This is a genomic window from Caenimonas sp. SL110 (genome assembly GCF_001044395.1).
In the GTDB taxonomy this organism is placed as follows: Bacteria; Pseudomonadota; Gammaproteobacteria; order Burkholderiales; family Burkholderiaceae_C; genus Ramlibacter.
In genome coordinates this window covers 57672-111860 of record NZ_JANU01000008.1, presented here as the reverse complement: position 1 = coordinate 111860, position 54189 = coordinate 57672, and the positions used below count along the sequence as shown (strand labels likewise).

Annotated in this window: 53 protein-coding genes (1 of these 53 cut by a window edge); 26 read left to right on the top strand and 27 right to left on the bottom strand. The window is 64.7% G+C overall.

Annotation, left to right across the window (positions count from 1 at the left end; all coding sequences use genetic code 11):
- From AQ12_RS06125 to AQ12_RS06070, 12 genes are all read left to right on the top strand, one after another.
- The coding region (locus AQ12_RS06125; protein ID WP_152682693.1) for a TOBE domain-containing protein at window positions 1–370 on the top strand (370 nt) is incomplete at its 5' end.
- A 58-nt stretch (window positions 371–428) separates the two neighbouring features.
- The gene (locus AQ12_RS06120; protein ID WP_048438981.1) at window positions 429–1757 is read left to right on the top strand and encodes an ABC transporter substrate-binding protein; all 1329 of its coding nucleotides are present in this window, start codon (window positions 429–431) and stop codon (window positions 1755–1757) included.
- Window positions 1758–1831: 74 nt separating this feature from the next.
- Window positions 1832–2731: a carbohydrate ABC transporter permease gene (locus AQ12_RS06115; protein WP_048439001.1), complete on the top strand. Its 900-nt coding sequence runs from the start codon at window positions 1832–1834 to the stop codon at window positions 2729–2731.
- A gap of 32 nt (window positions 2732–2763) precedes the next feature.
- Window positions 2764–3606: a carbohydrate ABC transporter permease gene (locus AQ12_RS06110; protein WP_193387963.1), complete on the top strand. Its 843-nt coding sequence runs from the start codon at window positions 2764–2766 to the stop codon at window positions 3604–3606.
- A gap of 28 nt (window positions 3607–3634) precedes the next feature.
- Window positions 3635–4549 carry an L-threonate dehydrogenase gene (gene ltnD / locus AQ12_RS06105; RefSeq protein WP_048438979.1) on the top strand — a complete coding sequence of 305 codons (915 nt, stop codon included), beginning with the start codon at window positions 3635–3637 and terminating at the stop codon, window positions 4547–4549.
- A 2-nt stretch (window positions 4550–4551) separates the two neighbouring features.
- Window positions 4552–5856, top strand: a complete 1305-nt coding sequence (gene otnK, locus AQ12_RS06100; RefSeq protein ID WP_048438978.1) for a 3-oxo-tetronate kinase — start codon at window positions 4552–4554, stop codon at window positions 5854–5856.
- The gene (locus tag AQ12_RS06095; RefSeq protein ID WP_048438977.1) at window positions 5853–6503 is read left to right on the top strand and encodes an aldolase; all 651 of its coding nucleotides are present in this window, start codon (window positions 5853–5855) and stop codon (window positions 6501–6503) included. Before otnK ends, AQ12_RS06095 begins: the two co-directional genes overlap by 4 nt.
- A 137-nt stretch (window positions 6504–6640) precedes the next feature.
- Window positions 6641–7546: a LysR family transcriptional regulator gene (locus AQ12_RS06090; protein WP_161798984.1), complete on the top strand. Its 906-nt coding sequence runs from the start codon at window positions 6641–6643 to the stop codon at window positions 7544–7546.
- Window positions 7547–7629: 83 nt separating this feature from the next.
- The gene (locus AQ12_RS06085) at window positions 7630–9042 is read left to right on the top strand and encodes an Asp-tRNA(Asn)/Glu-tRNA(Gln) amidotransferase GatCAB subunit A (RefSeq protein ID WP_048438975.1); all 1413 of its coding nucleotides are present in this window, start codon (window positions 7630–7632) and stop codon (window positions 9040–9042) included.
- On the top strand, window positions 9029–9919 hold the full coding sequence (locus AQ12_RS06080) for a polysaccharide deacetylase family protein (RefSeq protein ID WP_053076577.1): 891 nt from the start codon (window positions 9029–9031) through the stop codon (window positions 9917–9919). Before AQ12_RS06085 ends, AQ12_RS06080 begins: the two co-directional genes overlap by 14 nt.
- A gap of 43 nt (window positions 9920–9962) precedes the next feature.
- Window positions 9963–10946 carry a tripartite tricarboxylate transporter substrate binding protein gene (locus AQ12_RS06075; RefSeq protein ID WP_048438974.1) on the top strand — a complete coding sequence of 328 codons (984 nt, stop codon included), beginning with the start codon at window positions 9963–9965 and terminating at the stop codon, window positions 10944–10946.
- A gap of 20 nt (window positions 10947–10966) precedes the next feature.
- Entirely contained in the window at window positions 10967–11182 is a 216-nt protein-coding gene (locus AQ12_RS06070; RefSeq protein WP_152682692.1) for a hypothetical protein, read from the top strand.
- Window positions 11183–11252: 70 nt separating this feature from the next.
- Here AQ12_RS06070 and AQ12_RS06065 read toward each other — a convergent pair whose 3' ends face one another.
- Window positions 11253–12569, bottom strand: a complete 1317-nt coding sequence (locus AQ12_RS06065) for a GDSL-type esterase/lipase family protein (protein WP_161798983.1) — start codon at window positions 12567–12569, stop codon at window positions 11253–11255.
- 128 nt (window positions 12570–12697) lie between these two features.
- Here AQ12_RS06065 and AQ12_RS06060 point away from each other — a divergent pair, with 128 nt between their 5' ends.
- A complete protein-coding gene (locus tag AQ12_RS06060) occupies window positions 12698–14326 on the top strand; it encodes an ATP-binding protein (RefSeq protein WP_053076575.1) in 1629 nt (542 codons plus the stop codon).
- Window positions 14327–14342: 16 nt separating this feature from the next.
- Here AQ12_RS06060 and AQ12_RS06055 read toward each other — a convergent pair whose 3' ends face one another.
- The 7 genes from AQ12_RS06055 to AQ12_RS06025 all read right to left on the bottom strand — a co-directional run bounded on the left by AQ12_RS06055 (window position 14343) and on the right by AQ12_RS06025 (window position 20111).
- Entirely contained in the window at window positions 14343–14678 is a 336-nt protein-coding gene (locus AQ12_RS06055) for a cupin domain-containing protein (protein ID WP_048438972.1), read from the bottom strand.
- Between the two features lie 88 nt (window positions 14679–14766).
- On the bottom strand, window positions 14767–15567 hold the full coding sequence (locus tag AQ12_RS06050; protein WP_048438971.1) for a 2-keto-4-pentenoate hydratase: 801 nt from the start codon (window positions 15565–15567) through the stop codon (window positions 14767–14769).
- On the bottom strand, window positions 15564–16841 hold the full coding sequence (locus AQ12_RS06045; protein ID WP_048438970.1) for a CaiB/BaiF CoA-transferase family protein: 1278 nt from the start codon (window positions 16839–16841) through the stop codon (window positions 15564–15566). The genes AQ12_RS06050 and AQ12_RS06045 overlap by 4 nt, the downstream gene beginning before the upstream one ends.
- A complete protein-coding gene (locus tag AQ12_RS21955) occupies window positions 16841–17488 on the bottom strand; it encodes a hypothetical protein (RefSeq protein WP_053076574.1) in 648 nt (215 codons plus the stop codon). The genes AQ12_RS06045 and AQ12_RS21955 overlap by 1 nt, the downstream gene beginning before the upstream one ends.
- Before the next feature lie 9 nt (window positions 17489–17497).
- On the bottom strand, window positions 17498–18040 hold the full coding sequence (locus AQ12_RS06035) for a hypothetical protein (RefSeq protein WP_152682691.1): 543 nt from the start codon (window positions 18038–18040) through the stop codon (window positions 17498–17500).
- Window positions 18041–18063: 23 nt separating this feature from the next.
- Window positions 18064–19026 (bottom strand): tripartite tricarboxylate transporter substrate binding protein, encoded by a 963-nt coding sequence (locus AQ12_RS06030; RefSeq protein WP_048438968.1) that lies wholly within the window; start codon window positions 19024–19026, stop codon window positions 18064–18066.
- Between the two features lie 137 nt (window positions 19027–19163).
- Window positions 19164–20111, bottom strand: coding sequence for a LysR substrate-binding domain-containing protein (locus tag AQ12_RS06025; protein WP_053076573.1), 948 nt, complete (start codon window positions 20109–20111; stop codon window positions 19164–19166).
- 103 nt (window positions 20112–20214) lie between these two features.
- Between AQ12_RS06025 and AQ12_RS06020 the strand changes: the two genes are divergently transcribed.
- The gene (locus tag AQ12_RS06020) at window positions 20215–21279 is read left to right on the top strand and encodes a TauD/TfdA family dioxygenase (RefSeq protein ID WP_048438967.1); all 1065 of its coding nucleotides are present in this window, start codon (window positions 20215–20217) and stop codon (window positions 21277–21279) included.
- Window positions 21276–22076: an enoyl-CoA hydratase/isomerase family protein gene (locus AQ12_RS06015; RefSeq protein WP_053076572.1), complete on the top strand. Its 801-nt coding sequence runs from the start codon at window positions 21276–21278 to the stop codon at window positions 22074–22076. Before AQ12_RS06020 ends, AQ12_RS06015 begins: the two co-directional genes overlap by 4 nt.
- 20 nt (window positions 22077–22096) lie before the next feature.
- Here AQ12_RS06015 and AQ12_RS06010 read toward each other — a convergent pair whose 3' ends face one another.
- The 6 genes from AQ12_RS06010 to AQ12_RS05985 all read right to left on the bottom strand — a co-directional run bounded on the left by AQ12_RS06010 (window position 22097) and on the right by AQ12_RS05985 (window position 28812).
- On the bottom strand, window positions 22097–22777 hold the full coding sequence (locus AQ12_RS06010) for a GntR family transcriptional regulator (RefSeq protein ID WP_048438966.1): 681 nt from the start codon (window positions 22775–22777) through the stop codon (window positions 22097–22099).
- A gap of 22 nt (window positions 22778–22799) precedes the next feature.
- Entirely contained in the window at window positions 22800–23612 is an 813-nt protein-coding gene (locus tag AQ12_RS06005) for a class II aldolase/adducin family protein (RefSeq protein WP_048438965.1), read from the bottom strand.
- Window positions 23613–23643: 31 nt separating this feature from the next.
- Window positions 23644–24645, bottom strand: coding sequence for a PDR/VanB family oxidoreductase (locus AQ12_RS06000; RefSeq protein WP_048438964.1), 1002 nt, complete (start codon window positions 24643–24645; stop codon window positions 23644–23646).
- Window positions 24642–26195 carry a Rieske 2Fe-2S domain-containing protein gene (locus tag AQ12_RS05995; RefSeq protein ID WP_048438963.1) on the bottom strand — a complete coding sequence of 518 codons (1554 nt, stop codon included), beginning with the start codon at window positions 26193–26195 and terminating at the stop codon, window positions 24642–24644. Before AQ12_RS05995 ends, AQ12_RS06000 begins: the two co-directional genes overlap by 4 nt.
- A gap of 142 nt (window positions 26196–26337) precedes the next feature.
- The gene (locus tag AQ12_RS05990; protein ID WP_048438962.1) at window positions 26338–26826 is read right to left on the bottom strand and encodes a hemerythrin domain-containing protein; all 489 of its coding nucleotides are present in this window, start codon (window positions 26824–26826) and stop codon (window positions 26338–26340) included.
- 72 nt (window positions 26827–26898) lie between these two features.
- Window positions 26899–28812 carry an FAD-binding monooxygenase gene (locus tag AQ12_RS05985; RefSeq protein ID WP_048438994.1) on the bottom strand — a complete coding sequence of 638 codons (1914 nt, stop codon included), beginning with the start codon at window positions 28810–28812 and terminating at the stop codon, window positions 26899–26901.
- Between the two features lie 211 nt (window positions 28813–29023).
- Between AQ12_RS05985 and AQ12_RS05980 the strand changes: the two genes are divergently transcribed.
- Window positions 29024–29512 (top strand): hypothetical protein, encoded by a 489-nt coding sequence (locus tag AQ12_RS05980; RefSeq protein ID WP_048438961.1) that lies wholly within the window; start codon window positions 29024–29026, stop codon window positions 29510–29512.
- 66 nt (window positions 29513–29578) lie between these two features.
- Here the strand turns inward: AQ12_RS05980 and AQ12_RS05975 are convergent, their stop codons facing one another.
- From AQ12_RS05975 to AQ12_RS05965, 3 genes are read right to left on the bottom strand one after another with little or no spacing between them, the layout of a single operon-like run.
- Complete coding sequence (locus AQ12_RS05975) at window positions 29579–30532, bottom strand: NAD(P)-dependent oxidoreductase (protein WP_048438960.1); 954 nt, start codon at window positions 30530–30532, stop codon at window positions 29579–29581.
- Entirely contained in the window at window positions 30529–31209 is a 681-nt protein-coding gene (locus tag AQ12_RS05970) for an RraA family protein (RefSeq protein ID WP_048438959.1), read from the bottom strand. The genes AQ12_RS05975 and AQ12_RS05970 overlap by 4 nt, the downstream gene beginning before the upstream one ends.
- 1 nt (window position 31210) lies before the next feature.
- Window positions 31211–32179: a tripartite tricarboxylate transporter substrate binding protein gene (locus tag AQ12_RS05965; protein ID WP_048438958.1), complete on the bottom strand. Its 969-nt coding sequence runs from the start codon at window positions 32177–32179 to the stop codon at window positions 31211–31213.
- A 104-nt stretch (window positions 32180–32283) separates the two neighbouring features.
- On the opposite strand from AQ12_RS05965, the gene AQ12_RS05960 reads away from it, so the two are divergent.
- From AQ12_RS05960 to AQ12_RS21950, 3 genes are all read left to right on the top strand, one after another.
- Window positions 32284–33039, top strand: coding sequence for an IclR family transcriptional regulator (locus tag AQ12_RS05960; protein ID WP_048438957.1), 756 nt, complete (start codon window positions 32284–32286; stop codon window positions 33037–33039).
- Between the two features lie 40 nt (window positions 33040–33079).
- On the top strand, window positions 33080–33460 hold the full coding sequence (gene crcB, locus AQ12_RS05955) for a fluoride efflux transporter CrcB (RefSeq protein WP_048438993.1): 381 nt from the start codon (window positions 33080–33082) through the stop codon (window positions 33458–33460).
- A 157-nt stretch (window positions 33461–33617) separates the two neighbouring features.
- Window positions 33618–37268: an S-layer family protein gene (locus AQ12_RS21950; protein WP_053076571.1), complete on the top strand. Its 3651-nt coding sequence runs from the start codon at window positions 33618–33620 to the stop codon at window positions 37266–37268.
- On the opposite strand, the gene AQ12_RS05945 is transcribed toward AQ12_RS21950, so the two are convergent.
- Window positions 37245–38318: a MerR family transcriptional regulator gene (locus AQ12_RS05945; protein WP_048438956.1), complete on the bottom strand. Its 1074-nt coding sequence runs from the start codon at window positions 38316–38318 to the stop codon at window positions 37245–37247. The two genes, AQ12_RS21950 and AQ12_RS05945, sit on opposite strands and share 24 nt — an antisense overlap.
- A gap of 124 nt (window positions 38319–38442) precedes the next feature.
- Here AQ12_RS05945 and AQ12_RS05940 point away from each other — a divergent pair, with 124 nt between their 5' ends.
- Genes AQ12_RS05940 through AQ12_RS05930 form a run of 3 tightly spaced genes read left to right on the top strand, consistent with a single transcriptional unit; the run spans window position 38443 to window position 40857 of the window.
- Window positions 38443–39321 carry a DUF4399 domain-containing protein gene (locus AQ12_RS05940; protein ID WP_053076570.1) on the top strand — a complete coding sequence of 293 codons (879 nt, stop codon included), beginning with the start codon at window positions 38443–38445 and terminating at the stop codon, window positions 39319–39321.
- Between the two features lie 5 nt (window positions 39322–39326).
- On the top strand, window positions 39327–40055 hold the full coding sequence (locus AQ12_RS05935; protein ID WP_152682690.1) for a transglutaminase family protein: 729 nt from the start codon (window positions 39327–39329) through the stop codon (window positions 40053–40055).
- Window positions 40056–40092: 37 nt separating this feature from the next.
- Window positions 40093–40857 carry an MHYT domain-containing protein gene (locus tag AQ12_RS05930; RefSeq protein WP_238587663.1) on the top strand — a complete coding sequence of 255 codons (765 nt, stop codon included), beginning with the start codon at window positions 40093–40095 and terminating at the stop codon, window positions 40855–40857.
- Window positions 40858–40874: 17 nt separating this feature from the next.
- Here AQ12_RS05930 and fahA read toward each other — a convergent pair whose 3' ends face one another.
- From fahA to AQ12_RS05900, 6 genes are read right to left on the bottom strand one after another with little or no spacing between them, the layout of a single operon-like run.
- The gene (fahA, locus tag AQ12_RS05925; RefSeq protein ID WP_048438953.1) at window positions 40875–42188 is read right to left on the bottom strand and encodes a fumarylacetoacetase; all 1314 of its coding nucleotides are present in this window, start codon (window positions 42186–42188) and stop codon (window positions 40875–40877) included.
- A gap of 14 nt (window positions 42189–42202) precedes the next feature.
- Window positions 42203–42736, bottom strand: coding sequence for a VOC family protein (locus AQ12_RS05920; RefSeq protein WP_048438952.1), 534 nt, complete (start codon window positions 42734–42736; stop codon window positions 42203–42205).
- Between the two features lie 20 nt (window positions 42737–42756).
- Window positions 42757–42963, bottom strand: a complete 207-nt coding sequence (locus tag AQ12_RS05915) for a DUF2783 domain-containing protein (protein ID WP_048438990.1) — start codon at window positions 42961–42963, stop codon at window positions 42757–42759.
- Window positions 42964–42974: 11 nt separating this feature from the next.
- The gene (locus tag AQ12_RS05910; RefSeq protein ID WP_048438951.1) at window positions 42975–44666 is read right to left on the bottom strand and encodes an FAD-dependent monooxygenase; all 1692 of its coding nucleotides are present in this window, start codon (window positions 44664–44666) and stop codon (window positions 42975–42977) included.
- Between the two features lie 18 nt (window positions 44667–44684).
- Entirely contained in the window at window positions 44685–45158 is a 474-nt protein-coding gene (locus AQ12_RS05905; RefSeq protein WP_048438950.1) for a MarR family winged helix-turn-helix transcriptional regulator, read from the bottom strand.
- Window positions 45159–45185: 27 nt separating this feature from the next.
- A complete protein-coding gene (locus AQ12_RS05900; RefSeq protein WP_048438949.1) occupies window positions 45186–46160 on the bottom strand; it encodes a tripartite tricarboxylate transporter substrate binding protein in 975 nt (324 codons plus the stop codon).
- Window positions 46161–46461: 301 nt separating this feature from the next.
- On the opposite strand from AQ12_RS05900, the gene AQ12_RS05895 reads away from it, so the two are divergent.
- Complete coding sequence (locus AQ12_RS05895) at window positions 46462–46995, top strand: carboxymuconolactone decarboxylase family protein (RefSeq protein ID WP_048438948.1); 534 nt, start codon at window positions 46462–46464, stop codon at window positions 46993–46995.
- Between the two features lie 31 nt (window positions 46996–47026).
- Here the strand turns inward: AQ12_RS05895 and AQ12_RS05890 are convergent, their stop codons facing one another.
- The gene (locus tag AQ12_RS05890) at window positions 47027–48004 is read right to left on the bottom strand and encodes an AraC family transcriptional regulator (protein ID WP_048438947.1); all 978 of its coding nucleotides are present in this window, start codon (window positions 48002–48004) and stop codon (window positions 47027–47029) included.
- The gene (locus AQ12_RS05885) at window positions 48004–48537 is read right to left on the bottom strand and encodes an OsmC family protein (RefSeq protein WP_048438946.1); all 534 of its coding nucleotides are present in this window, start codon (window positions 48535–48537) and stop codon (window positions 48004–48006) included. Before AQ12_RS05885 ends, AQ12_RS05890 begins: the two co-directional genes overlap by 1 nt.
- A gap of 202 nt (window positions 48538–48739) precedes the next feature.
- Between AQ12_RS05885 and AQ12_RS05880 the strand changes: the two genes are divergently transcribed.
- Window positions 48740–49345 (top strand): OsmC family protein, encoded by a 606-nt coding sequence (locus AQ12_RS05880; RefSeq protein ID WP_048438945.1) that lies wholly within the window; start codon window positions 48740–48742, stop codon window positions 49343–49345.
- Window positions 49342–50199, top strand: a complete 858-nt coding sequence (locus tag AQ12_RS05875) for a class I SAM-dependent methyltransferase (protein WP_048438944.1) — start codon at window positions 49342–49344, stop codon at window positions 50197–50199. The genes AQ12_RS05880 and AQ12_RS05875 overlap by 4 nt, the downstream gene beginning before the upstream one ends.
- Here AQ12_RS05875 and AQ12_RS21945 read toward each other — a convergent pair.
- Window positions 50150–53587 carry a PAS domain-containing sensor histidine kinase gene (locus tag AQ12_RS21945; protein ID WP_053076569.1) on the bottom strand — a complete coding sequence of 1146 codons (3438 nt, stop codon included), beginning with the start codon at window positions 53585–53587 and terminating at the stop codon, window positions 50150–50152. The genes AQ12_RS05875 and AQ12_RS21945 overlap by 50 nt on opposite strands.
- 315 nt (window positions 53588–53902) lie before the next feature.
- Between AQ12_RS21945 and AQ12_RS05865 the strand changes: the two genes are divergently transcribed.
- Window positions 53903–54189, top strand: partial view of a response regulator gene (locus AQ12_RS05865; RefSeq protein WP_048438943.1) — the start only. Its footprint extends 481 nt past the window's final position; the window shows 287 of its 768 coding nt (coding positions 1–287); it begins with the start codon at window positions 53903–53905; its stop codon lies beyond the right edge, outside the window.

Below are 54189 nucleotides of genomic sequence, written 5' to 3'. Positions count from 1 at the left end.
CTCGCCCGCCATGAATTTCCTGCCTGGCACCCTGCGCCGCAGTGGCGGCGCGGCGCGCGTCGAATTGAACGATGGCACCCTGCTCGATGCCCCATTGCAGGCCGGCGGCCAGGACGGCCAGCCGGTGGTGTATGGCACGCGTCCAGAACACCTGTCGCTCGCGGCCAGCGGCGGCATTCCGTCGCAGGTCGTCGTCCTGGAGCCGACCGGCATGGACACGTTCGTGGCCTGCCGCCATGAAGGCGCGGACCTGTCCGCTGTCTTCCGAGAGCGCTACGACTTCGCGCCCGGCAGCGTGATCAACCTGCAGCCCGACCTGCAGCGCGCACACCTTTTCGATGCAGGCACTGGCGAACGGCTGGTAGCTTGAACAGGGTAGTACCCGCTTCGTGATCGTCCGTTCAAACAAACACACATAGGAGACAAGCATGAGTGAGTTCAATCGCCGTAAATTTCTGGAGGGTTCAGCCGGCGTGGCGGCAGCAGCCACGATGGGTGCAGGCGCTGCCGTCTTTTCGCCGGCGATCCATGCGCAAACGCTCAATCTCAAGCCTGAAAAGGGCGCCAAGCTGCGGGTCCTGCGCTGGAGCCGTTTCGTGCAGGGCGACATCGACGCCTACATGGTCAACGTCAGGAAGTTCACCGAGAAAACCGGCATCGAAGTGCGCGTGGACAACGAAGGCTGGGAAGACGTGCGTCCCAAGGCCGCTGTTGCGGCCAACACCGGCGCCGGCCCGGACATCATCCTGTCCACCAACGATGACGCGAATCTGTACCCCGACAAGCTCGTCGATGTGACCGACCTGGCGGAATACCTGGGCAAGAAGTACGGCGGTTGGTATCCGGCGTGCGAGGCCTACCTGCGACCCGACGGAAAGAAGTGGATCGGCATTGCGCTGGGCGCAGCCGGCGCAATGATGGTGTACCGCCAGAGCCACCTGAAGGCGGCTGGTTTCGATGCCTTCCCCAAGACCAACGACGACTTCCTGAAGATGATGCGTGCGCTCAAGGAAAAGGGCACGCCGGGCGGATTCGCACTCGGAAACGCAACGGGCGATGGCCTGTGGACGAACTGGCTGATCTGGTCGCACGGCGCGATGCTCGTGGACAAGGACAACAAGGTCGTCATTGACAGCCCCGCGACGATCAAGGCGCTGGAGTATGCGAAGGATCTGTACGCGAACTTCATCCCCGGCACACTGTCGTGGCTCGACCCGAACAACAACAAGGCATTCCTGGACGGCCAGGTCAGCGTGACGAACAACGGCATCTCGATCTACTACGCCACCAAGAATTCCACCGACCCCAAGGTCAAGGAATTGCAGGGCGACATCCAGCATGCGTCGTACCCTGTGGGGCCGGTGGGTGTGCCGACCGAGTCGCATCTGTTCTTCAACCAGATGATCATGAAGTACACGAAGTACCCGCAGGCGGCCAAGGAGTTCCTGCGCTTCATGATGGAGCGCGAACAGTTCGACTCCTGGCTCACCGGCGCCGGCGGCTATATCGCGCACCCGCTGGCCGCGTACGCATCGAGCCCGGTCTGGACGGTCGACCCGAAGCACACACCGTACCGCGACTGCGTGAAAAACATGCGGCCGGCCGGATACGCGGGCAAGCTGGGCTACGCATCGGCAGGTGCCGGAGCCGACTTCATCGTCTGCAACATGGTGGCCGAGGCGGCCAGCGGTTCCAGGTCGCCGAAGGAAGCCGCTGAACGCGCCCAGAAACGCGCCGAGCGCTACTACAAGGTCTGAAGATGACGCAACCTGCGGGGCAAGAAAATCCGGACATTCGTGCGCCGCAGGCACGCGCGCACAGGGTGCCGTCGCTGCTGGAGCGATTCCAGAACAACAAGAACGCGCTGGGCTGGGCGTTCATGTTGCCAGCGACGGTGCTGCTGCTGCTGTTCCTGACCTATCCCTTGGGGTTGGGCACCTGGCTCGGCTTCACCGATGCCAAGATCGGCCGCGACGGCCAGTACATCGGGCTGGAGAATTTCAGCTTTCTGGTGGGCGACAGCGTGACGAGACTCGCGCTGTTCAACACCCTCTTCTACACGGTGGTCGCCAGCATCTTCAAGTTCGGCCTGGGCCTGTGGCTCGCGCTGCTGCTGAACAAGCGACTTCCATTCCAGAGCTTTTTTCGCGCGGTGGTCTTGCTGCCGTGGATCGTGCCCACCGCGCTGTCGGCGATCGCGTTCTGGTGGATCTTCGATGCACAGTTTTCCATCATCAGCTGGGTGCTGATGAAGATGGGACTCATCGACAAATACATCGACTTCCTGGGCGACCCCTGGAATGCGCGCATTTCCACGATCGTCGCCAACGTATGGCGCGGCATTCCGTTTGTCGCCATCTCGCTGCTGGCCGGGTTGCAGACGATATCGCCTTCTTACTACGAAGCGTCCGCCATCGATGGCGCCACGCCGTGGCAGCAATTCAGGCACATCACGCTGCCGCTGCTCACACCGATCATCGCGGTGGTGATGACGTTCTCGGTGCTGTTCACCTTCACCGATTTCCAGTTGATCTATGTGCTGACACGTGGCGGTCCGCTCAACGCGACACACCTGATGGCAACGCTCGCATTCCAGCGAGCGATATCCGGCGGCGCACTGGCTGAAGGCGCGGCGATTGCCACGCTGATGGTGCCGTTCCTGTTGGCAGCCATCGCATTCAGTTACTTCGGCCTCCAGCGCCGCGCATGGCAGCAAGGGGGCGACAAGTGAAGGAAAGCAAGAACAACGACGCATCGCAGGGCATGGACTTTCTGCAGTCCATGCCGCGCCGGTGGGTGACGCTCTACATCCCGATCGGGATCTTCGTGTTCGTGCTGCTGTTCCCGTTCTACTGGATGGCGATCACCTCGTTCAAGCCGGACAACGAACTGCTCTCGCGCACCGGTAATCCCTTCTGGATCGTGGGCCCGACCTTTGCGCACTTCGAAAAGCTGCTGTTCAAGACCGAGTACCCGGCCTGGCTCTGGAACACGGTGATCGTCTCGGTCATCTCGACTGCGATCTCGCTGGTGGCCTCGGTGCTTGCGGCCTACGCCATCGAGCGCCTGCGGTTTCAGGGCGCCAAGCCCGCAGGCGGTGCGATCTTTCTCGCCTACCTGGTGCCGCCTTCCATCCTGTTCATTCCGCTGGCAGCCATCGTCGTCAAGCTGGGTTTGTTCGACAGCCGCATGGCGCTGATCCTGACGTATCCCACTTTCCTGATTCCGTTTTCGACGTGGCTGCTGATGGGGTACTTCCGCTCGATACCGTACGAGCTCGAAGAGTGCGCGCTGATCGACGGCGCAACCCGCTGGCAGATCCTCATCAAGATCGTGCTGCCGCTTGCCGTCCCGGGCCTGATCTCCGCTGGCATCTTCGCATTCACGCTCAGCTGGAATGAGTTCATCTATGCGCTGACGTTTGTCTCATCGAGCGAGAACAAGACAGTGCCCGTGGGCGTCGTGACCGAACTGGTGGAAGGCGACGTGTACCACTGGGGGCCGCTCATGGCCGGTGCGCTGCTCGGCTCGCTGCCGGTGGCCTTCGTGTACTCGTTCTTCGTGGAGTACTACGTCTCGGGCATGACCGGATCGGTCAAGGAATAGCGCCGAACATTCTTTTGCGATCGAGGCCATGAACAACCAACATGCAGGCGCGGTAGGGGTCATCGGCCTGGGCGCGATGGGTTCCGGCATGGCATCGTCGCTGCGCCGCGCGGGTTACGACGTCCACGTGTTTGATGTGCGTCCCGAAGTCGCGCAGAAGTTCGCGGCCGCTGGCGGTACGGTGTGTTCGAGCCCGGCTGAGATTGCTGCGGCGTGCGAGATCGTCGTGAGCGTGGTCGTCAACGCGGCGCAGACCGAGAGCGTGCTGTTCGGTGACAACGGCGCGGCAGCAACGATGAAGCCGGGCAGCCTGTTCATCATGTGTTCGACGGTGGACCCCAACTGGTCTGTCGCGCTCGATGCACGACTGGCCGAGCGCCATATCCTGTACCTTGATGCACCGATCTCCGGTGGCGCAGCCAAGGCGGCTTCCGCCCAGATGACGATGATGACGGCCGGCACGCAGGCGTCCTACGACAAGGCGGGTGGCACGCTCGATGCGATGGCCGCCAAGGTCTACAAGCTCGGAGACAAGGCGGGTGCAGGCAGCAAGGTGAAGATCATCAACCAGCTGCTGGCCGGTGTGCATATCGCGGTCGCCGCCGAAGCGATGGCGCTCGGGTTGCGCGAAGGCGTGGACCCGGCTGCGCTGTATGAGGTCATCACCAACAGCGCAGGCAACAGCTGGATGTTCGAGAACCGCATGGCGCATGTGCTTGCGGGCGACTACACGCCGCTGTCGGCGGTGGACATCTTCGTGAAAGACCTCGGGCTGGTGCTGGACATGGCGCGCGCGACCAAGTTCCCGTTACCGCTGTCGGCCACGGCGCACCAGATGTTCATGCAGGCATCGAGCGCAGGCTTCGGCGGGCAGGACGACAGCGCCGTGATCAAGACCTTCCCGGGCATCACGCTGCCTGCGGGCAAGACCGACGCGGCCTGAAGATGGCATCGCCATTGCTCGGCTGCATCGCCGACGACTTCACGGGCGCAACCGACCTTGCCAACAACCTGGTGCGAAGCGGCATGCGCACCGTGCAGACGATTGGCGTGCCTGCCGATGCTGATGCAGCGGTCGATGCCGACGCCATCGTCGTCGCGCTCAAGTCGCGCACCATCCCTGCGGCGCAGGCCGTGGCGCAGTCGCTGCACGCAATGCAGTGGTTGCGCACGCAGGGCGTGCAGCAGGTGTACTTCAAGTATTGCTCGACCTTCGACTCGACACCTGCGGGCAACATCGGACCGGTGACTGACGCGCTGCTCGATGCGCTGCATGGACCCGACCAGGGCTTCACCATCGTGTGTCCCGCCTTCCCCGAGAACCAGCGCACCGTGTTCATGGGCCATCTGTTCGTGGGCGAGCAGTTGCTCAGCGACAGCGGCATGCGCAACCATCCGCTGACGCCGATGACCGATGCGAACCTGGTGCGTGTGATGCAGGCGCAGACGCGGCGGCGTGTGGGGCTTGTCGCGCAGGGCACGGTTGCCAAAGGCAGCGCGGCGATCGGCGAACGGTTCAAGGCGCTGCAGGACGATGGCGTTGGTGTTGCAGTGGTCGACGCGGTGAGCAACGAGGACCTGATGCAAATCGGGCGGGCGTTGGCCGGCATGCCGCTGGTGACGGCGGGCTCGGGCATCGCCATCGGATTGCCGCAGAATTTTGTTGCCAGCGGCGCGCTTTCAATCCGTGCTGGAGCCGATGCATTGCCGCCTGCGAGCGGATTGCGGGCCGTGGTGTCAGGCAGTTGCTCGGTCGCCACCAACGCGCAGGTCGCACGGTTCAAGCAGGACGGTGGGGCCGCGTTCGCTGTGGACCCGCTGGCGCTGGCTGCTGGGCAAGACGTCGTTGGCGCGGCTCTGCAGTGGGCTGCTGCGCGACTCGCACAGGGACCGGTTCTGGTCTATGCAACCGCAGACCCCGAGGCTGTGCGCGAGGTGCAAAAAAAGCTGGGCGTGGCGCGTGCGGGTGAGCTCGTCGAGCAGGCGTTGTCCTTGATTGCAGCAGGCCTGGTTGGTGCGGGCGTGCGCCAGCTGGTCGTGGCCGGTGGCGAGACATCGGGCGCGGTGGTGCAGGCGCTTGGCGTGGAGCGAATGAGCATCGGGCCGCAGATCACGCCGGGCGTTCCGTGGACTGCAGTGACATCGACGCTCTGCCCCGGCCAGCATGTGCACATGGCCCTGAAGTCGGGCAATTTCGGCGCGCCGGATTTTTTCAGCACGGCGTTTGCGATGCTGGATGCGCCGGCATGACAACTGACTTGCGCGAGCAGATCTGCCGCGTGGGGGCATCGCTCTACCAGCGCGGCTATGTGCACGGCACGGCTGGGAACATCAGTGCGCGATTGCCGGGCGGCGGATTTCTGATCACGCCGACCGATGCCTGCCTGGGCGCGCTCGATCCGCAGCGGCTGGCCGAGGTGGACGCGCAGGGCGTGCAGGTCCAGGGTGATCGCGCTTCCAAGACGCTTGCCTTGCACCGGCGCATCTATGACGCCGACGCCGATGCGCATTGCGTGATCCATACGCACTCCACGCATCTTGTGGCGTTGACCTTGTCCGGTGTGTGGAGTGCCGACGACATCGTCCCGCCCATCACGCCTTACTTCGTGATGAAGGTGGGACATGTGCCGCTTGTTGCGTATCACCGGCCTGGCGATCCGGCTGTCGGTGATCTCGTGGAGCAGCGCATCCGGAATTCTCACGCGGCAGGCAGGCCGATCCGCGCCGTGATGCTGGAGCGCCTGGGCCCGTGCGTGTGGCACCGCAGTCCATCCGAAGCCAGTGCAGCACTGGAGGAGCTGGAAGAAACCGCGCGACTGTGGTTGATGACGCGGCCCGCGCCTTTGACCGAACTGCAGATCGAGGACCTGTGCCGGCATTTCGGCGTACGGTACTAGCCAGGCTGTCATTGCGGGCTCGACCCGCAATCCATTGGTGATCAAGCGCAGTTGCTGCTTCGCAGTGGATGCCAGATCAAGTCCGGCATGACAACGAACCCGGTACGATCTCCGCATTCGCCAAGGAGCTTTGCCGCGTGGACATCAAGGAACTCAAGAGCTTCTGCATGGTGGCCAAGCTCGCCAGCTTTTCCAAGGCATCGGAAGCTGTCGGTCTCGGGCAACCCGCCGTCAGCAAGCACGTCCAGCGCCTCGAAAAGGAACTCGGTCGCGCGCTGTTCGAGCGCGGTATGCGGCCCCTGCGGCTCACAGCCGCCGGAAGCAACCTGCTGCGCATGGCCGAGCCGCTTGTCGCAGGCCTGGAAACACTCAGCAGCGCTTCGCCGCTGGCCACCTTCATGCCGGTCACGGTGGGCGTGCCGCATGGTTTCATCGGCCACGTTCTGCCGGAAGCGGTGCGTGACCTGCGCAACCTCATCCCCACAGCGCGCGCGCGCATCCTCTCGGGCACCAAGGAAGAAGTCTATGAACTGGTGCAGTCCGGTGGCGTCGATTTCGGCGTGGCGCCGGACCCGGGCCCCTCGCGCAACTTCGACTTCGCGCCGCTGTTTCCCTCGGAACGTGTGCTGATCGCGCCGCGAAATCATCCGCTTGCCAAACGCGCGCCATCGTCGCTGAAGGATCTGGCACGCTACCCGCTCATCCTGCCGCGCTGGCAGACCGAAACACGCGCCCTGCTCGAACACGAGTTCCGCCGCCTCAAGGTGCCCTACGACATTGCCGTGGAGCTCGACAGCATGGAACTGCTCGAACGCTACGTTGAGCTCGGTGTCGGCGTTGCGGTCGGGCTGCGCGGCGCGATCGGAACCGAGTCGTGGATGCGCTTGACGGTCGTGAGTCTCGCGCGGTTCCTGCCGTCCGAAACGATTGGGGTTGTGAGCCGCCGCGCACTACCCCTGTCAGAAGCTGCGACCGCCCTGATCGCCCGGTTGCAAGCCGCAGCCCAGCCCGCATCGCCGCGCAAACCCAAAGCGCGCACCTAGCTCATCGGCGGGAGGCTGTGCAAGGCCCGTTTCTTGCGTGGAATAATCGTTGACACGAAATTCCATGCTGGAATAATGAGCCGATGGCCGAACTGACCGATCACACCCTGTCCACCGCGGCTGATCTGCTGCGGACGGGTCAGCTGTCGCCAGTCGACTATCTGCGGGCCTGCCTCGATCGCATCGACCGCTACGACCCGCAGCTCAACGCATTCATCAGCACCGACCGCGAGGCTGCCATGCAAGCCGCGCGCGTTGCAGAGCGCGAGATCGCCGCTGGCCAGTGGCGTGGACCGCTGCATGGCGTGCCGGTGGCACTCAAAGATATCTTCGACGTGGCAGGGCAGTGCACCTCCAATCATTCAAGAGTGCGGATGGACCATGTGGCGGCCGCAGATGCTTTCGTCGTTACCAAACTGCGGCAGGCGGGCGCGGTGCTCATCGGCAAGACGGCGCTGCATGAGTTCGCCACCGGCGGGCCGTCGTTCGATCTGCCCTGGCCACCGGCACGCAACCCGTGGAAGCCCACGCATCATCCCGGCGGCTCCTCCAGCGGGTCGGGCGTGGCGGTCGCAGCCGGCATGGTGCCCGTGGCCCTGGGCACAGACACAGGCGGCTCGGTGCGCAACCCGGCAACCGTGTGCGGCGTCACCGGCATGAAGCCCACCTACGGCGTGGTGAGCCGCAGCGGCGTGTTCCCGCTGGCCTTCTCGCTGGACCATGTGGGGCCGCTTACCCGCACGGTACGCGACAACGCGATGGTGCTGCAGGTGCTGCTCGGGCGCGACGGCGCTGACCCGTCCAGCGTCGGTCATCCGGCACCGGACATGACCGGCTCGCTCTATCGCGGCATGAAGGGATTGCGGATCGGCGTCATCGACGAATTCGGTGCAGCCGCCAACCCCGAGATCGCCAGTGCGTTCGAGCAGGCCTGCGCGATGTTTGATCTGCTGGGCGCCGAACTGGTGCCGCTTCGCCTGTCGCCGCTGGACACCTATGTCGGCTGCGGCAGGTTGATCCTGCAGGCCGAAGGGTTCGCTGTTCATGAGCACTGGCTGCGCACCCGTTTGAATGATTACGGCATGCGCGGCAGCACGCGGCTTTTGCCGGGTGCACTTCTCACCGCCACGGACTACATCCGCGCGCAGCAGCAGCGCACGCTGCTGCTGCGCGAGTTCGCCGATGCGATGGCCGGCGTCGATGCGGCCATCTGCGTCTCCAGCCTGGAGATGCCCTGCGCCATCGACGACGAAACCGAGATCGACCGCACCTATGACCGGCAGGCGCGCACGCCCTTCAACCTGACTGGCAGCCCGGCGATCTCCGTGCCCATGGGCTTCTCGCAGGCCGGTTTGCCGATCGGCCTGCAAGTGGTCGGCAAGGCCTTTGACGAGGCCATGGTGTACCGCGTCGCCAACGATTACCAGAACGCAACCGGCTGGCACCTGCGCCGCCCTGAACTCCACGACAAGGACACCCCGCATGCATCCACGTGAACGCATTGAGTATTCGTCACCTTTTCACCGACCGCCGCTGCGCACCGATGACGGCACGCGCCTGATCATCTGGCCGGTCGTCAACATCGAGGAGTGGGAGATCGAGCGGCCGATGCCGCGCCATGCCTCGCCCCCGCCCGGCGGCATCACCGGTGCGGTGCCCGACATGCCCAACTGGACCTGGCACGAGTACGGGATGCGCGTGGGTTTCTGGCGCCTGCTGCAGGCGTTCGACAAGCGCGGCATCAGGCCCACGATGTCGGTCAATGCCAAGGTCTGCGAGACCAGCCCGCTGGTGGCGCAGGCCGCGCGCGATGCGGGATGGGAATTCATGGCGCACTGCTATGTGCAGATGCCGATCCACAAGGTCGAAGACCAGCCCGCGATGATTGCCCAGTCGCTCGACACGCTTGAGAAGTTCCTGGGCCATCGCCCGCGTGGCTGGCTCGGCCCCGGCCGCACGCAGACGCTGGACACGCTCGACCATGTGGCGGACGCGGGCCTGGACTGGTTCGGCGACTGGATCGTGGACGACCAGCCGCTGTGGGTCAAAACCACTTCGCGTCCGCTGGTGTCGATTCCGTACACGGTGGAGATCAACGACATCACCGTGATGGTGAGCGGACAGCACGAATCGGATGCGCTGCTGCGCCGCGCCCGCGACGCCTTCGAGCGCCTCTATGCAGAGAGCGAAGAGTCGGTGCGCATCATGCCGTTCGGCGTGCATCCCTATGTCTCCGGCGTTGCGCACCGCATCCGGTATTTCGAGGAAATGCTGGACATGTTCGCCGGACGCGAAGGCGTCGCATTCTGGAATGGCGACCAGATCCATGACTGGTTCGTCGCGCAGCAACCCCACCCAGACAGCGCGCGCTGACCCCTGTCAACTTGCCCTACCACCCACTTCGAGGATACGAACCATGAAACACAATTTGCGTCTCCTGCTCAAGGGCGCCTGCGTTCTTGCCGCCGCCTTGCCACTGGCGGCAGTCCATGCACAGACCTATCCCACCAAATCCGTCACGATGGTCGTGCCGTTTCCTGCTGGCAGTGCAACCGATTCCGTGGCACGCCTGGTCGGCCAGAAGATGTCGGAGAAGCTGCGCCAGCCCATCGTGATGGAGAACGTCGCAGGCGCCGGCGGCACCATCGCTGCCGCACGCGTGGCCCGCGCGCCCGCTGACGGCTACACGCTGTTGATCCACACCACCATTGCGCTGTCGGCAGCGCTCTACAAGAACCTGCCCTATGACACCGCAACGGCTTTCGAGCCTGTCGGCATGGTGAACGTGGGCCCGTATGTGTTCGCAGCGAACCCCAACTTCAAGCCGAAGGACGGCAAGGAGTTTCTGGCCATGCTCAAGTCCGAAGGCGGCAAGGTGAACTTCGCCAATGCCGGCGTCGGCACGGGCTCGCACCTGTGCGCCGTGATGCTCGCGCAGGCCATGGGCGTGCAGCCCAACCTGGTGCCCTACAAGAGCACCAACCTGGCCTTGCAGGATGTCATCGCAGGCCACGTCGACGTGATGTGCGACCAGACCACCAATGCGCTGCAGCACCATGCTGCCAAGAAGGTCAAGATCTTTGCGATCACCTCGCCGCAGCGCAGTTCGAGGCTGGCCGATATTCCGACCACCCGCGAACTCGGCATCGGTCAGGTGGACGTGTCCGTCTGGCACGGCATCTACGCGCCCAAGGGCACACCTGCCGCCGTCGTGCAGCAACTCAACGAAGCCCTGCAAGTCGCGCTGGCAGATGCGGATGTGCAAAAGCGTGTGCTGGACATGGGCACGGAACTGTTCCCCGCCGACCAGCGCAGCCCGGCCGCGCATGCGAAGCACCTGGGCCAGGAACTCGCGCGCTTTCGCGATCTGGTCACCAAGGCCGATCTCAAGCTCGACTGAGCCGTGACGTGAGTGCTGCCGTGACTGATGTGACTGATGTGACTTACCTCGGCGCCGACCGTGACAAGGACGAGGTGCTGCGGCTGCTGGAGCGCGCCGGCATCGACGTGGGCGAGCAGCACCTTGCGTTCCTGCAGCGCACGCGGGTGCGCCAGCGCGAGGTGCTTCGTCTCATGGCGGCCCAGGTCCCTGCGCAGACGGAGCCTGCGCACGTGTTTCGGGCGGCGACCCGGTAAAGGCGGCGATGCCTCTTCGGCGCGAGACCCGTGAGTTCAGTTGTCGGATGCCGCCATCACCAACAAGCGGTCAAAGCCTGTTGATGTCCACTGCGGCGGCCATTGCGCCGTAGCCGGCCCGGTTCAGGTGCAGATGATCCGCGCTGTCGTAGAGCGGATTGAGCGCGGTGCCTTCCGCAGGGTTGCTGATCACCTGGTCAAAGTCGATGACGGTCGCGATGGTCTGGCGCCTGATCCATGAATTGATGGCAAGTCGCTTGGCCTCGCTCGCCTCGGAATGGTATTCAGTGCGCTTGAATGGCAGCAGTGTGCCCAGCATCACCTGGATGCCGCGCGCGTTCGCGGCGTTGGTGGCGGCCTGGATGGCATCGATGATCTGCTGCGCGGACGCTGCCTGCATCTGGGGAAACACCACCGAAAAACCGATGTCGTTGATGCCCAGCAGCAAGATCGCGTGGGTCACGCCGGTCACTTCCAGCACATCCCGGCTGAAGCGGCTGCTGCCGCTGGGCCCGGCGAAGTCGTACACCCAGCGGTTACCCGAAATGCCCGCGTTGACCACACCTGTGCGCGCCATGCCCGCCGCCTTGAGACGGTCATCCAGCTGGTTCGGCAGGCGCGTGTTGCTCCCCATGGCGGTGCCCACGCCATCCGTCAGCGAATCGCCGAAGGCAACGATCACCTTCGTGGCTTCGGTGCTGGAGGCCTCGACCGCTGTCAGGGCGTAGAAGATGTCGCGCGTTTGTGTTGCAGCAGCCTGGAAGCCTGGCGCGGAGAGCTGGTTGCCCGCAACCACATAGGAAAGCTGCCGTGCGTCGGCATGCAAGGTCGCCAGGGTCGCGCTGCCGGCGAAATAGCTTGTCACTGCCAGATCGGACAGGGCCGTCACCGGGAGCGCAACCGCATCGCTGGTCACATCGGCTCCCGCAGGGAGCGTCACCGAGGTTTGACCGCCGAACGTGACGGCCCGGTCGGTGGCGACATCGATGTCCGCCGCGCCATTGGCGCTGCGCGCCACGCGCACGCCAGAGAACGTCAGTGGAGCCGTGCCGAAGCGATTGGACAACCTGAGCCGGACCGTGTCGCCGCCCAGCGAGAGGCGAACGACTTGCCGCACCGTCTGGTTGTTGAAAGTCGGCGCTGGCTTGACGGCAGTGCCGGGCCACTCGACCGTGGCGTCCAGCATGGCGGATGTCCATGATGCATAGAACCTGCTTTCAGACGGCTGGGCGATAAGGGCCTTGGGGGCTGCGAGTGGGGATGCAGGCGTTGGCGTGACCGCACCGCCGCCGTCTCCTCCTCCTCCGCAGGCAACCAGCCCGAAAGCGATGACGGCGGACGCAGCCCACGATTTGAGAAGGCCCGCGCGAAAAATGGTGTTGCTCATGGGTAGGTGTCCTGTAGCCCCCATGCTAGGACGCCCGGAGGTTTCCAGGGGTGCCTGGCGCTAGTCTGAACAGGCTATGGGCATCGCAGGCGTCCTGTGGCGTGTGCGCCGCTTAAACTGGCCGAGCCATGGACGCCAACATCACTGCTTCATCACCCGATACAAAGATCCCATTCGACCCCCGTCAGTTTGGCGAGGCCGGACGACGCCTGCTGGACATCGACTGGACGACGACGCCTGTCGGCGCGATGGATACCTGGCCGCAGAGCTTGCGCATCGCGCTGGGCATCTGCCTGAGCTCGCGGTTTCCGATGTTTGTGTGGTGGGGACCCGAGCGCATCAACTTCTACAACGACGCCTACATCCCCATCCTTGGAAAGCGTCACCCGGCCGCCTTTGGCAAACCGGCCCACGAGACCTGGGCGGACATCTGGGATGTCGTGGGGCCGCAGTCGGACCTCGTGCTGCGTGAAGGCGGCGCGACCTGGAACGAGCGTGTGCTGCTGGTGATGGAGCGCAACGGGTACGTCGAAAACACCTGGTTCACCTGGTCGTACAGCCCTATCTTCGATGAGAGCGGTCATATCGGCGGCATGTTTTGCGCCTGCACCGAAGAGACGGCCCGGGTCGCGGCGGAGGCCGAGCGCGACCGGCTCGCCCGCGAGGCGATGACCACGGCGGCCACGCTCAAGACCTGGTTCGACCAGGCGCCCGGTTTCGTCGCGCTGCTGCGGGGCCGCGATTTTGTTTTCGAGATGGCGAACGACGCCTACCACCAGTTGGTCGGGCACCGGCGTGTGCTGGGCCTTGCGCTGTTCGAGGCGCTGCCAGACGTGCGAAACCAGGGTTACGAGGAACTGCTGCTGGGCACCTTCACCACGGGCACGCCCTTCATCGGCCGGGGCATGCGGGTCCTGCTCCAGGAGCAACCCGGCGCCCCGCCCAAGGAGCGCTTTGTCGACTTGATCTACAACCCGGTGCGGGACGGCGACGGCCACGTCATTGGCATCTTCGTGCAGGGCCACGACGTCACCGACCAGGTCGTTGCGGTCAAGGCACTGCAGGTCGCCGACAGGCGCAAGGACGAGTTTCTCGCCACGCTGGCCCACGAGCTGCGCAACCCGCTGGCTCCCATCCGGCAAGGTGTTGCGATTGCACGGTCAAACCGGGTCACGGAAGAGCGCCGTGCCTGGGCGCTGGGGATCATCGACCGGCAGGTGACCCACATGGCCGTCCTGCTCGATGACCTGCTGGATGTGTCGCGCATCTCGCGGGGCAAGATCAACCTGTCGATCAGGCGAGTCTCGTTGCGCAGCCTCATCGACGCCGCCGTTGAAACGGCCCAGCCCATCATGGACCGCAAGCAGCATCAGCTCACTGTGCTGCTTCCTGAACAGGACATTGACCTGGACGCCGACCCGGTCCGGATGGCGCAAGTCATCTCCAACCTGTTGTCCAACGCCGCGAAGTACACCGAACCCTCGGGCCGCGTGACGCTGGAGGCGGGCCGCGATGCGACCGGCATTGTCATTGCGATCCGCGATACGGGAATCGGCCTTGAGCCCGCATCGATCGACCGCATCTTCGAGCTGTTCTCGCAGGTCAGCTCGTCCCTGCAGCAGGCCGAAGGCGGCCTGGGCGTGGGACTTGCACTGAGCAAGGGCCTCGTCGAGATGCATGGCGGCACGCTTGAAGCCAGTAGCCAGGGACTGGGCAAGGGCTCGGAATTCATCGTGAGGCTGCCCGCCCCCGGTTGATGCCCGGTTGAGGCGTTCAGGCGCTCCTGGTCAGCGCGATCGTCAACAGCAATGATGAGCTCTCGATGGCTCGCAAGGCATGCACCTCGTCGGCTGCCACACGCACCAGTTGCCCGGCTGCGAGTTCACGCGCGCCCGCGTCGCAGGTGAACGCGATCCGGCCTTCGATGCATTGCAGCGTGATCTCTCCGGCCACCGCGTGCGAAGGCATTTGTTCGCCGGGCTGCAGCACCAGGCGGATCACTTCCAGATGGTCGGCCTTGAAGATGGCGTGAGAGCGCGCGGTGGCGAGCGCGGCGCCCAACGGGCGGACATCGACGACGTCGCCGGCATTTGCGTGGTTAATGGCCATCACAGACCTTTCTGTGCAGTTGGGGGAAAGGCGGCCTGCACGTCGCAGTAAATCACTTTATACAGCCGCGCAGCGGCCTTGTGTCGCGTCACTCGACCGAAAGACGCACCTCGCCGATACCGCTCAGGATGAATTCAAGCTGCTGCCCCGCCACCGGAAATTGCGACCGGATCAGGCTGCCGGTCGTGACCAGGGCTCCCCGGGTCAGCGCCATGCCCCGCGACGCGAGGTGGTTGGCGCTCCATGCGAGCGCGTCGGCAGGATTGCCGAGCACGTCGCGCCCGGTGCCTCGCCCCACCTCATGGCCGTCGATGATGGCGATGCCCTGCAGGGCGGCCAGGGCTGCGAAGTCGGTGGCCGCGAATCGGGTGCCCAGCACCAGTCCCTGGTTCCAGGCGTTGTCGGCGGTGAGGGTGAGGATCGAGTGTCGCAGCGTCGCGTAGTCCGCATGGCGGTCGTCTGCGACTTCCAGTGCGGCATATGCGCAGGCCACGTGTTCCAGGATGCTCTCGCCGGTCCAGGGGGCGGGTGAAGGCGGCAAGTCATGCGCCATCTCGAAGGCCACCTCGAATTCGACGATGAGGTGCCCATGGTCGGCGGCGCGCACGCTGCTGCCGCTGGCGTGCAGCTGGTCCTTGAACAGGCAGCCGGAGATGGAGTCGTGGAATCCGACCATCTCGCGCATGGCAGGGGTCGTCAGCGCGATCTTGTAGCCGGCCAGCGATGTGTGCCTGCCGTCCAGCAACTGCTGCACGTAGGCATCCTGCACCGCGTAGGCTGCGGCTATGTCCTTGAGTTCGAAATCTCCGTCGAGTGCGCGGAAGTTCTCTCGCGCTTCGTGCTGCCGGACCAGTTCACGGGCCGCAGCTTGTGGGTTGAGGGACATCATGGTGTTGCACTGCGTGTGGTGGTGAGGCAAGCCAGATTATCGAGTCCGTTGACGACGCCGGTTTGGGCCAACGCCTGGATGTCGGCTGCCGAGTAACCGAATTCGCTCAGCACTTCTTCGGTGTGTTCGCCCAGCAAGGGCGGCGGCATGCGAACGCTCTGGCCGCTGGCCCCGTCCAGTTTGATGGGAGAGCCGACCATTCGCATCGGGCCGAGCGTGGGATGGTTGATCTGCTCGACCAGGCCGCAGTGAATCACTTGTGCGTCGGCAAAGACGTCTTCCAGGGTGTTGATCGGGCCTGCGGGAATTCCCGCTGAGCAAAATGCTTGCGTCCAGTGCTTGCGGGTCTGCAGCAGCAGTCTTTCTTCTAGCAGCAGTTTGAGTTCTGCCCGATGCGCGACGCGGGCCGAGTTGTCCACGAACCGTGGATCGGCAATCAGCTCGGGCATGTCCAGCACCTTGCACAGCTTTTCCCACATCGCGCGCGTGGCCGGAGCGATGTTGAGCGGGCCGTCGGCCGTGCGAAACACGCCGTACGGCGAGATGACCGGATGGGTGTTGCCGCAGGGGCTGGGCACATCGCCCAGGCTCAGGTAGCGCTGGCCTTGCACGCTCAGCAGTCCGACCAGGCTTGCGAGCAGCGATGTTTCCACGAGGCGCCCCTTGCCGGTCGTGCGCCTCTCGTAGAGCGCCGCGATGGTGCCAAGCGCAGCCCACATGCCGGCGGTCTGGTCACCGATCGCAACACCGACGCGCACCGGCCCGGACTCGGGTGTGCCGGTCACGCTCATGAGTCCGGAGAATCCTTGCGCAATCTGGTCGAAGCCCGGCAGGTTGCCAGCGGGGCCCGAATTGCCGAAACCGGTGATGCTCGCGTAGACCAGGCCCGGGTTGGCCGCGGCCAGGCTCTCGTAGTCCAGGCCCATTTCCTTCGACGTGCCGGGCCGGAAATTCTCTGCAACGACATCGCATCGCGAGGCGAGGTCCTGCAGCAGCGCAAGACCTTCGGGACTGCGGAAATTGACCGCCATGTCGCGCTTGTTGCGGTTGCCGCTCAGGTAGTACGCGCTCTCTCCGCGGTCATGGGGACCCCACTCGCGAATCATGTCGCCGTCGAGCGGCTCGACCTTGATGACGTCGGCGCCAAGATCCGCCAGGATCATCGTGCAGAAGGGACCGGCAAGGGCGCGCGTGAGATCCAGCACGCGCACGCCTGCCAGCGGCAGGCGGGCCGATCCCGTTGCAGCAGACCTCGCGTTGGCTTCGGTTGGCATCAGTGCGTGCCGCAGCCGGCTGCAGGTCCGGGGTTGGCCAGGTAGTCCTTCCACGCATCGTCGATCAGCGGCGCCAGCACCGCCTTGACGCCGTCGGGACTCAACGCATGCTGCGGATCGAGCCGTGAGTAAGTCGCTGTCTGCGCGTAGTAGAGCGTCTCGCCCTTCATGCGTCCGTCCATGTCGTAAGGCCAGGCGCGCATGGTCGGCCGGTGCTCGACATACACCACGTCATCGTCTTCGACCGGGTGCCCGGTCTTGCGCGTGAACTCGGCTGCCGTCATGTAGAAATGGCTCACCTGTTCCAGCGTGAAGCCCCAGTCAGCCACGGCAAAGTGATGGTCATCGCTGTAGATCACATTGCCGTCGCTGTCGGCCATGGCGCGGTAAAAGCCCTCGACCTCCTTGCGGCCGTCGAACAGGGCGCCGTTGTGGTGAAAGATGTAGACCGGCTCTTCCACCGTCATCCGGGGGTCGAAGATTTCAGGAAAGCGCCCGGCCACTTCCAGCAGCGAGTGCAGGTAATAGTTGCGGGCGATCTTGCGGTGATGGGCGTTGCCCATGCGGTTGATGCCTTCCAGCCGCCGCACGTAGCTCGCGTGCATGTCCTCATAGGTGGCGGGAACAAAACTGGTATCGAATTCCATGCTTGCTTCCTATTTCATTTGCCTGAGGCGTTCAACCAGCGGGGCCAGTTCGGCGGCCAGCTCGGCGGTGGTGACCGGCGTGCCTGAAAGACGCACGGTGTCATGCTTCGCAGCAGGGTAGAACCGCAGGCTTTTCATGCGCCCCTTGTCGTCGCAACGCCAGACGAGCGCTGAAGGTGTGCGGTGTAAGGTGCCGTCCGGCAGGTACTGATACATCGTTGCTTCCGCGGCGAATCCCCAGGCGCCCATTGCAACGCGCTGGTCGACCGGTGCGCACAGCGACGCGTTGTTCGCGGCCTGCTCGCGGTGAAAAGCGGTGATGGCCTGGCGACCCTGCACACGCTGTCCGGTGTCGAAGAAGACGTAGTCCGGTTCCTGGGCTGCTGTGTCGAATTCGAATAATTCGTCGTGGCGCCGGGTGACTGCAAGCAGCGTGTGCAGCAGGTAGTTGCGCAGCGCCCGGCGCTCGAACGCCGACTCGCGCTTCAAGGCATCGCTTTCGATGCGTTCGAACGCGGCGCGGATGTCGTGCGCGGTGGGCGCGGCTTGCATGTCAGGCTGGTTCATCGGCGGCCTCAGCTGGACTTCTTCATGCCGGCATCGGCAATCAGTTTTTCCATTTCTGGCGCGGCGGCCTGGAAGGTCCTGGCGAGGCCTTGCGCGTCGAGCGGCCTGGATGCGACGCCCAGGCGGGAGGTCATCTCCACGATCTCTGGCGAGCGCGCGGCGACAAGGATTGCCGCTTCGAGCTTGCGGCGGATGACCGGGTCCACACCCACAGGCACACCGTAGCCCAGGGGCACGCTGTTGAACACGGCGAATCCCTGCTCGATCATCGTGGGCATGTCCGGACGCGACGCCCACCGCACCTGGTTGGCCGAGGCGATCAGCTTGATGCGGTTGCCGGCTGCGCCTGCCGTGAGTTCAGGTCCCGATTGCAGGGCGCAGTCCACGTCGCCGCTGCTGGTCAGCACGATGGGCTCGGATTGCGTCTTGGTCGGGATCCACTTGATCCTGGCACCCGTCATGGCGGCGAGGTTGAACATGCACACCATGTTCACGATGGTGTTGGATGCGCAGGTGATTTCGCGCTGTTTCGCCAGTGCCACGAAGTCGGCCATGTTCTTGACGGGCGAGTTCGGGCCGACCGCAAGGCCGTACAGCGGCTCGCCGGCACTGCCAAGAAAATCGAAGTCACTGAGCTTGTAGGGCACCTTCATGGTGTGCGGCGTGAGCAGCAGGCCGCTGTAGGAGACATTGCCGATGGTGTAGCCGTCGGGCTTGGCCTGGGCCAGCAGCGCCGTGCCCAGCACCGCGCCGCCACCGGGATTGTTGGAGATCACGAATGGCGTGCCCAGCTGCTTGCCCACATGCTCGAAAACGGCGCGGGCCAGCGCATCGTTGGCGCCGCCAGCCGACACCGGCAAGATGACCTTGACCTCGCGGGACGGCCATGCCGATGCCTGGGCACGGGCAGCATGGAATGGAACGCCCAGGCCTGTCGCCAGGCCCCCGATGAGAATGCCGCGTCTGTTCATGATCTTGTCTCCTGCTTGACTGCCTTCGACGACCTGCGAGGGCTAGTCAGGCGATGATAGGAGCCGCGACCTCGCGTCGCGAGAGCGATTTTCATTGGCGCTATCAGGCTGCGTGATAGCTCGATTGCAGCCCTTGCTCAGTGCGGCGCGAGCAGGCTGGCGCCGGGCCAGTGGCCCGACAGCACGCGTTCGGCCACTGTTTGCAGCAGCACGGCGCGCACGCGTTCCGATGCTTCTGACAGCGGCGTCACACTCGAATACGCCAGGTGCGCACGGCGCCGTATCGGCGGATCCAGTGGATACACATGCATGGTGCGCAGGCCGGCTATCGCCGATCCGGGAACAATGCTTCCGCCCGGCCCCGATGCGGCGAGCAGCAGCATGGTCGAGACCGAACTCACCTCGGCCTGCACGACCGGCACGACGTCGGCACGCAGGAACTCCGCGTTGATGATCTGTCGAAGCGACGTCGCCGATGTGGTGAGCACGAGCGGGATGCCTTGCAGGCGCTGCAGCGTCACGGTGCCGCCCGCAGCCACATCCGCCAAGGGAGAAGGCGAGACGAAAAACAGGATTTCTTCGACCAGCGGCGTCTGCTGGACCGACGCGCGGTCGGTTGCGTCCACGAGCACGCTGAGCTCGACATGTTCGTTGGCCAGTTGCGGAGCCAGGTATCCGCTGGGGCTTTCGTACAACTCCAGGTGAATGCCGGGAAAGCCGGTGCGAACTGCGGTGAACAGCGGACCTGCAATCATGAATGCAATGCTCGACGGCAAGCCCAGGCGCACGCGCCCGCGCACCTCGCCAGAACTGCCTTGCACCACGCCTTCGGTATCGGTCACCAGGCGCAAGATGGCTTCTGCGTGCCGATACATGGCGATGCCCTGCGCGTTGGGCTTCACGCCTGTTCGACTGCGCAGCAGCAACTGGGCACCGACGATGTCCTCCAGCTGCGCGATTTGCTGGCTGAGCGCGGGTTGCGCCACGCCGGCCATCCCCGCTGCACGCGAGAACGATCCGGCATCGACAACGGCGACGAAGTACCGCAACTGACGGATTTCCAGACGCGAAACGATGCTTGCCATCGGTGCAGTTTACGTTGGGCTGCCCGCGCGGCATAAGGAGCGCCGATGGCGCGATCACTGATTGGTATTGGATGGCGGCGGCAATGCGGGCTAGAGTCCCCGCATGAACCAACAATCCTTGCGGATTCCGCCTGCAGTGACCGACCCCTCGGCATGGCGCGCTGCCGAACTTGAGGCCGATAAAAGCTGGATCGTCGAACTGACGCCAGCAGAAGTTGCAGAAGTGGCCGACGCGGCACGCGCCGTGGCAGCGCGGGGGCTGCGTGGCGGCGAATTCGGCAGGGCGGACTTTCCGTTGCCCACGTTCGCGGTCCGGCTCGCAGCTGTGCTGGAGGAACTGCAGCACGGCCGAGGCATCACCTTGCTGCGCGGCTTGCCGGTCGATCCGCAGGACGAGGAAATGGCGGCACGCATCATCTGGGGCGTGGGCACGTACCTCGGCCGCGCCTTGCAGCAAAGCGCGGGAGTGAACCTGGGCGGCTTTCCGGGCAACTGCATTTCGCACATCATCGACCAGCGCAAGGACCCGAACGACCGCACCGTCCACGGATCGGCAACCGGGGCAGAACAGCAACCGCATTGCGATCCTTCAGACCTTGTCGCATTGCTGTGCATCCGCCCGGCAGTCGGCGGGGGCGGCGTGTCTCGCGTGGTCAGCGCGATGTCCGTCTACAACGACATTCGCGAGCGCGCGCCCGAGCTGCTTGAAACCCTTTTCACCGGGTTCTTCCATGACTTGCGCAAGGACGGCGCGAACGGCCTGAGCGTCACACCCCAACGCGTGCCGGTGTACGGATACGAGGACGGACACCTCAGCGTCTCGTTCAACTCGCGCACCGTCGTGCTGGCTGCCGAGCGCGAAGGCTATGCCCTGTCCGGACTCGAACAGCGCGCGCTGGACGAGATGTCGGCCACGGCCTCGCGTCGCGACCTGGTGCATGAGATGACCATGCGCAGCGGAGACCTGCAGCTGCTCAACAACTACACGATGCTGCATTCGCGCACGGCATGGTCGGACCCGCAGGATGTTCGCCAGCGGCGCTGCATGCTGCGGCTATGGCTGCGCACGCTCGACCCACGGCCGCTGCCAGAAGGATTCGCCAGCGGCTACCTGGCGGGCGTCACCTACGACGTGGGCCGGCAGGCCCAGGCGCTGGCGACCTCGTGAGCAAGCTGGGCGACAACATCGGGGAGGGTGCGCATGCCGGGCTGCCGACTGTCGAGCGAATTGGTAGCGCGCTGTACTGCACGTTGAACAGGCCGCAGGAACACAACCGGCTCGACCCGCTCGACATCGATCATCTGCAGCGCGTATTCGACCAGGTGCGCCTGGAATTCGAGGCCGGTCTCCAGGGGCCCCGCTGTGTGGTGCTGCGCGGCCAGGGGAATCACACCTTCTGTTCGGGATTCACGATCAGCGCGATCGGCCAACAGCTGGACGACCGGTTCGAGCGCATGCTGGACACGCTGGAGGCACTGCCCGTCCCCACCATCGCAGCGATCCAGGGCGGTGTCTACGGCGGAGGCACCGACCTCGCCCTGTGTTGCGATGTGCGCCTGGGCGTTGCCACTTCGCGCATGTTCATGCCTGCTGCGCGGTTTGCCATTCACTACTACCCGGGCGGCCTCAGGCGCTATGTCAACAACCTGGGCCTGGCGGCGTCAAAAAAACTCTTCCTGACCGGCATGCCCATCGATGCGAACGAGATGTTGCGCATCGGTTTCCTGACCGAGGTTGTCGATAGCTTTGAACTGGACGCGCGGGTGCAAGCCTATGTCGCGTCCATCGACGAGACGGACGCGAGTGTCGTTGCCTCCATGAAAGATCATCTGCACCGGTTCGCCGAGTCGCGCCCCGATCTGCCCGGCGCTGCGCACGCCGCACGCACCAGCGTTCAGTCCCCGGAATCGCGTCGCCGGATTGCAGCGTTGAAGTCATCCAGGAGCGCCGGCGACGCGTCGTAGGACCTGGCGTCGCCGTCGATTCACGCAACAGCCAGATCTTGCGCCAGCTTGTCCCTGAGCTGCCGCACGAGATTCACCTTGGCGCTGGTCATGTGCTGCTCGGTCATCTTCACTGCGCGCTCGACGTCACCGCGGCCGATCGCATCGGCTATCTCCTGGTGCTCGTCCCAGATCGCCGTGCGCTTGTCAGACGACTGGTGAACGGCGCCCATCACGCGCCGCAGGTGAACCCAGTAGCGGTTGGCGTTCTCGGCAATCAGCGGATTGCCGGAAGCCGCGTAGATGGCGTTATGGAATGCGATGTCGGCGTCGACGATGCGCTTGAGGTCGCCGCTGCGCGTGCTCAGGCGGCCCTGCTCGATCAGTGCGGGATCTATCGTCGCGTGCGCTTGCGCCGCCAGGCGTGCGGCCAGCGAGTCGAGCGCACCGCGCACCTCATACAGACGGCCGACCCACTCCGGATCCAGCGGCGCGACCTGCACACCCCGGCCCGGCGCGTCTTCGATGAGGCCGTCCTTCTTCAGCAGGCGCAGCGCCTGCAACACCGGCGAGCGGGACACATGCAACTGCTCGGCGATCTCCTCCTGCGTGATCCGCTCGCCTGGGGCGAGCGAGCCATCGGTGATGGCATGGGCCAGCACGTTGTAGACCGTCTCGACGAAGTCGCTACGGGTGGGGAGACTGTCAAGTTGCAGGCGCATGCGGTGATTCTAGTTTTGACCGTCAGTCAAACATGTCCGGCTGGCTGATGGCCAGGTGCTCGTAGATCGGCTGGAAGTGCAGCCAGCCGATGTACTCGGACCCGACGTGTTCACGGCTGTAGCGCGAGCGCTCAGGCGTCACCAGCACAGGCTTGTGGCCGGTCGCCTCCACCATCAGCTGCTGGCGGCAGCAGCGCTCGAGTGCGATGAACCAGAACGCCGCAGCCTCGATGCTGTGGCGGCTGGCGGTGAGCAGGCCGTGGTTCTGGTGGATGGCGGCTTTGACGCCCTTGAACCAGTCGCAAACGGCCAGGCCCGCGCTTTCTTCGACAGCCACTTGCCCTGCCTCGTCCCGGATCACCACGTGGTCCTCGAAGAAGGCCGCAGCATCCTGCGAGATGGGGTCCAGCGCGCGGCCCAGCGAAGCGAAGGCCGTGCCGTACACCGTGTGGGCATGGCACATCGAGATGATGTCGGGGTGCGCCTCATGCACGGCTGCGTGCAGCACGAAGCCGGCGCGGTTGAGGGCGTGGCTGCCTTGCACGACGCGGCCCTTGTGGTCGGCCAGGATCAGGTTGGACACCTTGACCTGGTTGAAGTGCACGCACATCGGATTGGTCCAGTACAGCTCGGGATGCTCGGGGTCGCGGATGGTGAGGTGACCCGCAAAACCGTAGTCGAAACCTTCCAGCGCAAAGGCGCGGCACGCGGCCACCAGGCGCTGCTTGCGGTGCAGGCGGTCCGCCTCGAAGTTGTCGAACTCGGGCACTTCGGGGTAGATCAGGCCGGGCTGCGTGGGTTGGTAGATCGAGTGGTTCTTGACTTTGTCGAGCATGGTGTTCTCCAGAGGCGATGGGGTTGATGTTTCAGAGGTCCAGGACGAGAAGCGGGCTGCGGCAACGCGACACGCACAGCGTCATGCAGTGCGTTTTTTCTTCGTCGCTCAGGATGTAGTCGTTGTGCTCCACGTCGCCTTCGAGGTAGTCGACCTTGCACGAACCACACAGGCCCGACAGGCAGGAAGTGGGCACGCGAAGACCCGCCAGCTCGATGGCCCGCACGATGGTTTGGTCGGGCAGTACCGGCAAGGTGATGCCACGCCGTGCGAGGCGCACTTCAAAGCTCGCATCGGGCGCAGCCTTGGGTGCGGGCTCCGGCGGCTTGAAGTGTTCGAAGTGCACGCTGCCGGGTGTCCAGTGGGTGCTGGCATCGGCGCAGGCTTTCATGAAGCCCACAGGGCCGCAGTAGTACAGGTGCGCACCGGCAGCTTGCTGCTTCAGCAGGGCCGTGATGTCCAGGCCCTGACCTGGTACGCCGTTGTCGAAATGAAAGTGCAGGCGGCCCGGTGGCACCAGCGCGCGCAGTTCGGCGACAAACGCGGCATTGCGCGCCGTGCGTGCGCAGTAGTGAACCTCGAACGATTCGCCCTGCGCGGCCAGTGTGTGCGCCATTGCCTTGATCGGGGTGATGCCGATGCCGCCCGCCAGCAGCACCGTGTGCGCGGCACCTGGCACCAGGGCAAACGCGTTGCGCGGCGCGCCCACCGTGAGCAGTTCGCCCACGCGCACGCTGTTGTGCATGGCACTGGAGCCGCCCTTGCCATTGAGTTCGCGCAGCACGCCCAGCGTCCAGACGCTGCGGTCGGCCGGATCGCCCGATAGCGAGTACGACCGCACCAGGCCGTCGGGCAAGTGAACGTCCACGTGAGCCCCAGCCGTTGCCGGCGGCAGCTCGGCGCCATCCGGGTCCACCAGGTCGAACGCGTGGATCGCTTCGGCCTGCCAGCGGATGGCCTGCACCCGCAGCCGCAGCAGCGGCATGGTCGCTGCTTCAAACTCACTGAGGCCCGCAGGCAGGTTCGCTGTCATGCCTGCCTGCGTGCCAGCACGTCCTGCTGCAGGGTTTCCAGCCGCGCCTTCACGAAGCTCTCGCGCTCGGCGCCTTTCATGCTGTCGGATTCGGTCAGGATCGCCACGACCTGTTTCGCCAGATAGCGGCGCAGCGTGACTTCTTCTTCCTTCGTCCGGCCCACGGGCAGCTCGAACACATTGCCCGAGCAGTAGCTGTTGGGCTCGCCGCCGCAGTCTTTCAGCCAGGCCGCGAACGCTTCGGGCGTGGCCTTGGGATTGGCACCGCGCACGGCATCGCGCAGCAGCTTGCGGAACATATACAGGCCCGCGTCGAACTTGGTCGGGTTCTCCAGCGCGTGGATCGCGATGGGGCGCTGGCTGATGATGGCTTCGTAGTCGCCGGGTGCGTACTGGCAGTCCTTGTAGTTGGGGCGCGCGCGGTGGTCGGTCGGGATCGGCGGCAGGTCTTCGAGCTTGTATTTCCCAAAACGCTCCGGGCGGCGCAGGGCCACCTGGCCTTCGAGGAAGTCGATGGTTTCGTAGCCCACCAGGCTCTTGTCGCCGATGCCGCGTGTGTCGATGCCCGGACCCATCACGCGCCAGCCCAGCATCTTGGTGTTGGTGTCGTCCACCGGCACCGTCCAGCGGATCATGTGGAAGCGGCCAAAGAGCTTTTTCTTGTGGCCGTCTTCCGAGGTGTAGGCGTGCAGGCTGAGGTTGGGCAGCACCTGGTGCTGGACCCGGATGTACATGTGGCCGTCGTCGGAGCGGCGCGCGCCCGAGCAGGCCAGGCCCCGGCCGCCGTGGATCGGCATGAAATGCATGTCGGGCGGCACTTCCATCGAGGCTGCGCCCACTTCATCGAAGGTGGTGCCCTGGTAGTGCTCGCCGGTCACCTGGCGCTTGGCGTGCAGCGCCATGGTGTGATAGTTGTCGGCCGAGTTGTCCTGCACCTGCAGCCAGTTGCAATGCTGGAAGTTGCTGTAGGGCACCAGTTCGTCGCCTTCGGCCACGGTGAAGTTGCCTTCCCATTCCGGGAAGGGCGGCTCCTGGTCGGGCGGACCCATGTAGGCAAACACCAGGCCGTGATGTTCGATCGTCTTGTATGCGCCCTGGCGGATCGAGCAGCGATAGCGCTCGCCTTCCTCTTCTTCACCTTCGGGGAAAGGCACGCGCAGGCAAGTGCCGTCGACGTCGAAGACCATGCCGTGATAGCAGCACGAGATGCCGTGCTGTTCGATCTTGCCGTATTCCAGCGAAGCGCCGCGGTGCACGCAGTGCGCGTGCAGCAGGCCGATGTGGCCGCTGCCGTCGCGAAAGCAAACCAGCTCTTCGCCCAGGATCTTCAGGAAGCGCGGCGTGTCGGTGAGTTCCAGCGTCATGCACACCGGATGCCAGAAGCGGCGCATGTATTCGCCGGTCGGCGTGCCAGGTCCGACTTCGGTCAGCTCCTTGTCGTGGCCGGGTTCCTTGTTGGTGAAGTAGCCGCCGAAGGGGGTGAGCTTCTTGACGACAGAAGGCGCGCCTGAGCTGGTCTTGTCTTCGAACTTGTCCTGGGGTGGGGTCATGGTGGGCTCCGCGAAGGTGGATTTGGCAAACCAGCTCAGATCGCTGTGTTCTGAACTCTGTATCCAAAGAATAGGCGAAACCCGAGACGTCTCTATCAGGGAATACCCTTGAATCAGGTGCCCGGGCGCAGACCGCGCGAAGTCAGGCCGGTGTAGCCAGCGCGGCGCGCAACTCTTCCTTGCGTTGGGTGACCTGCTTGCGCATCGCCACCAGGTCGAGCGAGGTCGCGCGGGCCTTGGGGAAGATGTCGATGCGCTCTTGCTTGACGTGATGGTCCACGTTTTCGCCGAGCACCATCACCTTCGCGTCGAACATCTCATTGACCTCGTTGGCGGATCGGATCTGGGCGATGAGATCCCTGGCACCGGCGTGTTCCACCTGTGCTTCGGCCAGGAGCAAGGTCTGCCTGAATTCCTTGCGCAGGGCCGGATAGAGGATCTCTTCCTCGACCGTGGCGTGCATGGTCAGTTCGGCGCAGATGCGCATCGCAAGATCCTTGCGCGTGTTGACCGAACCGGCCGTGTTCGCGGTTGCCATCTGCCTGAACTCCAGGAACATTTTCCTGACGGCCTTGTGATCGTCATCGAGCAAATCGCAAACGTCGGGCAGGATTTCTTTTCTTGGTTTCATGTGCAGGTCCCGGTAGGTAAGAGCCATCATGCATGGAGCCGAGCGCAACCGGGTGCAGGCACACACCCGCCGTCAGGGCAGCATGAACCCCGCGAAGAAATCTGCCAGGGCTTGGTGCGCACCCAGCGGCAGGACATGCGCGATGTACTGGTCGGGGCGCACCACCACCAGCGCACCGCGCTCGCGGTCTATGCCTCGCAGATCAAAGATGTCGTGTCCGGATTTGAGGTCGGGGCAGAAGACTTTTTCATAGTCGTGCAATCCATACCGGCCTTTGATCGGAAGCAGCAGGGCAGGCATGGACCGGGTGGAGAGATCGTGATGGCTCTGCTGGAAGATCGCCCGCACATCGAACACGCCGTCCATGTCCTGGCCGGCGCGGGTGTACTTGCGTACCGGCGAATCCGGCGACTCTTGCAGATATCGGCACAGCGCGCGAATGCCCGACTGATCGCTGGTGTGGTCCGTTGCGCCGCCAAACGCGTACAGCCGCCACCGCCCGTCGGCCTTGCCTGCATGGCCCAGCTGCATCGGCCTCGCATCGGCGATGCGAACCACGGGCGCCGAGTGGAATCGCGTGCCGATGACAAAGCCCGTCGCAAGCTGCTGGTGCGAGGCCCCGCCGGTGATGAGCGAAGCTTTGTAGTGCGTCCCCATGCCCGCGGTGAAGCGCCCATGCTGCTCAAAGTATTTCTGGAATTCCTTGGGGTCCACGCCGTCTGATTGATCGCCGTTGCCCTGTCTGGCAGGGTCGCTGAACATCTTGGCCCATTCGCGATCGAAGTCGATCAGCTCCTGCGCGACGACCTGGCGCTCCTGCGAATAACTGTCGAGAAGCCCGGGTGCGCACTGACCGCGCAGAACGGATGCGAGTTTCCAGCCGAGGTTGAACGTGTCCTGCATGGAGAAGTTCATGCCCTGTCCGGCCTTGGGGCTGTGCGTGTGGCAGGCGTCACCGGCGATGAACACGCGCGGCATCTTGCCTGACCCGTCGGTCGCATCGTCATAGCGCGCGCAGATTCGCTGGCCGATCTCGTACACCGACCACCAGGGCACCTCTTTCACATCGAGCTTGTAGGGATGCAGGATGCCTTGCGCAACTTCGATCAGCCGTTCAACCGTGATGCCGCGGCTGGCCACACGCTCTTCGTCACCGAGCTTGTCCATCTCGACATAGAGCCGCACCAGATAGCCGCCTTCACGCGGAATCACCAGCAGGTTGCCATGTGCGGATTGCACCGCGACCTTGTAGCGGATGTCGGGGAAATCGGTGACGGCCAGCACATCCATCACGCCCCAGGCCTGGTTCGCCGAATCACCCACCAGTTGCAGGCCGATGGCCCTGCGCACGTTGCTGCGGGCCCCATCGCAGCCGACGACGTAGCGCGCCCGGATGGTCTCGATCTTGCCGGCGTGGATGCCATCGCATCGCTCGACACGCACCGTCACCGGATGCGTTGGGTCGGCGTCGTCCACGGCCACGTCCACGAGGCGGCGCGAGTAGTGCGGCTCCAGCCGGCTCGGCGAATTGCGCATCAGCTCCAGGTAGAAGTCGTGCACGCGCGCCTGGTTCAGCACCACATGCGGAAACTCCGACAGGCCGTCTTCCGTGTCCTGCACGCGGCCATGGCGCGCGATGTGTTCCGGCTGGTCCTCGTCCGGCTTCCAGAACGTGACTTCATTGATCCAGCAGGCTTCTTTCAGCACCCGCTCTGCAAAGTTGAAGGCCTCGAACATTTCCATCGTGCGGCACGCAATGCCGTCGGCCTGTCCCAGTTGCAGCGGGCCGTCCTTCTGTTCGACGATGCAGGTGTGGATGTCGGGGAAGGCGGCGAGTTGCGCGGCAAGGGTGAGTCCGGCAGGACCGCAGCCAACGATGAGCACGTCCACTTCGGCAGGCACGGTATCTGTGTGCCTTGCGACGTGCGGGGCCGCATCCTCGACATGGGGATCTCCAGGCTTGAAACCGTTCAGGTGAAATTGCATGGGGTTCGCTTTCTGCGCATCGGGCGGGCAACCGTTGCATTTTGCCGTGGTGTGCGGCCGGGCCGCCAATCGGAGCCTGATCAATTGCACTGCTGCTGTGTCTGCATTCGATGACGGGTGTAGGCCTCATGCGGTGCCCATGATGCGAATTCGTGGAGCGTTCGCAAGCCTCGTGGGCATTTAGCCTGAGTGTCTTCAACAAGGAGATCGAATGAACAAGGACGAAAAGAAGGTTGCCGGCGCAGGTGCCGGCATTGTTGGCGGCGCTGCGCTCGGCGGCGTGGCCGGTGGTGCAACTGCCGGTGCATTGGCTGGCGGCGTCACGGGCCCCGTGGGCGCTGTGATCGGCGCGGCAGTGGGCGCAGTGGCCGGCGCGGTCATGGGCAAGAACGCAGCTGATCCGGTGATCGAAGACAGCTACTGGCGTGAGAACCATGCATCGCGTCCGTATGCGCACAAGGACCTGGGCTACGACCACTACAAGCCCGCCTACTCTGCAGGCGTCGAGTCGTTCAACCGCAACCCCACGCGCTCGTTTGACGAGATCGAACCCGAACTCAGCCGTGACTGGGGCCGCGCCCGTGGCAATTCGTCGCTGGAGTGGGAACATGCACGGCCCGCAGCTCGCGATGCCTGGGACCGTGCGAGCAATGCAGTAGAGCGCGCCATTCCCGGTGACTCCGACAAGGACGGTCGCTGATCGCCTGGTCAACTGACCATTGCGTTTGAACCAGAAGGGTTCCCGTGCAAACGGGAGCCCTTTTTTTCAATGCTGCGGCACCGCTTCGCGTGATGCGTGGGGCTGGATCACGCTTCGCACATTGCGTGCAGCGGCAACACCCATGTTGATGTAGGCGTCGCCGGTGACTCCGCCGATGTGCGGGCTGAGGATAAAGCCGGGCTCGGTCTGGAACGCATGGCCTTGCACCATCGGCTCGACGCAAAAGCTGTCAAGCCCTGCCGCCAACACCTGGCCGCTGCGCACGGCGGCCAGTAATGCAGCTTCATCGATGAGGCCGCCCCGGGCCGTGTTGACAACGATCACGCCGTGCTTGCACTGTGCCAGCGTCGCCTCATTCAGGAGCTTGTGGTTGTCTGCGGTCAGCGGGCAATGCAGTGAGATCACGTCGGCTTCGCGCCACAGGGTTTCCAGATCGGTTTTTTTCACGAACCCGGGTGTGTCGCCCGCAAAGGGATCGAAGCCGATAACGTTCATGCCCATGGCGCTTGCCATGCGCGCGAAGCGCAGGCCGATGGCGCCCAGGCCTATGAGTCCCACGGTCCTGCCGTGCAACTCCAGGCTCTTGTGCGTGGCCTTGTCCCAGTAGCCTGCGTGCATGCGCGCGTCGAGCGCCGGCACGGATTTGGCGCAGGCCATCATCAGCGCCAGGGCGTGCTCCGCGACTGCCGCTGCATTGGCACCCACGGCGGCGCGCACTTCAACGCCTCGCGCAGCCGCCGCGACTTTGTCGATCGTGTCGGTGCCGCTGCCGTGCTTGGAGATCACGCGCAGCGAGGGCGCAGCAGCAATCGCCGCAGCCCCGACCTTGCTGTAGCGCACGATGATCGCGACCGGGTCGTGCTGCCTGCACAGGGCGACGATGTCGTCCTCGCCCGGAGTCTTGCCCGCGTACACGACCTCGAAATCCTCCAGCAGCGCCAGCGCTTGCGGCGCGAGGTCCGCAGCGGTGACAAGCAGGGCGGGCTTTCGTTGACTCACAGCGCTTCACCTTCCTTGAGCACCCCGGCTGCAACCAGCGCGGCAGCCAGCCACTTGGCCTGCGTGTCGCCCTGCTTGATCGCCGCAATGCGCGCGCTCTCGTCGGCGACTTTTTTTGCGGCGGCGGGCAGCAGCGATTCGATCTTTTCGCGTTCGACCACCACCACGCCGTCGGCGTCACCGATCACGAAATCGCCCGCATGAACCGTCACACCGCCGACCGTGACAGGGTGCCCGATGCGGCCGGGGCAGGTCTTGGTCGGGCCGTTCGGATTGAAGCCGGCGGCAAACACCGGGAAGTCCATCTCGTCGATTTCAAGCGTGTCGCGCACCGCGCCGTCGATGACGACACCGGCCAGGCCCAGCTGCTGGCACGCGGTCATCATGATGGTGCCCATCAGCGCCGCGTTGAGGTCGCCCTTGCCGTCGATCACCAGCACGTCGCCCGGCTTTGCAAGCGAAATGGCTGCGTGGATCATCAGGTTGTCACCGGGACGCACCTCGACTGTCAGCGCCGTGCCTGCCAGCTTCATGCGCGGGCGCAGCGCCTTGATGCTGCCGTGCAATGCGCCTCGGCGGCCGGCCACATCGGCCAGGATCGCGGGCTGGAATGATGCGGCCTCGCGCACGACGGCGGCGGGCACGCGCTTGAAGTCACGAATGATGTCCTGTGTCATGTCAGTCCACCTTCGCGCCGGATTCCTTGACGATACGGCCCCAGCGGCCGATGTCGTCACGGATCAGTTTGCTGAACTGCTCGGGCGTGCTGCCCGCGACATCTGCGCCCTGGTCGCCGAGCTTTTTCTGCAGGTCAGGCGTGAGCAGGGCCTTGTTGATGTCGGCGTTGAGCTTGGCCAGGATGTCCCTGGGCAGGTTGGCCGGGCCGACGATGCCGAACCAGGTGACGGCCTCGAAACCCTTGTAGCCGGACTCGGCAATCGTCGGCACTTGCGGCAGGTCATCCGCACGCTTGGCGGAGGTCACCGCAATAGCCCGCATCTTGCCGTTCTTGATGTGGCCGATGAGCGTGGGAATCGACGACACATACAGCTGCACCTGTCCGCCGATCAGGTCGGTCGCGCCCTGCGCCGCGCCCTTGTACGGCACGTGCGTGAGCTTGACGTTCGCAGCTTTCTGGAACGACTCGGTGGCCAGGTGCGCAACCGTGCCATTGCCCGAGGTCGCGTAGTTGAGCACGCCGGGGTTGGCCCTGGACGCAGCCACCACATCGGCCAGCGTCTTGAGCGGCGAGTCGGCTGCAACCACGATGACCAGCGGGGCGCTGGCAACCATGCTCACAGGTGTCAGGTCCTTCACCGGGTCGTAGGGCAGCTTGGAGTAAAGGGTCGGATTGATCGCGAGGTTGCTGGTCTGCCCCAGCACGATGGTGTAGCCGTCTGCCGGTGATTTCGCTGCTGCGTCCACGCCGAGGTTGCCGCCCGAGCCGGGCCGGTTGTCGACGATGAAGGTGTAGCCCAGCGTGGTCACCTTGCTGGCCACTTCACGGGCGATGATGTCGGTGCCGCCACCGGCCGGGAAGGGCACGATCAGGCGGATGGGCTTGGCGGGCCAGGCCTGTGCAAAGGCGCTGGAAGCCAGGGTGCAGGCAACTGCAAATGCCAGCGTGGAACGGCGGGAAAGTCTCATGGTTTTGTCTCCGTCAATTGCGCAACGACGCAACATGGAATGGGACTGTAGGCCGGCGTTTCGCACCGTACAATACCGTTTCACACAGCGGTCCATGGTGCAACATGCGAAACGATCCAGAGGATGAGCCGGAGGGCAGGGGCGAGGGCGTCGTTGCCGTCACGCGCGCGCTGTCGCTGATGGAAGCATTCGAGGTCGGCGAGGCGACGCTCTCGCTGGCAGAGCTCAGTCGGCGTGCGCAGATGCACAAGACCACGGCGCTGCGGCTGGCGCGCACGCTGGCCCTGTCGCAGTACATGGTGCAGGCCGAAGACGGCCAGTGGCGCCTGGGCCCGGCTGCCGGCTGGCTGGGCGCGCGCTACCAGGCCGGATTCGACGTGAACCGCGTCGTGGAGCCCGCGCTCCACGAGCTGGTCAAGGCCACGGGCGAAAGCGCTTCGTTCTACGTGCGCGAAGGCGATGTCAGGTCCTGTGTCGCGCGGGTCGAAGGGCCGCAATCGGTGCGGCACAACGTGCGCATCGGTGAACGGCTGCCGTTGAACAAGGGCGCGCCGGGGCGCGTGATCCTGGCATTCAGCGGCGCTGCAGGCGAGCCTTACGAGACGATCCGCGAGCAGGGCTTCCAGATTTCGATGGGCGAGCGAGAGGCGGAGGTCGCCAGTGTTGCCGCGCCCGTGTTCGGCCTCAACTGGCGCCTGCTGGGTTCGCTGTGTATCTCCGGGCCGTCTGCGCGACTGTCCAAGGCGAAACTGATGAAGTATTCCAGGAGCGTGATCCGCTCGGCGAACCAGTTGTCGTACGCGCTGGCCGGAACCCGATCGGCGCAAACGCCGCGCGCGATTTCGCGCTGGCATCCGTGAAGGCCGTGCGCCGCTTTCACGCGTGGCTATGCTTGACGCCATGGCAGCCATCCTCGCGATCTCGTTAGGCGCATCCGTAGGCGCAATCCTGCGGTGGCGGCTGGGCCTGTGGCTGAACACCACCTGGTCCCACGTTCCGCTGGGTACGTTGGCCGCCAACCTGGTCGGCGGTTATCTCATCGGACTTGCCCTCGCGCATTTCATGCAGCGGCCCGACCTGTCGCCCGAGTGGCGCCTGCTGGTGGTGACCGGTTTCCTCGGAGGGCTCACGACGTTCTCGACGTTCTCGGCCGAGGTCGTCGAAAGCATGATGCAGGGCCGCGTGACGGCGGCCATGGGGATCGTGTTCCTGCACCTCGCCGGAAGCCTTTGCCTGACGGCGCTGGGCATCGTCAGCTACAACGCCCTGGCGGGTCGCTAGGGTCGTGACGGCTGGGGTCGTCGCGCTTCAGTTGCCAATCAAAGGGTTTACCCTGGTAAGGCGGTCCGTCGCCGTGTGCGTTTGTGCGCCGAAATAGGGGTTGAACAAGGATGTAGCGGGGCGTAGTATTTGTAACCCCCCGCAACAAGGTGCCCCCATGGATTATCTCGATCTGTTCCAAATGGAGAGAGTGGACCCGACACCGCCGCGGGTCACTGGTGTGACCTCCGCCAATGCCGACGGCAGCTACAGGGTGGGAGATGTCATCTCCGTGCAGGTCGAATTCAACGAAGTGGTCAACGTGACCGGCATGCCCCAGCTGACACTGGAGACCGGCACCATCGACCGCATCCTGGACTACGCGAGCGGCAGCGGGACCGACACGCTGACGTTCCTGTACACGGTGCAAGCCGGTGACTGGACAGCGGACCTGAACTACGCCAGCACGACCGCATTGCAGGCCAATGGCGGCTCGATCTCCGATGGGGCGGGCAATGAGGCGGAGCTGACCTTGCCGTCGCCATCAGGCCCCAAGTCGCTGGGCGGCAACAAGGACATCGTGATCGACAACACGCCTGCGTCGGTCACCGGGGTGACCTCCAGCAAGGGCGACGGCTTCTACAGCGCGGGCGATGTGATCACCATCCAGGTCACGTTCGACGAGGCGGTGACGGTGACCGGTACGCCGCAGCTGGCGCTGGAGACAGGTGACACCGATCGAACGATCGACTACACGAGCGGCTCGGGATCGAACACCCTGAATTTCAGGTACACGGTTCAGGCAGGCGACACTGCTGCGGATCTCGATTACCTCGGCACGGCGGCCTTGAGCCTGAACGGCGCAACGATCCGCGACGCTGGCGGCAATGACGCTGTGCTGGATCTGCCCAGTCCCGGTGCCGCAGGTTCTTTGGGCGCAAACAAGGCGCTGGTCATCGACACCACGGCGCCCACCGTCATCAGCGTGGACGGGCTGAACGAAGATGGCATTTACGGCATCGGCGACGTGATCACGATCGTCGTCACGTTGAGCGAACCTGTCGAGCTCGGTCCGGGTTCGCGGCTCTGGCTGGAAACCTGCATCAACGCCCGGGTCTTCGACTTCACCAACGTGCCGCGCGGCCCTGGGGACGGCACGCTTTACAGCACGCTGGAGTTTGCCTACACGGTCCAGCCGGGTGACAGCAGCCATGACCTGGACTACCTGAGCAGCGCGGCATTCGTGGTGATCGGCGGCCGGGTCACCGACGTGGCCGGCAACGAACTGGTGACTGAACTGGCTCGGCCCGGCGCTTCGGGATCGCTGGGTGACAACTGCGACTATGTGATCGACGGTATCCAGCCCACAGTCGCCGGCGTGGCTTCCACCTCACCGGCGGGCAGCTACAAGGCCGGTGACACGATCTCCATCCAAATCACGTTCACCGAAGCCGTCTTTGTGACGGGCACGCCGCAGCTGACGCTGGAGACCGGTGGCACCGACCGCGCGATCGACTACGCAAGCGGCAGCGGCACGGACACGCTCACATTCACCTACACGGTACAAGCGGGCGACACCAGCCTGGACCTGGACTACCTGAGCGCATCCGCGCTGGCCTTCAATGGCGGCGCGATCGAGGATGCAGCGGGCAACAGCGCTGTTCTGGCCTTGCCGGAGCCCGGCGCCGCGAACTCGCTGGGCGCCAATGAAAGCATCGTGATCGACACGGGCGCTCCGGTGGTGAACGCAGTGAATTCGACCACTGACAACGGCACCTACAAAATCGGCGATGTGATCAGTGTCCAGGTCAGTTTCAGCGAGGCGGTCACCGTGAGCGGTACCCCGCAGCTCACGCTGGAGACCGGTGGCACCGACCGCACGGTCGATTACGCGAGCGGCAGCGGCACCGACACGCTGACCTTCACCTACACGGTGCAGGCAGGCGACACGGCTGCCGACCTGGACTACATCGGCACGGCGGCATTGAGCCTGAACGCAGGCGCAGTCACCGATGCTGCCGGTAATGACGCAGTCCTCACGCTGCCCAGCCCTGGTGCCGCCGGGTCATTGGGTGCGAACCGTGACCTGGTCATCGATGGCGTTCAGCCGACGGTGGCGGGCGTGTCTTCCACTTCTGCGGCCGGCACCTACCGGACTGGCGACACGATCTCCATACAGGTCCAGTTCACCGAGGGCGTGGTTGTCACCGGGACGCCTCAGCTGACCCTGGAGAGCGGCAGCACCGACCGCACCGTCGATTACGCGAGCGGCAGCGGCACCGATACGCTGACCTTCACCTACACCGTGCAGGCCGGCGACGCGAGCCTGGACCTGGACTACCTGGGCACGTCCGCACTGAGCCTGAACGGCGGCACGATCGCAGACGACGCGGGCAACAGCGCCGCATTGGCCCTGGCCGCGCCCGGCGATGCCAATTCGCTGGCCGCCAATGAAGCCCTGGTGATCGACACCGTGATTCCCGACTCGCCCATCGTTGTCGGCGTGAGTTCGACCACCGCCAACGGTTACTACAACGCAGGCGACGTGATCAGCCTCCAGGTCCAGTTCAGCGAGGACGTCATGGTGAGCGGCACCCCGCAGCTGACACTGGAGACCGGTGGCACCGACCGCACCATCAATTACGCCAGCGGCAGCGGCACCAGCACGTTGACGTTCACCTACACGGTGCAGCCAGGAGATACCAGCGCCGACCTGGACTACTGGAGCGCGGCAGCCCTGGTGCTCAATGGCGGGTCGATCACGGATTCGGACGACAACGACGCAGACCTCACGCTGCCGACACCGGGCGCGGCAGGTTCGCTGGGCGCGAACGAGGCGCTGGTCATCGACACCACGCGACCCTTCAGGCCGGACGCGCCGGACCTGAAGGAAACCAGCGACGACGGCATCTCGTCGTCTGACGACATCACGTCGGACACCACCCCGTCGTTCTGGGGCATTGCCGAAGCCAACTCGACAGTGACGCTGTACGACACCGATGGCACCACCGTCCTGGGAACGGACGTGGCCACGGGCGGGACCTGGTCCATCACCAGCTCGGCCTTGTCCGTCGGCATCCATTCGGTGAGCGTCGTGTCTACCGATGCTGCCGGCAACTCCAGCTGGCGCTCCGAGACTCTGGACGTGACCATCCGCGAGGAAGGCCTGATATTGATGGGCACGCCGGATCCGGACAACCTGGTCGGGGCAACGGGCGACGACCAGATCTACGGGCTGGAGGCGAACGACGCGCTGTACGGTGGCCTGGGTGACGACACCTACTACGTCGACTTCCACAAGGACAAGGTTTTCGAGGGGCTGGACGAGGGCACTGACCGGGTGATTGCATCGGTCTCCTGGAAGCTCGACCCCAACGTCGAGAACCTGACCCTGGTTGGCGGCGCGATTCTGGCGCGCGGCAACGAGTTGAACAACAGCCTTCAAGGCAACGACGCGGGCAACAGGCTGGACGGCATGGCCGGTGCGGATTCGCTGTGGGGCGGGGCAGGGGCTGATCACTTCATCTATACAACCGCGGGCGATTCGATGCCCGGCCCCGGTTTGTTCGACGTCATCCTGGACTTCATGGCCGCTGAAGGCGACATGATTGACCTGCAGGGTATCGACGCGAACACCGCCGTCTCAGGCAACCAGGCGTTCACCTTTATCGGCTCGGCAAGTTTTAGCAGTTCGCATGCTACCGGCCAGCTGAGGTTCGACGCCGCGTCCCACATGCTCTACGGCAGCATCGATGCGGATTCCGACGCCGAGTTCGCCGTCGAACTGGCCGGTGTGTCCAGCCTTTCAGCCGCCTCGTTGATCCTGTAGCTGATGCAGCGCGCCGCCTTCGGGCGACGCCTGCGCATGCTGCATGACACGCTGCAGCGCGTGCTCGAACAGCGCGCGCGCCGATCCTGAAATCGATCGGAGGTAGGCGTGGATGCTGGCGTCTTCGGGGCTGGTGTCCAGGCACTGCCGGCTGTAGTCCTCAAAGCTGGTGAGCTGGCTGATCAGGTCGGCGATATGGCGCGGGCATTCGCACAGGATGGGCGTCGGTGAGGACGCGATCCTGGCAAGTTCCGAATCAGAGTAGCGGCGCGGCGGCACCGTTGCGCCCGGCCCGAATGCCGGCGCGGATTCGGTGGTGTCGACCACCGTGACCGAGCGGATCACTTCCACCAGTTCGGCGTCCGACACCGGCTCGCGCCGCAGGATCATGCCGTCGGCGCGCATCGCCTCCAGCACGGGTTCGGCCGCGAAGTTGTACAGCACGATCGTGTGGTTTGCCCGGATACGGGCGAGCGCATCGGCAAGTTCGGCGGCCGTGCTTCGCTGGATCGCATTGAGGCGCGCCACAAGGATGTCGCAATGCTGCAATTGCCCGCTGTCGGCGGCCTCGGCGGCCGATGCCAGATCGGCAAATACATGGCTGACCTGCGGCGCCTGCCCCCGGTAGTGCTGACTCCAGCCTGCCGCGTTCATGCGCGCGGCGACGGCCTCGCCCACGACCACCAGCGACACCGATTTCATCGGGGAGACCGTAGCGGTCGCCTCGGCCGAACGCGATCCGGTGAGCCGGCGCTGCAACTCTGACAGGGGTAGCCGCGCGATGCCGCCCAGGCTATGCCCGGCGACCGTGAGCTGACGCAGGATTCGCGCGCGCATCACGTCAACCTCGGTGTACAGGCGGTGGCGTCCGGTGCTCTTGGAAGGGCTGAACGCCGCGTGCCGCGTCTCCCACACGCGAAGTGTCGTCACCGGCACGCCCGTCAGGCGTGACACCCCGCCGATGCGGTAGCTGCCGGCGGGGGAGTCGGCTTCGCCGTCGCCGTTGGCATCGGAAGGCTGGCCCTGGTGTTCGTCGTGTAGATATTGCATAGCTTTAGTCTGTGGATGGGCTGCCATATAGCGTAACTGTTCTGACGTTTGGTTGCAAATCATGGACATTAGCTACACCAAACACGCACCGATTATCTACTAAACCTACAGAACAAGGTTATTTATGCAGTACCTCCGCCTCCAACTCGTCGCCATCGCGGCGTTTCTTTCCCTCAACGTTGCCACCGCTGCCAATGTCGCCAGCAAGGCGCCCGCAGCCGCCGATGCCGAACTGCCGGTGCATCCGTGGGTTGTGCCGCCGCCCAACCTGCAGCCCGCCGCGCACTTCACCAACCTGAGCGACGGCGACGTCGTCGACGCGCCTTTTGTCGTGAAGTTCGGCCTGTCCATGCGCGGCCTGGTGCCGGCCGGCCAGACAGCCGGGCGCGCGGGCCACCATCACCTGCTGGTCAACCAGCCGCTGCCGATGGACTTCAAGAAGCCGTTGCCGTTTACCGACCAGTACATCCACTTCGGCAAGGGCCAGATGGAAACCGTGCTCAACCTCAAGCCCGGCACCTACACCCTCAACCTCCTGCTGGCCGACCAGGGCCACATCCCTTTCTTCGTCTACAGCAAGCCGATCCGAGTCACCGTGCGCAAGCAGAACCCGGCCACGACTGCGGCCACCGTGCAGGGCGCCCCTGGCGTTGCACTGCTCAGCCCCGCCGATGGCGCGGTGGTGCGCGATGCGTTTCGCGTGATGTTCCACGCGAGCGGACTGAACGTTTCCAACCAGGCGCCCAAGGTGGCGGGCACGGGCCACTTCCGGCTGACGCTGGAGCGCAAGGGCGGCAATGCCGAAGTGGTGAACTTCACCGCCGGACAAACAGAGACCTGGGTGGAGCCGCCTGCGGGCGACTACACGCTGCGCCTGGCCTTGATCAACAACATCGACGGCCGCGTGATGGCCGAAGGCCCGGCCAGCCGTGTGCGGGTTGACAGTGGGCGCGCTGCGTCGCGTCCGGCTGTGGCCCTGCCCTTGAAGGTCGCACAGAAGTGAGCGTCATGCAGATGTCCACCCCACCTGCGGCCTGGCTCCCCGCTTCGCAATGCCTTCTGGAGACCGCGCAGCTTGATTTCTCCGATGTGAAGCTGCGTATCACCGCGCAGAAACTCACCCAGGCCAAACAGTCCTATGCCGCGCGTGCCGCCGCCATCCATGATTTCGTGCGCCGCATGCCGTTTGCAGCGTCTGCCGACGGCAGCGCCGTACGCGCCAGCGAAGTGCTGCGCGCCGGCGGAGGCGACTGTCACTCCAAGGGCGTGCTCTTCACGGCGCTGTGCCGCGCGGCGGGCCTGCCGGCCCGTCTGTTGTTCGTGAGCGTGCGCACCCGTTTTCTCGCGGGCATTCTTCCTGAGGCACCGGACGCCATGCCGCACGCGATCGGCCAGGTGCTGGTGGGCAGCAACTGGCAAAGCACAGATGGCTACGTGGTGGACCCCATCCTCTTTGCGCGTGCCAAGCAGATGCTGCGCGAGACCGGCGAAGACAGCGGCTGGGGCATCGTGGCCGACGCCAGCGGGTACTGGAACGGACAGGGCGATTGCCTGCAGCAATTCCACCCGCAGGACGTGCTGGAGACCTACGGTGCCTTCCATGACCCGGCCGGCTTCTACCGCAACACCAGCGACATGCGCGAGCACGGCTGGATCGGCTGGCTGAAGTACCAGGTCGGCGCGCGCGTCGTGAACCGCCGCGTGTCGCAAGTTCGCGCCATGCAATCCATGCAGTGAATGCAGTGACCCCCATTTCATTAATCTGGAGACTCCGTTGAACCTCGTCATAACACCCGAATACGCACCCGGCATGGTGGTGCTGTCTTTTGTGATCGCCGCTGCCGGCGCCTTTGCGGCGCTCACAGCTTCCAGCCTCATCGTCGGCCGCAACGGCCGGGTGCAGGTGATCAATGCCTTGACCGCGGGTGTTGCCCTGGGCGGCATCGGCGTGTGGTCGATGCACTTCATCGGCATGCTCGCGGTCCACATCGACATGGGTGTGAGCTACTCGATTCCCGAGACGCTGCTGTCGCTGGTCGCCGCTGTGGCCGGCAGCACGGCTGCGCTGTGGTGGGTGGCGCTGCGCCCCTCGCTGCCGCGCGTCGTGGGCGCAGGCGTGCTGCTGGGTTTCGGCGTGGTGGTGATGCACTACCTGGGCATGTACGGCATGCGCTTTGGCGGCCGCTTCGAATGGTCCGTGGGCACGGTCGCGCTGTCGGTGGTCATCGCCATCGTGGCGGCCATTGCCGCGCTGTGGCTGGCGTTTGTCGTGCGCACGCTGGTGGCACGCATTGGCGCGTCACTCGCGATGGCCGGTACGGTGTGCGCGATGCACTACACCGGCATGGCTGCTGCGACCTTCATCTGCACCACCCCCAATCCGCAGGCCTTTCCTGCCGGACCGCTACTCGTCAATTCGCTGCAGATGCCCGTGCTGGTGTCGATCGTGGCCTTCGGCGCCGTGTTCGTGATCCTGGTCGACCAGGCGTTCCAGCGCTTGCAGGCGCAGCCGCGCCGTGCGGCGCCTGCGGGCCGGTGAGAGCTGCGGTCACGGCGTCAAGCCGTGATGGCGGGCAGTACCGTGCCCACGCATTCTCCAAAGCCGATGCGCGCGGCGCCGGGCCGTTCGCACCAGCCGCGCAGCGTGACCGAGTCGCCGTCTTCCAGCCAGGTACGGCTCTCGCCGTTGGGCAGCGTGATCGGGTTCTTGCCGCCTGTGGTGATTTCGATCAGCGCTGCCGCTTCGCCTGCGCCAGGGCCCGACAGCGTTCCTGAGCCGAACAGGTCGCCCGGCTGCAGGTTGCAGCCGTTCACCGTGTGATGGGTCACCATCTGCGCGACCGTCCAGTACGCATGGCGATAGCTGGTGCGGCAGATGGACGCACCCGCAAGCGCCGCTCGCCGCATGGCGTCGGTCTGCAACTGGACATCCAGCTGGATGTCGAATGCGCCGCTCGCGCGGTTGTCGGCCGAGTCGAGATAGGGTAGCGGCTGCGGGTCCGATTCGTCCCGATGGAACGTGGTGCGAAACGGCGCCAGCGCTTCGAGCGTGACCACCCACGGCGAAATGGTGGATGCGAAGTTCTTGGAGAGAAAGGGACCCAGCGGCTGGTATTCCCACCCTTGCAGGTCGCGCGCCGACCAGTCGTTGAGCAGGCAGATACCGAACACATGATCGTCTGCCTGGGCCATGCTGATGCGCGTGCCCTTGGCATTGCCGGGACCGATGAAGATGCCCAGCTCCAGTTCGATGTCCAGGCGGCGCGACGGCACCACTTGCGGTGTGGTTGCACCGGGAGGCATGGTCTGACCCACAGGCCGGTGAAACGATTCGCCGGAAATGCCGATGCTGGAACTGCGGCCGTGGTAGCCGATAGGCACCCACTTGTAGTTGGGCAGCAGCGGGTTGTCGGGGCGAAACTGCCGGCCGATGTTGGTGGCGTGAAAGACCGAGGTGTAGAAATCGGTGTAGTCGCCGATGCGCGCGGGCACGTCGTACTCGGCTTGCGATTGCGGCACCAGGCAGCTCGACAGCCAGTCGTGCCCCACGGCGTCCTCACGCAGCATGCGCGATAGCGCCAGCCGCAGGGCCGACCAGGCTGATGGGCCCAGGGCCATCAGCGCGTTGAGTTTCTCCTGGCCGCCAGCCTGCGCGGCCTCGGCGGCGCAGCCTTCGAGCAAGCCGGTCGATGCGAGCTGCACCAGATCGAAGATCTGGTCGCCGATGGCCACGCCACCGCGAAATTTCTCGCCGCTGCCCGCGCGGCGGAACACGGCAAACGGCAGGTTCTGGATCGGGAAATCGCAGCCCGGTTCGTTGGCAGATGCCACCCAGCTGCGAAGCGCCGGATCGTGTGTTTCGTTCAACATCGACAAACCTCCTGCTAGGCGTGGCTGCCGTCGTGCATCCACGCTGCGTGATGGGGAGCCCGTTTGGTCCGGCTCCACTCATTGAGCATCTCCCACTTCACTTCGTCAAGCTTGCGATGCATCTCGGGCGTGCCGCAATTGGCGGCCAGTTCGATGCGGTGGCCGTTCGGGTCGAAGAAGTAGATGCTCTTGAAGATCGTGTGGTTGGTCGGGCCCAGCACCTCGATGCCCGCAGCTTCGAGCTTGCGCTTGGCTTCGAGCAGCTTGTCGACCGACTCGACCTTGAGCGCCAGGTGCTGCACCCACTCGGGCGTGTTGGCATCGCGGCCCATTTCGGGCTGGCCCGGCAGTTCGAAGAAGGCCAGCACATTGCCGTTGCCGGCATCCAGGAACACGTGCATGTAGGGGTCGGGTGCCTTGGTCGACGGCACTTCGTTTTCGGCGATGGCGAGCACGAAGCCCATGTCCAGGTGCTTGCCGTACCACTCGACGGTTTCCTTCGCATCGCGGCAACGATAGGCGACATGGTGAATCTGTTGGACGAGCATGGGGTTCTCCTGCGAAGGGTTCAAAGGTCCGCCGATGCGGAGGCGATGTGTTGGGCAATCAGCTGCGCGTCGCCGATCGCATTGGCGTTCAGCAGCGCGAGCTTGACGAGGAACAGCTCGGATTTTTCGGGGCCGGCGTCGTCGATGGCGGTGGCGAGCAGGTCATAGACCGTTTCGAGGCCGCCGATAGAAAGGCCTGCAGTACTGGAGAGGGTCGATGTGTCCATGGTGGTGTCCTTCACTGTGCAAGCGCGTTGTCGAATGCGGCCTGCAGCCGCGGTGCGTCGAGCGTGAGCCATCGGGCGCACACATGCTGGTCAGGGCGAAGCAGGTAGGCGCAGCCCTGTTGGGACAAGCCATACGCAGCGCGCAAGCGCCCTTGCGTGTCGGCGATGGACTCGTCCGCGCCGTGCACGGGGGCGTTCGCGCCCACCGCCAGCACCTTGAGTGGAACGCCGCGTGCCCGCAAGCGCGCGATGCATTCGGCCAGCGATGAGGGCAGCTCGCCGGAGTCGGTCGCGTACAGCAGGTTGAAGCCGCTTCCCAGATGGTCGAGCAGGTGATCGTTGTCGCTGATTTGCACATCGCGAGGCGGCGCGCCATGGGCGGGACCTGCCTTGAATCGCGCCGTGTCATCGTCGGTGCTGTTGAGCGACGAGTTGCTGTACTCGTGCGGACGCGAGGTGCGCCAGTGGTAGAGCGGCCGCACGAACTCCTGGGTGAGCGACAGGGAAAGGACTGCATCGCGCAGCAGCTTGAAGCCATGCGAAGGCGGCGTCATGAAGCGCGTGCTCTTGCCTGCTTCCTCGATGATCTCGCGCGCCGCGCCCACGCGTTCGGCGCTGTAGTTCTTCAGCAGCGACTGGTCTGCGAGCCCCTTCACGACGCTTGCGAGATGCCAGCCGAGCGACTGTGCATCCTGGAAGGCGGTGTTGGCCCCGCGCACGCCGAAAATCGGCAGCAGGTGCGCGGCGTCACCCGTGAAGAGAACACGTCCGTGCACATAGTCGGGCAAGGTCAGCGCGCGTGCGGAGTACACCGACGACCAGTCCATTTCCCAGGGTGTGCCCGCGTATCCGATCATGGCGAGCTGCGCGTCGATTCGCTCGCGCAGTGACTCCGGCTGCAATGCCTGCTCGGGCGTTTCGCCGCGCGGCAGCTGGTAGTCGATGCGCCAGATGCCCAGCGGCTCGCGGTGCATGAGGATGGTGTTGCCCGGGTTCCAGGCCGGATCGAAAAACGCAAGGCGCTCGGTGGGGAGCGGCAGGTCGATGCGGATGTCCGCGATGACGAACAGGCCCTCGTAAGACGCGCCTTCCATCTGCAGGCCCATCGCGCTGCGGATGCCCGAGCGACCGCCGTCCGCGGCCACCAGCCATTCGGTCTCCAGCGTGTAGGGGCCTTCGGGCGTATCGACTTCTACCAGCACACGATCATCGTCCTGGGTGAAGCTCTCGACCTTGTTGCCCCAGCGCAGCTCGATGAGCGGTTCGGCGTTGCAGGCGTCCAGCAGGTATTCCTCCAGGAACTGCTGCTGGATGTTGGTCATCGGTGGAAAGCGGTCGTTCGCATCGTGCGGCGCTTCCATGCGGAACACGCGTTCACCGCGATAGAACGAATTGCCGAACCGCCACGCCAGACCGTTCTGGGCGATGCGATCCGCCACGCCCACCTGTTGCAGGATCTCCATGCTGCGGCGCGTGAACACAATGGCGCGGCTTCCTTGCGAGACCTGCAGTTCGGCGTTGAGCACAACGCAGCTCACGCCCTGCTGCGCGAGCTTGAGCGCCGTCACCAGGCCAGCGGGACCTGCGCCGACCACGGCCACTTGCTGGCGCTTGTCTTGCGCGTGCTGCGTGGGAAGCCAGGGCTGGTGGATCTTGTAGTCGAAGTAGATCGACGGACGGGGTTCGGTGGTGGGCTGGTGCATGGTCGTATCCGGATGGGGTCAGGCCTGGGGAGCGCTGTTGTGCTGTATCAGTCGGTCGAACAGGGCGCCGAGCACGCGCATTTCCTGCGCGCTCAGGCAGCCAAAAATTTCTTCGTTCCGGCGCTCGATCAGGTCCATGGTCTTTTGCCAGACCTTGCGGCCGCGCGCGGTGAGCTTGAGCTGCACGCCACGGCCGTCACCTTCCGTGTTGCCTTTTGCAACCAGTCCTTCTTCGACCAGGAACTGCGCGGCGCGGCTGGCCTGCGCCTTGTTCAGGTTGGCCAGCTGCGCGAGCCGGTTGACCGAGATCGGCTCGAACGAACCGACTGCCGCCAGGCAGCGGCCGTCGCTGAGGGACAGGCCCACTTCGAGTGGGTACTGGCGCTGGCTCTCCAGGTCGGAGAGCTTGTGAAGCAGGTGCATGCGATAGGTGAGCGTGCGCTCCAGCGGCGCATGCTTGCGGGCCGCCTTGGTGGGGTTGTCCTGCTTCATGGTGGGCCCTTCGTTTTGTTCGCGCTGTTATTCGACGCGGATGTTGTTGGCCTTGATCACAGGGCCCCACTTCGCGCGCTCTGCGGCGGCGTACTGCGTCATGGCAGCCGGGCTGCTGGGCGTGATCTCCAGGCCCAGGCCTTCCAGGCGTGTCTTGATCGCCGGCGCTGCGAGTGCTTTCACAAGAGCGGCACTGACCTTCTGCGCGATGTCGGCCGGCACGCCCGCAGGCATCACGACGCCTTGCCACGCGTATGCCTCGAAACCCTTGAGGCCCTGCTCTGACAGTGTGGGGATGGTGTCGAAGCCCGGCACGCGTTTCGCGCTGGCCACACCGATGGCGCGCAGCTTGCCGCTGGTGATGAACTGGTTGCCACTGGCAGAGTCGACGAACATGAAAGGCACCTGTCCTCCCACGACGTCCTGTACTGCGGGGGCCGCGCCCTTGTAAGGAACGTGGGTCAATTCAAGCTTGGCTTGCTGGCTGAACATGGCGGTGGCCAGGTGGTGGGGACTGCCGGAGCCGGGTGTTCCGTAAGCCACGCCCTTTTCCTTTTTGGCCCATGCGATGAACTCTGCGAGATTCTTTGCGGGCACGTTCGGGTTGACGACCAGGATCAGCGGAAACCGCACCGTCAGGCCAATCGGCGTGAAGTCTTTCTCGACGTTGTACGGCAGCTTCGAATAGAGAAAGGGATTTGCCGCGAGCGTGGCGGTGTCGCCTGACATCAGCGTGTAGCCGTCCGGCTTGGACTTGGCGGTGTAGTCGGCGCCGATATTGGTCGCCGCGCCGGGCTTGTTGTTGATGACGATCGGCTGGCCGAGCGTCTCGCTCATGGCCTGTGCGAGCGTGCGCGCAACGATGTCGGTGCCGCCGCCTGCGGGGTAGGGAACAACCCACTCCATCGGCTTGGCGGGCCATGCCTGGGCTGCGGCAAAAGTAGAGATGGTGGTGAGTGCGATCGCGAAGCAGCGCCGCGTGATGCGGGAAGCAAGAGTCATGGGTTCTCCGGGGGTGGGAAGGCGGTACAGCCACACTTGCGCGAGGGCGTCGGGCTGCGACGTGCTGCAATTCTAGATCGAATATGGTTGCGTGCGCAACTAGTTATTTGCAAGGGCTTGCGACATCTCTTCCGGTTGTCATGCCGGACTCGATCCGGCATCCACCGCGAAGCGGCGACTGCGTTTGATCGCAGATGGATTGCGGATCAAGTCCGCAATGACAGCCGTGGGGTCGATCGGACTGGGGCGGCGCTAGCATGTGGCCTACAACCGGCGCTGTTGCCGGCCGGAGGCGATTCTCATGGCTCGACTTGAATTTGTGGATGCGTCCACGCCCGGTGTGGATGCGGCGCTGGTGAGCGCCGTCCAGGAGCGGCGTGGCGGCGCGTTGCTCAACCTTGACCGCCAGTTGCTGCACAGCGCGCCGATCGCGCGGGGCTGGAACAACTACATGGGCGCCATCCGCACCGGCGGCATCCTGGATGGCGGCCTGCGCGAGATGGTCATCTTGCTGGTGGCCATCCTGAACCGCGCGCCTTATGAATTCACCCAACATGCGCCGGTGGCGCTGCAAGAGGGCGTGCCGCAGTCGAAGATATCCGGCCTGGCGCAGTGGGCGGATTCAAAGGAGTTCTCGCAGCAGGAGCGCGACACCTTTGCCTACACGACGGCAATGACGCTTCATGTGCAGGTACCCGATGATGTCTTTGCCAACGTTCGCCGGCATTTCAGCGCGCGTGAGCTGGTGGAGCTGACAGCGACTGTCGCGGCTTACAACATGGTTTCGCGTTTCCTGGAAGCCTTGCAGATCGAGCCTGAAGGCGACACCGACTGAGCGGATGCATCGTTCCCACGGCGCACAAGATTCAGGCGCTGACTTCGCCCTGGGGCTTTGTTGCCCCGCTGCGCCACGCAGCCGGCGGCATGCCGTACTCGCGTCGAAACGCACGCGTGAACGCGGGGTCGGTTTCATATCCCACGTCCCTGGCCACACGGCTGATGCTCGACGAACTGCTGCGCAGCATCCCGGCTGCCAGCGCCATCCGCCATCGGCCCAGGTAATGCATCGGCGATTGCCCGACGTAATGCGTGAAGCGCTCGGCCAGCACCGAACGCGAGATGCCGCACTCGCGCGCCAATGACTCCACTGTCCATGCATCGGCAGGTTGTGCGTGCATCAGGGCCAACGCCTTGCCGACGACACGGTCGCGCACGCCTGCGAGCCATCCGGTTTGCTCGGGCGGCAACTGAGCCATGTACCGGCGCAGGGTTTCGACAAAGAGAACTTCCGAGAGTTTTGCCAGCACGCCCGCACCGCCAGGCCGTGCAGCAGCCGCTTCGGCTACTGCGTAACGAATCGACAACTCCAGCCAGCCCGGATCGTCCTGTCCGCGCAGGTTCACGCGCACCACACGCGGCAGCGCCGTGAGGATGGGGCGGCACAGCCGCGGGTCGCACGACAGATAGCCGCAGATGAATCGCGTCTTGTCTCCGCCGCCGCCGAAGCGCACTTCGCGAGGACCGCGTCGCAGCAACGCCACCAGGTCAGCGGGCGGCGCGGGCTGCACATCGGGCGCCGAAGACATGAGGTGCGCATCGCCGTGCGGAAACACGATGACATCCCCGGCATGCAGCGTGTCCGGCGGCAAGCCCTCCACTTCGAGCCTGCATTGGCCCTCGGTCAACAGGTGAAAGATGACGAGCCGCTCGGCACCCGGCTGCAGCGTGTTCATCACGGCGGATGCAGCAGGCGCAGAAAAGCACCACGGCGCGCTGAACCTCGCGTTGTAGAACACCGCGCTGTTCAGGCGCACCACGCGAAGCACTTCGGACAGTGCGTCCATCAGGCGACTGGCGCTGCCTGGGGCTGCAGATCGACCTCGAGTTCGATGGGCAGGCCGCGTTGCAGTCCCTGGCTCAAGGGCGAACGCGATGCAGCCAGCGCGACCAGCGCCCGCAACTGGGCTTCGGACGTGCCCGGCGATTCGATGGCGACCTTCAGCCAGAAGCGAAGCGGACCCGCCAGGACGCCCTCGGTGCCCAGCATTCCACGCGCGTCGGATTCGCTGTGGGCCTGCACTTCCAGCCGCGTGAGCGCGATGCCCTGCACCGCGGCTTCCATCGCGATGCTGGTCACCATGCACGAAGCCACCCCTGCCCGGAAGTACCACCCCGGCGCCGCGCCGCCTGCACCTCCCAGAGTGGTGGGCATCTCGGTGGAGAGTTGCGTTACCGACGGGTGTTGCAACTGTGTCGAGAGGTTTCCGCTCCAGACGGCGACGGCCACGGAATCTTCCTTCAATGCCGCCGACGGTTTTCGCTCGAGCGTCTCGCGCGCCCGAATGAGTGATTCGCGGATGTTTGCTTGCGTGTTCATGAGGCTCCAGATTTCATCGCAGTGAGGTTGGGCCATTGTGGACATTTGCAGCTGCCTCGTCGACAGGCCCCGGAGCTTCGGACAAGAAATACAGAGCCCCGGTGCACGGTGCCCGTGGGTGCTGACAGAAACCGAGTTCCAGACAAGAGAGCCGGAGTTTCGGGAAAGGCAAATTGAGCCCTGGCGGCCAATACTGCAGGCCATGAACACACAACAGCATCCGCTCGCAAATCCCGACGTTCAGGCCGGCCCGGATGTGCGTTCGCGCCAGGCACCGCTGCGCGCAGCCTATCGAAGCGACCCCGCCAGCGCCGTCGTGACGGACCTCGCGTGGACAGGCGGCGAAGGCGATCTTGCCAACCCGATGCTCGGGCGCGTGCACCTGGGCAGCCACGCGGTTTCACACCTGGACTATGGCGTCCATCACGCGATCGGTGGCACCCACGAGGCCCCTGTACCCGGCGACCTGCTGTGCGCCGCACTGGCGGCATGCCAGGAGTCCAGCCTGCGCATGGTGGCCTCGGTGCTGGGCGTGCGGCTCTTGCAGCTGGGCGTGACCGCGCGGGGCCATGTGGATGTGCGCGGAACGCTGGGCGATCCGCTCGTGCCGGTGGCTTTCCAATCTTTCGAGGTGTCCGTACGATTGCGTGCGGCACCCGACACCCATCCGCAACGGCTGCGCCAGCTCTTGCGCGCAGCCGAGCGGTCTTGCGTCGTGCTGCAAACCTTGCGATCGGCCGTGCCCGTCGTGGTCGAGTTCGATGCGCCCGTGATCCCGGACAACATTCACCAAGGAGCAAACCCATGACAGTTCAAACCACTTCCGCTTCATCATCCACCCCCGTCGCCAACCCCAACCAGGCGCTCTGGGAAAAGGGCGACTTCACGCGGATCGCCGCCGCCATGCGCGAGAGCGGCGAGGCCTTGGTCAAGTCGCTGGGCATTACCAGCGGCCACCAGGTGCTTGATCTGGGCTGCGGCGATGGAACGACCGCGATACCCGCCGCGCTCGCAGGTGCCACGGTGCTGGGCGTCGATATTTCGCGCAACCTGGTCGCCGCCGGCAACAAGCGCGCGCAGGAGCAGGGCCTGGCCAACTGCAGCTTCCAGCAAGGCGATGCCAGCAAGCTCGCAGGTATCGCAGACAAGTCCTTCGATCGCGTGGTCAGCATCTTTGGCGCGATGTTCGCGCCCCGGCCGCTCGACGTCGCCAAAGAGATGGTGCGTGTGACGAAGCCGGGCGGGCGCATCGCGATGGGGAACTGGATTCCCGGGGACCCGACGCTGGTCGCGCAGATCCTGAAGATCAGCTCTTCCTATTCGCCGCCGCCGCCCGAAGGTTTCGTGAGCCCGATGACCTGGGGCGTCGAAGGCAACGTCATCGAGCGGTTTGGCGCGGCCGGTGTCCCTGCTGACAAGATCAAGTGCGCCAGGCAGACCTACACCTTCAACTTCAACGGAACACCGTCCGAATTCGTCGATGCGTTCCGCCGCTATTACGGCCCGACGATGAATGCATTCGACGCAGCCGAAAAGGAAGGCCGCAGCGAGTCGCTGCGCGCTGAACTGGAAGAGCTGTTCAAGGCACAGAACCGAAGCGGCCGCGACAACTTCACCTCGATCCCGGCGACCTTTCTGCTGGTGACGGTGGACGTGGGCTGAAGCTGTGCGCGTCTGGCGCCGGCAGCGCCTCGCGCCGCTTGCGAGCCTCGATGAAGTCGAGCACCGCGCCAAGCTCAACCTGCAGCCCTGTGTAAATTCGCCGCAGCGGGTCGGCGCTGCCGCTGCGGGCCATCAGTTCAAGGGCGCTGCAGCTCTCGCCCAGGGGCAGGGCGCCAATCGACACCGCAGCCCCCTTGAGCTGGTGCGCGAGTGCCGCCACTTCGGCAGCGCTGCCTGCCTGCATGGCGACCTCCAGTGCTGTTGCGCAGTCGCGGGCCGACCTTGAAAACGACAGCAACACATCAGCGATGTCGCGCGGATCGTCGCCAACCATCGCCACGAGCGTGCCGACGTCCACCACGGCTGCCTTTGCGCGGTCGGTTTTGAGTTGGGGGGACACCGGCGGCTTGATGTGCGCTTCAATCGCAGTGCGCAGCTGTGCCAGCAGCACCGGCTTGCTCAGGTAGCCGTCCATGCCCGCAGCCAGGCACCGGATTTCTTCATCGCGCAGCGCGTTGGCCGTCACCGCGATGATGGGGATGCGACTGTCAGGCGCTTCTTCAGCCCGAATCGCCTGGGCCAGCCCGTAGCCGTCCAGCAGCGGCATGTGCAGGTCCGTGAGGACCATGGCGTACGCGCCGGTGCGCCAGCGCGCGAGGGCGTCCATTCCGTCGATGGCAACGTCCGCATCAAAACCCAGCAGCGCCAGTTGCTTCAGGATGACAAGCCGGTTGGTCTGGTTGTCCTCTGCGACCAGGATCAGCAGGCCGGCCTGGGGCGCATCGTGCCCGGCCTCGTGATCGGCCACGCGTGTGGACACGGCGTTGGCGGGCTCCTGTTCTGGCGTCAGGGTGCCGCAGGCCATCTCGAATGCGCGCAGCAGCATGGTCTGGGCCAGCACGTCGGCATCGATCATCACCATCCCGCAGGCGTCCAGCCGAGGCACGCGGCGGCGTCCCCAACCCAGCACGACCAGCTGGGTCTGCGAGATGGGCGAGCTTTGGCCGACGGCTTGCAGTTGTGCTGCGCCTTCGGCGAACTCCGGCAGCATCAGCCAGAACGACACGCCGGCAATGACGGGCGAACGCGCGGCCTGGGCGACGCTGTATGCCCGCTCGACGATCAGTCCGGCGTGACGCAGGTACGCACCCATGTCATCGCCCAGTTGCCGGTCGTCGCCCACGATGAGGCAGTGCATGCCCCGCAGGACAGGGGGGCTGCGTGTGGCGGGAGGTCCCGGCACGGATCGCAGCGGCAAGTGAACGGTGAATGCAGAGCCTTCGGCCAGCGTGCTTTCCACGGAGATGCTGCCTCCCATCAGGCGAAGCAGCATGTCGGAGATCGCCAGGCCCAGTCCGCTGCCACCGTAGCGACGGGTCGTTGAGTCGTCCGCCTGCGCGAAGGGCTTGAACAGGCGCGCGAGTGTGCCTGCATCGATCCCGATGCCGTTGTCGGTCACGGTGATCTCCACCGCGACCGAACCCGAATCCGGGTCCGGTTGCTGCTGTGCCAGGACTGCCCTTACAGCCACGGCCCCAGGCTCGACCAGGCCGCCCGAGAACTTGATGGCGTTGCCCACCAGGTTGACCAGCACCTGGCGCAGGCGCCCCTCGTCGGCCATCACCACTTCGGGCAACGCAGGGTCTACAAATACCGTCAGGCGCACGCCCTGCTTGAAGGCCAGCTGGTCGAGCATGCGGCAGACGCGCTCGACGCAATCGCGCAGGACCACGGGTTCGTCGTGGACCTTCTGGTGGCCGGCTTCGATCTTGGAAAAGTCCAGGATGTCTTCGATGATCTGAAGCAGCGAGAACGCCGATTCGCGAATCAGGTCTGTCATCTCCATCTGGTGCTGCTGCAGGCTGCTTTGCTGCAGCACTTCGATCATGCCGATCACCCCGTTCATGGGCGTGCGGATCTCGTGGCTCATGGTTGCGAGAAAATCCGACTTGGCCTTGTTGGCACGTTCGGCCTGCTCCTGGGCCAGCCGCAACTGGGTGGTTCGCTCTTCCACGCGCAACTCCAGTTGCGCGTTCACTTCCTTCAGGCCCTGGATATCCGTGCCGGTTCCCAGCCACTTGAGCACGCCTGCATCGGCATCGGCATCGAACACGGGTACCGTGCGAATCAGCCACCATCGGTACTCGCCGTCGATGCTTCGCAGTCGAAGCTCTGCCGCGTAGGTCGATCGCGCCCGGATCGCCGCGTGCCAGCCGCCCAGCGATCGCGAAAGGTCATCCGGGTGCACAGCGCGGGCCCAGCCATCGCCCATGATGTCTGCGGGCTTGAGACCGGTGTATTCAAGCCACCGGTCGTTGGCGTAGTTGGTCACACCGTCAGGGCCTGCAGTCCACACGATCTGCGGCATGGCTTCGGCCATGATCCGGAACTCGGCCACGCTCTTTCGCAAGGCGTCCCCGGCGCGCTTGCGCTCGGTGATGTCTCGTGTCGAGCCGATCACGAAATCGACGTTTCCGTTGGCGGCGAACGCGGGCGAAAAAATGTACTCGTACCACCCATGGGCACCCGCCGGATTTACATAGGTCGCCTCGTCCGAGACGATCTCCTGTGTATCGAACACATGCTGGACCTGCCTCTTGAGCCGCGCCGACAGTTCAGCTGGGTAGCCCAGGTCGAGAAAGTCCTTGCCGATGATGTCGTCGAGCGTCTTGCCCCACAGGTCGAGCAGGGGCTTGTTCGCATAGGCGAGGCGGCCATCATGGTTGTAGATCTGCACGAAGTCGGTGATCGAAGCCAGCGCGGTGCTGAGCTGGCGCTCTCTCAGCTCGGTGCGCAGCGACAAGGCGGCCATGTCCTTTGCCGCGAGCCAGCGCTCGGTGACATCGGTGTGCATGACGACCGCGCCCTTGCCAACCTCGTCCAGCAACGGCACGACGCGAAGCAGAAAGCAGCGCTGGCTCGTCGGTGAATGGCAGGGGTATTCCAGTTCGTAGCTTGCTGCGGCGCCATTGAGGACCGAACGGATGCCAGCGGCCACATGCGCGGCCTCCGATGAGTCGAGACTACTGGCCCGGTCGCACAGGTCCAGGTAGTTCGTGCCCACGCCATGCTGCGCGGATTGCAGCGCATTCGAATCGGCGAATTCCCGCCAGGTCCTGTTCACCGAAACGATCAGGCCGTTGGCGTCGATCAGCGCAATGCTCGCGGGCAGGGCGGCAAGAATGGCCGCCTGTCGGGTCACTTCGTTGCGTCGCATGTCTGCCTGCGCGCGCCGCAGCAAGATCGTGTGGCCCGCCTGATTGGTGACAGAGTCGATCTCGCCTTCGAGCAGTTCGTCAAGCCGCGCATCGGTGTCATGCAGCAGGTCGATGAGCCGCCTGATTTCGGTGCGCGAATTCGCCGCGCCAGGCGAAACGTCCGCAATCATCCAGGGTTTCCTTGCAAGTGAATCCGTTCATCTTGCAAGGAGCAGGCTGCTGTGTCCGTACGGTGGCGAACAGAGCCGCGATCACACGGAAACAGGTGCACTTGATGGATGAGTTGCTCCCGGCCCGGACAAGCAAAGAAGCGAGGAAGAAGCGGGTAATCCACCTTGCGGTTCACCTTGCGCGCGATAGACTCAGACGGGTGCAAGGGCCGACTCGACTGTTGGGCCGGCCCTTCGTCACCACGCAATACCCTCGATGCTTTTTCGAGTGCGCCGGTCGTCCCCTCGGTCGGAGAAGAGTTCAAGGGGAACGAGTTGATCGACCATGAACGGCTTGCGGCCATCGCGCAAGGCAGCCAGCGGGCAGGCGAAGAGATCATCGACGACTTTCGCCGTGCGAATGTGCTGGACACGCGCAGCCTGCACCTGGCCTTTGCCGCCGCCGATTTCACCCAGATGGCACTGCTGGCGCACCGCATCAAGGGCGGCTGCCTGATGCTGGGTGCGACGGGCCTTGCAGAAGCGTGTTCCCTGCTTTCGCTCGCAGGACGCGCGCAGAGCACGGCCAATTTGCGTGAAGCCATGGCGTTCTACGACCGGGA

Bases quoted from the DNA above. Each gene is read 5' to 3' on its own strand.
- AQ12_RS21950 (WP_053076571.1), top strand. From the start codon at position 33,618: ATGGATTATCTCGATCTGTTCCAAATGGAGAGAGTGGACCCGACACCG.
- AQ12_RS05970 (WP_048438959.1), bottom strand. From the start codon at position 31,209: ATGACACAGGACATCATTCGTGACTTCAAGCGCGTGCCCGCCGCCGTC.
- AQ12_RS06050 (WP_048438971.1), bottom strand. From the start codon at position 15,567: ATGATGTCCCTCAACCCACAAGCTGCGGCCCGTGAACTGGTCCGGCAG.
- AQ12_RS05985 (WP_048438994.1), bottom strand. From the start codon at position 28,812: ATGCAATTTCACCTGAACGGTTTCAAGCCTGGAGATCCCCATGTCGAG.
- otnK (WP_048438978.1), top strand. From the start codon at position 4,552: ATGGCATCGCCATTGCTCGGCTGCATCGCCGACGACTTCACGGGCGCA.
- AQ12_RS06020 (WP_048438967.1), top strand. From the start codon at position 20,215: ATGAACCAACAATCCTTGCGGATTCCGCCTGCAGTGACCGACCCCTCG.
- AQ12_RS06010 (WP_048438966.1), bottom strand. From the start codon at position 22,777: ATGCGCCTGCAACTTGACAGTCTCCCCACCCGTAGCGACTTCGTCGAG.
- AQ12_RS05880 (WP_048438945.1), top strand. From the start codon at position 48,740: ATGAACACACAACAGCATCCGCTCGCAAATCCCGACGTTCAGGCCGGC.
- AQ12_RS06095 (WP_048438977.1), top strand. From the start codon at position 5,853: ATGACAACTGACTTGCGCGAGCAGATCTGCCGCGTGGGGGCATCGCTC.
- AQ12_RS05965 (WP_048438958.1), bottom strand. From the start codon at position 32,179: ATGAGACTTTCCCGCCGTTCCACGCTGGCATTTGCAGTTGCCTGCACC.
- AQ12_RS05885 (WP_048438946.1), bottom strand. From the start codon at position 48,537: ATGAACACGCAAGCAAACATCCGCGAATCACTCATTCGGGCGCGCGAG.
- AQ12_RS05960 (WP_048438957.1), top strand. From the start codon at position 32,284: ATGCGAAACGATCCAGAGGATGAGCCGGAGGGCAGGGGCGAGGGCGTC.
- AQ12_RS06025 (WP_053076573.1), bottom strand. From the start codon at position 20,111: ATGGCAAGCATCGTTTCGCGTCTGGAAATCCGTCAGTTGCGGTACTTC.
- AQ12_RS05875 (WP_048438944.1), top strand. From the start codon at position 49,342: ATGACAGTTCAAACCACTTCCGCTTCATCATCCACCCCCGTCGCCAAC.
- AQ12_RS05910 (WP_048438951.1), bottom strand. From the start codon at position 44,666: ATGCACCAGCCCACCACCGAACCCCGTCCGTCGATCTACTTCGACTAC.
- AQ12_RS05915 (WP_048438990.1), bottom strand. From the start codon at position 42,963: ATGGACACATCGACCCTCTCCAGTACTGCAGGCCTTTCTATCGGCGGC.
- AQ12_RS06005 (WP_048438965.1), bottom strand. From the start codon at position 23,612: ATGCTCGACAAAGTCAAGAACCACTCGATCTACCAACCCACGCAGCCC.
- AQ12_RS06110 (WP_193387963.1), top strand. From the start codon at position 2,764: ATGGACTTTCTGCAGTCCATGCCGCGCCGGTGGGTGACGCTCTACATC.
- AQ12_RS05890 (WP_048438947.1), bottom strand. From the start codon at position 48,004: ATGGACGCACTGTCCGAAGTGCTTCGCGTGGTGCGCCTGAACAGCGCG.
- AQ12_RS05980 (WP_048438961.1), top strand. From the start codon at position 29,024: ATGAACAAGGACGAAAAGAAGGTTGCCGGCGCAGGTGCCGGCATTGTT.
- AQ12_RS21955 (WP_053076574.1), bottom strand. From the start codon at position 17,488: ATGGAATTCGATACCAGTTTTGTTCCCGCCACCTATGAGGACATGCAC.
- AQ12_RS05900 (WP_048438949.1), bottom strand. From the start codon at position 46,160: ATGACTCTTGCTTCCCGCATCACGCGGCGCTGCTTCGCGATCGCACTC.
- AQ12_RS06085 (WP_048438975.1), top strand. From the start codon at position 7,630: ATGGCCGAACTGACCGATCACACCCTGTCCACCGCGGCTGATCTGCTG.
- fahA (WP_048438953.1), bottom strand. From the start codon at position 42,188: ATGTTGAACGAAACACACGATCCGGCGCTTCGCAGCTGGGTGGCATCT.
- AQ12_RS05945 (WP_048438956.1), bottom strand. From the start codon at position 38,318: ATGCAATATCTACACGACGAACACCAGGGCCAGCCTTCCGATGCCAAC.
- AQ12_RS06055 (WP_048438972.1), bottom strand. From the start codon at position 14,678: ATGGCCATTAACCACGCAAATGCCGGCGACGTCGTCGATGTCCGCCCG.
- AQ12_RS06120 (WP_048438981.1), top strand. From the start codon at position 429: ATGAGTGAGTTCAATCGCCGTAAATTTCTGGAGGGTTCAGCCGGCGTG.
- AQ12_RS06030 (WP_048438968.1), bottom strand. From the start codon at position 19,026: ATGAACAGACGCGGCATTCTCATCGGGGGCCTGGCGACAGGCCTGGGC.
- AQ12_RS05905 (WP_048438950.1), bottom strand. From the start codon at position 45,158: ATGAAGCAGGACAACCCCACCAAGGCGGCCCGCAAGCATGCGCCGCTG.
- crcB (WP_048438993.1), top strand. From the start codon at position 33,080: ATGGCAGCCATCCTCGCGATCTCGTTAGGCGCATCCGTAGGCGCAATC.
- AQ12_RS06065 (WP_161798983.1), bottom strand. From the start codon at position 12,569: ATGAGCAACACCATTTTTCGCGCGGGCCTTCTCAAATCGTGGGCTGCG.
- AQ12_RS05895 (WP_048438948.1), top strand. From the start codon at position 46,462: ATGGCTCGACTTGAATTTGTGGATGCGTCCACGCCCGGTGTGGATGCG.
- AQ12_RS06080 (WP_053076577.1), top strand. From the start codon at position 9,029: ATGCATCCACGTGAACGCATTGAGTATTCGTCACCTTTTCACCGACCG.
- AQ12_RS06060 (WP_053076575.1), top strand. From the start codon at position 12,698: ATGGACGCCAACATCACTGCTTCATCACCCGATACAAAGATCCCATTC.
- AQ12_RS05920 (WP_048438952.1), bottom strand. From the start codon at position 42,736: ATGCTCGTCCAACAGATTCACCATGTCGCCTATCGTTGCCGCGATGCG.
- AQ12_RS06075 (WP_048438974.1), top strand. From the start codon at position 9,963: ATGAAACACAATTTGCGTCTCCTGCTCAAGGGCGCCTGCGTTCTTGCC.
- AQ12_RS06045 (WP_048438970.1), bottom strand. From the start codon at position 16,841: ATGCCAACCGAAGCCAACGCGAGGTCTGCTGCAACGGGATCGGCCCGC.
- AQ12_RS21945 (WP_053076569.1), bottom strand. From the start codon at position 53,587: ATGATTGCGGACGTTTCGCCTGGCGCGGCGAATTCGCGCACCGAAATC.
- AQ12_RS05935 (WP_152682690.1), top strand. From the start codon at position 39,327: ATGCAGATGTCCACCCCACCTGCGGCCTGGCTCCCCGCTTCGCAATGC.
- AQ12_RS05990 (WP_048438962.1), bottom strand. From the start codon at position 26,826: ATGAAACCAAGAAAAGAAATCCTGCCCGACGTTTGCGATTTGCTCGAT.
- AQ12_RS05940 (WP_053076570.1), top strand. From the start codon at position 38,443: ATGCAGTACCTCCGCCTCCAACTCGTCGCCATCGCGGCGTTTCTTTCC.
- AQ12_RS05995 (WP_048438963.1), bottom strand. From the start codon at position 26,195: ATGACCCCACCCCAGGACAAGTTCGAAGACAAGACCAGCTCAGGCGCG.
- AQ12_RS06035 (WP_152682691.1), bottom strand. From the start codon at position 18,040: ATGCAAGCCGCGCCCACCGCGCACGACATCCGCGCCGCGTTCGAACGC.
- ltnD (WP_048438979.1), top strand. From the start codon at position 3,635: ATGAACAACCAACATGCAGGCGCGGTAGGGGTCATCGGCCTGGGCGCG.
- AQ12_RS06000 (WP_048438964.1), bottom strand. From the start codon at position 24,645: ATGACAGCGAACCTGCCTGCGGGCCTCAGTGAGTTTGAAGCAGCGACC.